Annotated in this window: 29 protein-coding genes; 17 read left to right on the top strand and 12 right to left on the bottom strand. The window is 68.6% G+C overall.

From position 1 onward, the window contains the following. Window positions 1–829: 829 nt before the first annotated feature. Together NL1_RS38295 and NL1_RS29300 are read left to right on the top strand one after the other, a co-directional pair. Complete coding sequence (locus NL1_RS38295; protein WP_067845983.1) at window positions 830–1,198, top strand: SpoIIAA family protein; 369 nt, start codon at window positions 830–832, stop codon at window positions 1,196–1,198. A gap of 339 nt (window positions 1,199–1,537) precedes the next feature. Next, entirely contained in the window at window positions 1,538–2,242 is a 705-nt protein-coding gene (locus tag NL1_RS29300) for a DUF5995 family protein (RefSeq protein ID WP_067845974.1), read from the top strand. A 251-nt stretch (window positions 2,243–2,493) separates the two neighbouring features. On the opposite strand, the gene NL1_RS29295 is transcribed toward NL1_RS29300, so the two are convergent. Further along, window positions 2,494–2,847, bottom strand: a complete 354-nt coding sequence (locus NL1_RS29295) for a helix-turn-helix domain-containing protein (RefSeq protein ID WP_067845971.1) — start codon at window positions 2,845–2,847, stop codon at window positions 2,494–2,496. Between the two features lie 291 nt (window positions 2,848–3,138). Between NL1_RS29295 and NL1_RS29290 the strand changes: the two genes are divergently transcribed. Then, window positions 3,139–3,426, top strand: a complete 288-nt coding sequence (locus tag NL1_RS29290) for a hypothetical protein (RefSeq protein ID WP_156095111.1) — start codon at window positions 3,139–3,141, stop codon at window positions 3,424–3,426. A gap of 117 nt (window positions 3,427–3,543) precedes the next feature. Here the strand turns inward: NL1_RS29290 and NL1_RS29285 are convergent, their stop codons facing one another. Beyond that, window positions 3,544–3,870, bottom strand: coding sequence for a GYD domain-containing protein (locus NL1_RS29285; RefSeq protein ID WP_067845965.1), 327 nt, complete (start codon window positions 3,868–3,870; stop codon window positions 3,544–3,546). Between the two features lie 418 nt (window positions 3,871–4,288). On the opposite strand from NL1_RS29285, the gene NL1_RS29280 reads away from it, so the two are divergent. The 8 genes from NL1_RS29280 to NL1_RS29245 all read left to right on the top strand — a co-directional run bounded on the left by NL1_RS29280 (window position 4,289) and on the right by NL1_RS29245 (window position 14,067). After that, on the top strand, window positions 4,289–4,681 hold the full coding sequence (locus NL1_RS29280) for an SHOCT domain-containing protein (RefSeq protein WP_245673635.1): 393 nt from the start codon (window positions 4,289–4,291) through the stop codon (window positions 4,679–4,681). Between the two features lie 95 nt (window positions 4,682–4,776). Next, window positions 4,777–6,615 (top strand): glycoside hydrolase family 15 protein, encoded by a 1,839-nt coding sequence (locus tag NL1_RS29275; protein ID WP_067845959.1) that lies wholly within the window; start codon window positions 4,777–4,779, stop codon window positions 6,613–6,615. A gap of 13 nt (window positions 6,616–6,628) precedes the next feature. After that, entirely contained in the window at window positions 6,629–8,011 is a 1,383-nt protein-coding gene (locus NL1_RS29270) for an MFS transporter (protein ID WP_067845957.1), read from the top strand. A gap of 4 nt (window positions 8,012–8,015) precedes the next feature. Next, window positions 8,016–8,552, top strand: a complete 537-nt coding sequence (locus NL1_RS29265) for a hypothetical protein (protein WP_067845954.1) — start codon at window positions 8,016–8,018, stop codon at window positions 8,550–8,552. Between the two features lie 111 nt (window positions 8,553–8,663). Next, the gene (locus NL1_RS29260) at window positions 8,664–9,482 is read left to right on the top strand and encodes a class II glutamine amidotransferase (protein WP_067845951.1); all 819 of its coding nucleotides are present in this window, start codon (window positions 8,664–8,666) and stop codon (window positions 9,480–9,482) included. 358 nt (window positions 9,483–9,840) lie between these two features. Next, complete coding sequence (locus tag NL1_RS29255; protein WP_067845948.1) at window positions 9,841–10,245, top strand: DUF7144 family membrane protein; 405 nt, start codon at window positions 9,841–9,843, stop codon at window positions 10,243–10,245. Window positions 10,246–10,331: 86 nt separating this feature from the next. Further along, complete coding sequence (gene ppk2, locus NL1_RS29250; RefSeq protein ID WP_067845944.1) at window positions 10,332–11,228, top strand: polyphosphate kinase 2; 897 nt, start codon at window positions 10,332–10,334, stop codon at window positions 11,226–11,228. A 31-nt stretch (window positions 11,229–11,259) separates the two neighbouring features. After that, the gene (locus NL1_RS29245) at window positions 11,260–14,067 is read left to right on the top strand and encodes a cation-translocating P-type ATPase (protein ID WP_067845941.1); all 2,808 of its coding nucleotides are present in this window, start codon (window positions 11,260–11,262) and stop codon (window positions 14,065–14,067) included. A gap of 51 nt (window positions 14,068–14,118) precedes the next feature. On the opposite strand, the gene NL1_RS29240 is transcribed toward NL1_RS29245, so the two are convergent. Next, window positions 14,119–15,558: a DUF1254 domain-containing protein gene (locus tag NL1_RS29240; protein ID WP_067845939.1), complete on the bottom strand. Its 1,440-nt coding sequence runs from the start codon at window positions 15,556–15,558 to the stop codon at window positions 14,119–14,121. 281 nt (window positions 15,559–15,839) lie between these two features. Continuing rightward, the gene (locus NL1_RS29235) at window positions 15,840–17,261 is read right to left on the bottom strand and encodes a hypothetical protein (RefSeq protein ID WP_067845936.1); all 1,422 of its coding nucleotides are present in this window, start codon (window positions 17,259–17,261) and stop codon (window positions 15,840–15,842) included. A 296-nt stretch (window positions 17,262–17,557) separates the two neighbouring features. On the opposite strand from NL1_RS29235, the gene NL1_RS29230 reads away from it, so the two are divergent. Both NL1_RS29230 and NL1_RS29225 read left to right on the top strand, forming a co-directional pair. Further along, window positions 17,558–18,010, top strand: a complete 453-nt coding sequence (locus tag NL1_RS29230; protein ID WP_067845933.1) for a DUF6325 family protein — start codon at window positions 17,558–17,560, stop codon at window positions 18,008–18,010. Between the two features lie 17 nt (window positions 18,011–18,027). Next, window positions 18,028–18,309 (top strand): SHOCT domain-containing protein, encoded by a 282-nt coding sequence (locus NL1_RS29225; protein ID WP_067845930.1) that lies wholly within the window; start codon window positions 18,028–18,030, stop codon window positions 18,307–18,309. 157 nt (window positions 18,310–18,466) lie between these two features. Here NL1_RS29225 and NL1_RS29220 read toward each other — a convergent pair whose 3' ends face one another. Continuing rightward, window positions 18,467–19,729 carry a glycosyltransferase gene (locus tag NL1_RS29220; protein WP_084511094.1) on the bottom strand — a complete coding sequence of 421 codons (1,263 nt, stop codon included), beginning with the start codon at window positions 19,727–19,729 and terminating at the stop codon, window positions 18,467–18,469. Window positions 19,730–19,744: 15 nt separating this feature from the next. Beyond that, complete coding sequence (locus tag NL1_RS29215) at window positions 19,745–21,034, bottom strand: glycosyltransferase (RefSeq protein WP_067845928.1); 1,290 nt, start codon at window positions 21,032–21,034, stop codon at window positions 19,745–19,747. A 107-nt stretch (window positions 21,035–21,141) separates the two neighbouring features. Here NL1_RS29215 and NL1_RS29210 point away from each other — a divergent pair, with 107 nt between their 5' ends. Continuing rightward, a complete protein-coding gene (locus NL1_RS29210) occupies window positions 21,142–22,143 on the top strand; it encodes a Gfo/Idh/MocA family protein (RefSeq protein WP_067845925.1) in 1,002 nt (333 codons plus the stop codon). Here the strand turns inward: NL1_RS29210 and NL1_RS29205 are convergent. From NL1_RS29205 to NL1_RS29195, 3 genes are read right to left on the bottom strand one after another with little or no spacing between them, the layout of a single operon-like run. Continuing rightward, a complete protein-coding gene (locus NL1_RS29205) occupies window positions 22,104–23,201 on the bottom strand; it encodes an alpha/beta hydrolase (RefSeq protein WP_067845921.1) in 1,098 nt (365 codons plus the stop codon). The genes NL1_RS29210 and NL1_RS29205 overlap by 40 nt on opposite strands. Next, window positions 23,198–25,498, bottom strand: a complete 2,301-nt coding sequence (locus NL1_RS29200) for a thioester reductase domain-containing protein (protein WP_067845919.1) — start codon at window positions 25,496–25,498, stop codon at window positions 23,198–23,200. Before NL1_RS29200 ends, NL1_RS29205 begins: the two co-directional genes overlap by 4 nt. Then, window positions 25,495–35,598 carry a type I polyketide synthase gene (locus tag NL1_RS29195; protein ID WP_067845916.1) on the bottom strand — a complete coding sequence of 3,368 codons (10,104 nt, stop codon included), beginning with the start codon at window positions 35,596–35,598 and terminating at the stop codon, window positions 25,495–25,497. The genes NL1_RS29200 and NL1_RS29195 overlap by 4 nt, the downstream gene beginning before the upstream one ends. Before the next feature lie 254 nt (window positions 35,599–35,852). Between NL1_RS29195 and NL1_RS29190 the strand changes: the two genes are divergently transcribed. After that, the gene (locus NL1_RS29190) at window positions 35,853–37,181 is read left to right on the top strand and encodes a cytochrome P450 (protein ID WP_067845912.1); all 1,329 of its coding nucleotides are present in this window, start codon (window positions 35,853–35,855) and stop codon (window positions 37,179–37,181) included. Window positions 37,182–37,239: 58 nt separating this feature from the next. After that, entirely contained in the window at window positions 37,240–37,908 is a 669-nt protein-coding gene (locus NL1_RS29185; protein ID WP_245673633.1) for an EthD domain-containing protein, read from the top strand. A 42-nt stretch (window positions 37,909–37,950) separates the two neighbouring features. On the opposite strand, the gene NL1_RS29180 is transcribed toward NL1_RS29185, so the two are convergent. The 3 genes from NL1_RS29180 to NL1_RS29170 form a co-directional block, all read right to left on the bottom strand. Then, window positions 37,951–38,403 (bottom strand): VOC family protein, encoded by a 453-nt coding sequence (locus NL1_RS29180; RefSeq protein ID WP_067845909.1) that lies wholly within the window; start codon window positions 38,401–38,403, stop codon window positions 37,951–37,953. Between the two features lie 68 nt (window positions 38,404–38,471). Then, the gene (locus tag NL1_RS29175; RefSeq protein WP_067845906.1) at window positions 38,472–39,410 is read right to left on the bottom strand and encodes an SMP-30/gluconolactonase/LRE family protein; all 939 of its coding nucleotides are present in this window, start codon (window positions 39,408–39,410) and stop codon (window positions 38,472–38,474) included. Window positions 39,411–39,522: 112 nt separating this feature from the next. Continuing rightward, window positions 39,523–40,479, bottom strand: coding sequence for an EamA family transporter (locus NL1_RS29170; RefSeq protein ID WP_084511090.1), 957 nt, complete (start codon window positions 40,477–40,479; stop codon window positions 39,523–39,525). Window positions 40,480–40,558: 79 nt separating this feature from the next. Between NL1_RS29170 and NL1_RS29165 the strand changes: the two genes are divergently transcribed. Beyond that, window positions 40,559–40,760 (top strand): LysR family transcriptional regulator (locus NL1_RS29165; protein ID WP_218024504.1); only part of this gene is annotated, 202 nt, incomplete at its 3' end.

Here is a 40,760-nt window from a genome sequence, read left to right as displayed (position 1 = left end):
CCATGCGCGGATTCGGTGTGTACTACTGCGCCGCACCCGCACCGCGATTCTTCAAAGCGAGCCTCGGCGAGGCGGGACAACGGGACTTGCCACGGGAGTCAGCCGATTCGAAGCTCGCACTACGAAGACACGCCCGGGCGTCGAAAACGATGTCGGGCATGTCGAAGTGGTGAGCCTCGACTGCCTCGCGAGTGTTACCGCGCTGGTAGGCGCGTCGCGGATCCGAACAAGCGGCGCAAATGCGACACGCCGAATGGGCCTCGTGTCACGTCCGATTCGTGTCGGATGACACCTTTTCGCCTCTCCGCCCGATAAGGTCGGAGCGGCCCGAGAACGTGGCGGCGTTCCCGCGGCTTACGGGGAAGTGGTCCGTCCTCCCGTTTCGACCTCGGGAGGACGGACCATTTGTCGTCGTGGGACAGGGTGTTTGGCGTGCGGCCGGAATCGATGACCAACAAGTCGGCGTTCCACGCCCCACTCCCCTACGGTGAGCTACCGCCGATCGCAACGAATCCGCTTGACCGGAGATATCTTTCGCCATCCGCCGACGAGTCGTACCACCTCATGAGAATCGCCGGTGTCGGCAATCGGCGCCGATCGTGCTCGTGCCCGCAGCCGTGCGGTGGACAGCGCATGCTTCACTGAGCTTCGGCAGGGGCGACTTACCAACCCGAGCCCGGACAGACACGTCACAGCGATCGCAGTGCAAGCGGACCAGTACGGCGCCGAATTGGTCGGCTTCGGCAAAGAGTTGGACACTCGACGTACATCGTGCGCATTTCGAATGAGCACCTGCGATCGATTCGGTGAGAGTGCTACGGTCGTGGTCATGCTGAAACCGATCGGAGGATTGCCGGACGGCGTCATCGGGTTCGAAGCAACAGGACGTCTCGAGGCATCCGACTACGAAGAAATACTGATGCCCGCCGTGCGGGAAGTTTTGGAGCACGGCAAAGAAATCCGAATCGTCTTGGTATTCGAACGATTCGAAGGCATGTCACCCGAAGCGGCGTGGGAGGACATGAAGCTCGGAATCGAGCACCTCACGCGCTGGAAACGGATCGCACTGGTCACCGACCTCGACTGGATGATCACCGTCACCTCGCTGTTCGTATGGATGACACCGGGAGAATTCAAACGCTTCCCCGTCGCGAAGCGAGACGAAGCGATCGCTTGGGTGGCAGCGGCCGACCGTTGAGCTCGGATCGAGAGAACACCGTCCCCCAATTTTCGAACTCGTGTTCACCCGGGCCGCGTACTCCGGCATCGGGCGCACCCGTCCGTCGACGGGAGAGAAATCTCAATCTCCGGTGAGCGAGTTGGCTTGCCAGTATATTTGGGAAGTACGTGAATCCGTCCGTCGTATGGGGGCGATGGTTCGATGCGGACACGCGGAAACCAATGATCTCCGCTCGATAAGAGCCGCAAGTCTCGCAGCTGCGAAATCGACACTGCACCAGTGGGTTTACGAGTGCTTTCGATACAGCATCCACACAATGTCGCTGACGGTCGAAACGATCCTGCGGAGGAGGACACCATGAAGACCACTCAGATTCCCGGTCCCGTCGAAGAGGTCGTCCGGCGGATGCGCGCCATCAAGGACGAACTCGATCCGCGAGACGGAGTCGCGAGCTTCAACAACATGTACCTGCGCGTCACCGAATTGGTGGGACAGCAGATCACCGGAGGATTCTTCAAGGACAACGACTTCGTCGAACGCCTCGACGTGATCTTCGCGCGGCTGTACTTCGACGCGGTCGACGCCGCCAAGCTCGGCAAGCGGCCCAACCCGGTCTGGCGACCGGTCTTCGATGCGCGTTCCAACCGCACCGTGTGGCCGTTGCAGTTCGCACTGGCGGGCATGAACGCCCATATCAACCACGATTTGGCGGTCGCGGTGGTGGAAACCTGCAAGGAGCGGGGCACCACGCCCGACACCAAGCCGGTGCACGACGACTACCTCAGGGTCAACGAGCTACTGGCCAAGATCGAGGCGGAGGTCCGGGCGGAATACGAGCCCGCGCTGCTGAAGCTCGCCACCAAGGACGCCGAAACGCTCGAGCACATCCTGAGCAGTTTCAGTATCGCCCGCGCCCGCGACACCGCCTGGGCCACCACGCAGATGCTCTGGGCACAGCGCAACAACAGCGTGCTTCTCGGAATGACGAAGCGAACCCTCGAGGACACCGTCGCCACCGCGGGCCGGATGCTCGTCACCCCGGTCGTTCCGCCGCCGAAGTGACGATCGGACGACCACTCCGCCCAGCCCGGCGCCGACTCCGGTGATCACCGCCACCGGACGGCGCGGGCTGGGCGATGCCGATTCGACGTCGAGCAGACACTGCGGACACCGGAGTTCTCGATAACCAACCGCGGCACATGGGTTTTCACCGAACGCAACGACAGCTGGTGGGTCTGTTCGGTCCACAACGCCAACGTCGCGGGTGCAGCGGGACAACCCGGTGGCCGACGCTGATCACTGGTGAATTGCGTTCACGGCAGGCAGCCGGTGCCGGGAGCCATGGATGTGTGTCGATCGTTCTGCCGGATGGTGATGTGCCCGGTGGTGGGCAGCATCAGGCGATAGTCTTCGTCGGAGTCGGTGCACACATGCTCGGCGGTGCGGTAATAGGTTACGGCGTCGGCCTCCCATCCGATCATCTGGTAGCTGGCGGTCCGGCGCCGCACCGAGCGTCCGTGGAAGTCGCGTTGGTGGGGAAATACGGAGCTCAAGCGTGCGCGCTGGTGTGACTGCACGAGTTCGGCCCAGTAGTCCGCGCGCTCGTGCCGGGCGACGTGGTGTGTCGTCGTGGATTCGAAGGAGTCGACTCCGTCCGTTGTCGGCATCAATCTCCCTACACCCTCCCTGCACCGTGATCTGTCACCTATGAGCACGCCGCGTACCGATCCGGCGCCGGTCGGCTACATACCCGCTACGCGTCGCGGCAAACTCCCGGCGCTGCGCTCGGAGAAAACTCTCGTGCGCTCACAGGCAATTGCGGGCGGCGCATCACTTCTACCGTTGTCGTCTTGGCACGACACCGCCAAACGAGAGAGGCAAGCATCGGCACGTGCAATCGCAGAGCAAGCTGGTGTCTGGTTCAGCGTGCCGGTTATCGAAAGGTCATGATGCACAAGATGAGCAAGCTGTTGGCTGGAGTTGTTCTTGCCGCCGCCTCGGTCGGAGTCGGCGTCGCCACCGCCGCCCCCGCCTCCGCTGAACGGGGTGAGACCGGCTGTTTCACGTACTCGTACGACAAGGGCTGGTCGACTACGACGGTCTACTACCACAACCGTTGCGGGGCAATGCGTAAGCTCGCCATCTACCACCCCGACTGCGACAAAGATGTGGTCTACGTCGATGCCGAGTCGAAGGGCAACTACGTAGCCAGCTGCGAGGACATCACTTACGTCATCGAGGAGTGACCGTCCCGGCCTGAATAACACTGCGCCACGGCGTATTCGAGGCCCAGCCGCGTTGTGGGGCGCGGTTGCCGACCGGAGGGGAGGTGCGGCGGCAACCGCGCCTGCCTCCCGTTGGGGTCAGGAAGCCTCGACCGGAGGCCGATAGGTAACGTCCCGCGCGACGGCTTCGTCGACCTGCTCGGGGGTCAGCAGCGTCACGGTGTGCGATATCGCCGCACCGGAGGCCGCGGTCCGGATGGCGAGCGCCGCGGCCGAAACCTCGTCCGGGGCATCGCCGATCACGAACAGATCGTCCTCACCGAAAGCGAAATAGCAGGCGTCCACATGGCCGCCCACGCTCTCGACCATTTCCGTGATGGCCGCTCGGCGGGCGCTGCCGCCCTGCGCCAGCACACCGCGAGCCCCCTCCTCGGAGTAGCTGACTCGCCACAGATACTTGGGCATTTCCTGACTCCTCCTTCTCGGGGAACACACAGGTCGCGATCGACCATACGGTCTCGGCGACCCCCGGGCGGCGCTGCGCGAGCAGCGTCGTAGCAATGATGCGGCACCGTGACCGTCGGCCGTTTCGCCCGGAGCATCCCGCCGCAGTGAAATGAACAGGTTTCGCTGTTCCCGAGTGTTTGCTACTGTGCTGACACGAGGTTGGATGGGCTGGCAGGTACCAGACCAAGCCCTAACGGTTGCGGTTGCTGAGAGTTGACGTATCCGCGAGGTTCGCCGGATATCATCGGTGAACGGATGTGCGCGTAGGCGATGCGAGGCGGGCTGAATCAGCGGTGAATCGTCCGACTCCGACGCCGACGGGCGACGCCCGGTCGGTCGGGAAGAGGAGATACCCACTCGGAGGAGGTTCACCATGTTGGATTCGTTCTGGGACCTGTTGTGGTACACGATCATCGTGTTCGCCTTCGTGGCGTACTTGATCGTGCTTTTCCAGATCTTGGTCGATCTGTTCCGCGACCACACCGTCTCCGGCTTCGGCAAGACCCTGTGGGTGATCGCGTTGATACTGCTGCCATACATCTCCGCGTTCATCTACCTGATCGTCCGCGGACGAGGTATGGCCGAGCGGTCTCGGCAGATGCAACTCGAAGCCAAGCAGAGCACCGACGAGTACATCCGCCAGGTAGCCGGGAAGTCCCCCGCCGAACAGATCACCGAGGCGAAGTCGTTGCAGGACTCCGGGGTGATCACCGCGGAGGAGTTCGAACAACTCAAGGCGCGGGCGCTGGGGCAATCACCCACCGCGTAAAGCGGTGACGGCGAACGCCAACCGCAGCGCATGGAGACCGGCGCGGTGTCCACCCCGAGAGCGGCGGCACCAGCGCCGGGGATGAAGGAGCGCTCGTGAACGCCTACCCACCGATCGCCGAGCACGGCATCGTCGGCGACCTGCAAACCGTGGCTCTGGTGTCCTCTGCGGGCACGATCGACTGGTGGTGCACGCCGAGGTTCGATTCGCCGAGCATCTTCGCTTCGCTGTTGGACAGTGAGCGTGGCGGTTTCTGCCGGCTGGCCGTGGACACCGCGGAAGCGTCGGTGCGCCAGCTGTACATGCCGGATACGGCCATTCTCGTCACCCGATTCCTGGGGCCGGACGGGGTCGGCGAGGTCGGTGACTTCATGGATCCGATCCGGGGTTCCGAGCCCACCGACCGGCATCGGCTGGTGCGGGTGGCCAGGGTGGTGCGAGGGCGGCTGTCGTTCACCCTCACCTGCCGTCCGCGATTCGACTACGGTCGCGCCACCCACACCATCGAACGGCTCGACCACGGAGCGGTGGTCTTCCACGGCCCGGGCACCGATCTGCACCTGCAGGCCACCGACCCGGTGACGCTGACCGGCGAAGGTGGTGACATCACGGCGCACTTCACCCTCTCCGAAGGCGAGACGGCCGTGGTGACGCTGACCAGCATGGCAAGTGGCGGACCGGCGCCCGAGCCGCCGACGCGCGACGAGGTCACCGCCGACTTCGAACGGTGCCGGAACTTCTGGCAGTCCTGGCTGCGCTCGTCCACCTACCAGGGCCGCTGGCGGGACATGGTCAATCGCTCCGCGATCACATTGAAACTGCTCACCTACGCGCCGACCGGGGCGCCGATCGCCGCGGCCACCATGGGGCTGCCGGAGCAGGTGGGCGGTGAGCGCAACTGGGACTACCGCTACACCTGGATCCGGGACGCCGCCCTGTCGGTGCGGGCGCTGATCGACTTGGGCTTCACCGAGGAGGCGTATGCGTTCCGCCGTTGGCTGCGTGAGCGTCTCGACGCCGGCGGCACCGCCTCGGGCGAGCCGCTCCAGATCATGTACCGGATCGATGGCGACCCGCTGCTGGAGGAGGAGGTGCTCGCCCACTTCGAGGGCTACCGGGGGTCGGCGCCGGTCCGAGTCGGCAATGCGGCGGCGGATCAGATCCAGCTCGACATCTACGGCGAGGCCGCCGACGCGCTGGCGCAGGCCCCCGACATCGGCAGCATCGGCGGATGGCGATCGTTCACGAAACTGATCGACTGGCTGGTCGACAATTGGGACCGGCCCGACGAGGGCATCTGGGAAACCCGGGGCGGCCGACAGGAATTCACCTACAGCCGCCTGATGACCTGGGTGGCGTTCGATCGCGCTGTTCGCTTGGCCACCAAATACTCGCGCCCCGGCGACGTGGCGCGGTGGACGCGCGCGCGGGATGCGGTGTTCACGCAGATCGTCGATCGCGGCTGGAGCACGAAACGCCAGGCGTTCGTGCAGCACTACGCCACCGACGTGCTGGATGCGTCGCTGCTGCTGATGCCCCGCATGGGATTTCTGTCGCCGATGGACCCGGCGTGGCTGAGCACCCTGGACGCCATGGACCAGGAGCTGGTCAGCGACAGCCTGGTCTACCGGTACGACCCGGAGGCGTCCCCGGACGGTCTGCGCGGGGTCGAGGGCACCTTCAACCTGTGCAGCTTCTTGTACGTGGAAGCGCTGGCCCGCGCGGGTCGTCTCACGCAGGCGCGGTACGCCTTCGACAAGATGCTCACCTACGCCAACCACGTCGGGCTGTTCGCCGAAGAGATCGGCCCCTCCGGTGAGCAACTCGGCAACTTCCCGCAGGCGTTCACGCACCTGGCGCTGGTGGCGGCCGCGATGGCCCTCGACGAGCAGCTCGACCGCGCCGAGGCACGGCCGGATTCGACGTCCGGATAGATCGCCGCCGACGATGGCCGACACAGGTGTCTCCAGCCCACCGCGCGCGGTGCTCGTTCCGCTGGCGCTCGCGCAGTTCATCTGCAGCTTCGCCGGTTCGAACATGAACGTGATGATCAACGACATCAGCGCCGATCTGAACACCACCGTGCAGGGGGTGCAGATCGTCATCACGACCTTTCTGTTGGTCATGGCCGCGTTGATGATCCCCGGCGGCAAGCTGACCGACCGATACGGGCGCAAACGCTGTTTCATCCTGGGCTTGATCGTGTACGGCATCGGCGCCGTGCTGAGCGCGATCGCGCCAGGACTCGGCGTGCTGATCCTGGGCAACTCGATCCTGGAAGGCGTCGGCACGGCGATGCTGATCCCGCCGGTCTACATCCTGACAACCCTGTTGTTCACCGACACGACGTCGCGCGCACGGGCATTCGGCGTCATCATGGCGATGGGCGGAATCGGCGCCGCGGCGGGACCCCTGCTCGGCGGACTCATCACCTCGGGCCTCGGCTGGCGCGCGGCCTTCGTCTTCCAGGCGCTGGTGGTCGCGGTGATCGTGCTCCTCAGCCTGCGCATCACCGATCCGGTGCCCGCGGACCCGACAAAGGAGATCGACATTCCGGGTGCCGTGCTGTCGGCGATCGGCCTGGTTCTGCTCGTCATGGGAATCCTGGCTGCCGACAACGACATTCGGCTGATGATCACCCTGCTCGTGGCGGGCGCTGCGGTCCTGGCGTGGTTCTTCCTGTGGATTCGCGCGAAGGAGCGAGCCGGGGGCGAGCCGCTGATCTCGCTGAGCCTGTTCCGTAACCGCACCTCGAACCTCGGCCTGGTCACCCAGAACCTCCAGTGGCTGTTGCTGATGGGGACGTCGTTCGTGGTCGCGGCGTATCTGCAGGTGGTGCGGGGATACAACGCGATCGAGACCGGCGTGATCTTCACCGCGGCCACCCTGGGTCTGCTCGTGTCGTCGCTGGCCGCCGCGCGACTGGCACGACGGCGCGCCCAGCGCACGCTGATCATGGCCGGTTTCCTCATCACCGTTGTCGGCATCGTCGTGCTGATCGCGCTGACCGGCCGTTCCGAGAACCTCTGGGCTTTCGTTCCGGGATTGCTGCTGATCGGAGTCGGATTGGGCGTGATGCTGACCCCGGCGGTCAATATCGTTCAGTCCAGTTTCAGCGAAGACCAACAGGGCGAGATCTCCGGCTTGTCGCGCAGCGTGTCGAATCTCGGCTCCTCGCTCGGCACCGCCATCGCGGGCACCATCCTGGCCGCCGGGCTGACCGGCCACGCCTACGCCGCCGCGATGATCACGCTGGCCGCCCTGGGTGTCGCCGGATTGCTCGCCGCGGCACTGCTGCCCCGGCGCGCCGACCTCGTTCACCCCGCGTGATCCCATGGGCCTCGACACGCACGCACTGTTGCACGGCCCGCTGTTCTCACGCAGCAGGCCATTGGACCGCGGCAATGCGGCGAGCCGCATCAGCGCCTACATCTACGGCAATGTCCTGGTTCTGGCGGCGCTGGTGCCGATCGTCACGGCGGACGATTACATCGGAATTCTGGTTGTCCTCGGTACCGCCCTGTCCACGTTCGTCGCGCACGCCTTCGCCGAGGCCGTCGGACACACGGTGCGGGAAGGAAGTGCGCCGACGAGGTCGGAAGAGGTGCACGAATTGCGCAACTCCATCCCCATTCTCAGTTCCGCGGTGCTGCCGTGCGCGATTCTCGCCACCGGGTGGCTAGGGTGGCTGGAGCCGAGGACCGCGCAGGTCCTCGCGGAACTCGCTGTGCTGATCCGCATCGGGGGCATCGTGTTCGTCATCGGCAGGCTGAAAGGCGAGCGCCCGACGCGAGCGTCCGTGCTCGGCGCCGTCCTGCTGACAGCGGCCGCCGCGACCGTCGTGATCGTCAAGGTCGTACTCACCCACTGAGGCGGGTCGACACCGTGCGCGGAATCGCCGTGCGTGTCGGCCGCTCAGCGGAATGCGAGTTTCGATCCGAGTCTTCCACCGGTCTGCTTCAATCGATATATGTGCAGGTGGATGGCTTACTCGGGGAATCCGATCTTGGCCGAGGACCTGCTGTTCCGGCCGGTGCATTCGTTGATCGACCAGAGCATGCACTCCCAGCTCGGGGCGACGACCACGAACGGAGACGGTTTCGGGATCGGCTGGTACGGCGAGGGGACGCAACCGGCGGTCTTCAAGAACATCGAGCCCGCATGGAACGACCAGAACCTGCGCGAGCTCGCGAGCGCCGTGCGGACGCCGCTGTTCTTCGCGCACGTGCGCGCGTCGACCGGGACCGCCGTGCAGCGCAGCAACTGCCACCCCTTCCGGCACGACCGGTGGTTGTGGATGCACAACGGAGCGCTCCGCGGTTTCCGTGCGATGAAACGGGATCTGATGACCGCGGTCGAGCCCGCCCTGTTCACCGATATCGAGGGGTCCACGGACTCCGAACTCCTGTTCTTCCTCGCGCTGACCTTCGGCCTGCCCGACGACCCGTTCGGCGCGGTCGCCCGCGCCGTCGGCTTCGTCGAAGACGTAGGCCGCGCGCACGATGTGGCCGCCCCCGCGCAGATGACCGTCGCCACCACCGACGGCGAATCGATGTGGTTCTTCCGGTACTCCAGCGAACGGCAGACGCGGACGTTGTTCTACTCGACCGAGGTGTCGAAGGTGCGGGAGTTGCACCCCGAGGTCGAGGCGCTCGGCCTGCTCAGCGAGGAGGCTCGGTTCGTGGTCTCCGAGCCGCTGCGCGACCTCTCGGGGGCATGGAACGAAGTCCCTGAGTCCTCGGCGGGTGTGGTCCGTCCCGGTCACGACGAAATCCGGCCCTTCCAACCGATCTCGCCGTAGTACGGCGCCGAAGGCCGGAGGAACGCTCGGCGACAATCATTCGACCATGACAACAAGGTCGCTGGAGATATGCTGACCGAGTGAGACGAGTGCCGTCACCGGTGCCGGCGACCGCGATGCGGGCGTCACGTCTCGCTGGCTTTCGGACGTCGAAGACGGCTTCGGACTCGGCGACGGACCCTGTACGTCCCTGCCGCCGACAGCCGTTCTCCTGCGTCGATCCACCGCTTTTCTCGATGCACGGCTCCGTCCAGCCGTCGCCGCAGCCCGTCGGCGTGCCCGTTGGGCCCCACCAGAGTTCGGGTGACGAGGCGATGGATCGATCGAATTCGTCATGAACGATTAGAGGTGACTCGCGATGTCAGCAACTGGTCAGCATTCAACACAGCAGGCGGTGGCGGCCGGGGCGTCGATCGGCGCCGCGATCCTGCTGATGGCCGTCGGCATTCTCTCGATCTTCGAGGGAATCTCCGCCATCGCCAAGGACGACATTCTCGTGACCGGACCCAACTACGCCTATCAGCTCAACACCACCGGCTGGGGTTGGATCCATCTGATTCTCGGGATTCTGCTGGTGCTCGCCGCAGCCGGGCTGATGACCGGAGCCATGTGGGCGCGCATTCTCGCGGTCTTCCTCGCGGCGCTGTCCATCCTGGCGAACTTCCTGTGGCTGCCCTACTACCCCTGGTGGTCGATCGTGGTCATCGCCTTGAATGTCGTCGTGATCTGGGCCGTGACGACCTGGGAGCCCGAGCGCATCTGATCCGGGCCCGCGCACCGAGGCCGGTTGCGCGGTAGGGGCGATCGCGTTGTCGCCGTTCGAGTATCCGACGAGTCTGGGGAACCGCCATGGGAAGGAAAGCCGGACACCACAAATCCGCGGGCAAGAAGGGCGGGGCCGGGAAGCGCGCGCCCGGTGAACGGTCCACCGCGTCGGGCGAGCTGCTCGAGCCCTCCGCCGCACCGCCGCCGTCGCGGATGACGAACAAGGAGTACGCCCATCATCTGGCGCGGTTGCACGCCGAACTCGTCGCGTTGCAGTCGTGGGTGAAGACGTCCGGAGCGCGGATCTGCGTCCTGTTCGAAGGGCGCGACACCGCCGGGAAAGGCGGTGTCATCAAGGCGATCACCGAGCGGGTCAGCCCGCGGGTGTTCCGGGTGGTCGCGCTGCCCGCGCCGACCGACCGCGAGAAGTCGCAGATGTACGTGCAGCGGTACCTGCCCCATCTCCCCGCGGCCGGAGAGGTCGTCATCTTCGATCGCAGCTGGTACAACCGCGCCGGCGTCGAACGTGTGATGGGATTCTGCACCGAGCAGGAGGCACAACGCTTCCTGGAGGTCATCCCGACGGTCGAACGGGTGATCGTCGACTCCGGCGTCCTCCTGCTGAAGTACTGGCTGGAGGTGAGCGAAGAGCAGCAGACGTTGCGGCTGCAGAGCCGGATCGACGATCCCCGGAAATTCTGGAAGCTGTCCGATCTGGACCTGCAGTCCTACAGCCGCTGGTACGACTACTCGCGCGCGCGTGACGAGATGTTCCACTTCACCGACACCGGCTGGGCGCCGTGGTTCATCGCGAACAACGACGACAAGAAGCGCGGGCGGCTCAACATCATCAGCCACCTGCTGAGCTGCATCCCCTACGAACACCCGGAGCATCCGAAGATCACGCTGCCGGAGCGGCAACGACCCGACGGCTATCTGCCACCGACGCAGCCACTGCATTGGATCCCGACCCCCTTCTGAGAGTCCCGGTCCCGGAAAGGACGAGCGGCCAATGGCAACCACGGACTCAGCGCCGAGCCCGGCGCACCGGGCCGACGCCGCGGACGCGCGACCGGCCTGGTACGCGCAGGACGCGGCCGCCGTGCTGTCCGCCCTCGCCTCGAATCAGCAGTCCGGTCTGACGGCCGCCGCGGTCGCGGAACGCCGCGAACGCTACGGGCCCAACGAGATCGCCTCCGAGCCCGCGCCGTCGGTCTGGACGATCGCGCTGTCGCAGCTGAAGGATCCGATGAATCTCATGCTGGTGGCGGTGGCCGTGGTCAGCGTGATCATCGGCGAGATACCGACCGCGATCGTCGTCGGCGTGCTGGTCGGGCTCAATGTCGTGCTGGGCACCCAGCAGGAAGTCAAGGCGCGCGCCAGCGTGGACGCCTTGGCCAAGATGCAGACGCCGCAGGCGCGGGTGATTCGCGACGGATCGCTGACCCAGCTCGACGCCACCGAACTCGTGCCTGGCGACATCGTCGAACTCGAAGCGGGCGACATCGTTCCGGCGGACGGACGACTGCTGACGTCGGCGACCCTCGAGACACAGGAAGCGGCGCTGACGGGAGAGAGCGCACCCGTCGCCAAGGACGCCAAGCCGCTCGGCAGCACCGACGTCCCCCTCGGTGACCGCAGCAATATGGCCTTCCAGAACACCTCGGTCACCCGCGGTACCGCGGGCATGGTGGTCACCGAGACCGGCTTGGACACCGAGATGGGCCGGATCGCATCGATGCTCTCGGCCGTCGCGCCGAGCAAGTCTCCGCTGCAACGGGAACTGGGCTCGCTGACCAAAGTGCTCGGCATAATCGCTTGGACCGCGGTGGCGATCATCGTGATCATCGGGGTGATCCGCGGACAGAGCGTCACGACACTGCTGTTGCTGGGAATCTCGATGGGCGTGTCCGCGATTCCGACCGGTTTGCCCACGTTCGTGCAGGCGATGCTGGCCTACGGCGCCCGCCAGCTGGCCGACGCCAAGGCCGTCGTCAAGAACCTCACCGATGTCGAGACACTCGGCGCCACGAGCGCGATCAACTCCGACAAGACCGGCACGCTGACGATGAACCAGATGACGGTGCGGTCGCTGTACTTCCACGGCAGGCAGTACGTCGTCGGGGGCCAGGGCTACGACAAGTCGGGGAAGATCACGCACACCGCGGGCGAGGCCATCCCGGACTTCACGCTGCTGGCCTACGGGCTGTGCCTCGACAGCGACGCCACCGTCTCCGACGCCGGGGAGGTCGTCGGCGATCCGACCGAGGCCGCGCTGGTGGTACTCGCGGCCAAGATGGGCGTCGACGCCCCGCTCACGCGGCGAACGTATCCCCGTGTCGCCGAGGTGCCGTTCGATTCGGCGTACAAGTTCATGGCCACGTTCCACCACCTCGAGGTCGACGAGATCACCCGGTTCGTCGAACTGGTCAAGGGCGGACCCGATGTGGTCCTGGACCGGTGCGCGACCGCGTACCGGCCGGGGCGTCATGCGGTGCCGATCGACGACATGCGCGAGGAGATCACGGCCGCGAACCGCGCCATGTCCGAGAAGGGCTTGCGCGTCCTGGCATTCGCGGCACGCGTGCTCGACGGGCGGGAGGAAGCCGTCGCGGCCGAGCCGATGGCGTTCGTCGAGGACCTCACGTTCGTCGGGATGGTCGGCATCATCGACCCGCTGCGGCCTCAGGCGATCGACGCGGTGCGCACGGCTCACGAAGCAGGCATCGATGTCCGGATGATCACCGGCGACCACGCGATCACCGCGTCCGCGATCGGCGCCGAACTCGGGCTGGGACCGGGCGCGATCGGCGGCGCCGAACTCCAGGCCATGTCCGATCAGGAGCTGGCGGCGGCCCTGCCGAACCTGCATGTGTTCGGGCGCGTCACCCCGCAGGACAAACTGCGCCTTGCCGACATCATGCAGCGCGGCGGCGCGGTGGTGGCCATGACCGGCGACGCCGTCAACGACGCCGCCGCGCTGAAGAAGGCCGACATCGGGGTGGCCATGGGATCGGGCAGCGAGGTCACCAAACAGGCGGGCAAGATGGTGCTCACCGACGACAACTTCGGGACCCTGATCACCGCGATCCGGTTGGGCCGCAGCATCTACGACAAGATCGTGTCCTACATCCGCTATCAGATGTCCAAGCTGTTCTCGCTGGTGCTGCTGTTCCTGGTCGCGAGCATCTTCAACATCAACGACGGTGTCGCTTTGACTCCGCTGATGGTGCTTTTCCAGCACTTCTTCATCACCCTGTTCCCGGTCGCGGTGATCATGCTCGATCCGCCGCCGCCGAACCTGATGAACAAGCCGCCCCGCGACCCCGCGATGCCGATCGCCAACCGGAATTCGTTCCTGCAGTGGCTGGCCTACGGTGTGCTGCAGTTCGCCGTCACGCTCGCCGCGATGCTGCTCGCGCCCGGCGAGATGAGCACCACTACCGCGAACGTCCCGATGACCATGGCCTTCGTCGTGCTGTCGTTCAGCTCCATCCTGAGCGGCCTCGTCATGCGACGGGACCCCGAATCCGGCCTGACGCCACCGATTCTCGGCGCGCTCCGGATCTTGTCGATCCCGACGATCGTCACGGTGTTCGCCGTGGAGATCGGGTTTCTCCAAGACCTGCTCATGACGACGTCGCTGACGGGCAGTCAGTGGCTCGCCTGCCTCGGCTGGTCGCTGATCGTCCCGGTCGTCATCGAAGCCGAGAGCGCGGTCCGTCGCGCGCGCCGACGCAGCACCACGCCGCCCGCGCGCATCCCCGTCGGTGCGGCGGTCGGCCCGCGACGCGCCCACGTGCCCGCGGTCGGACGCTGACCGCGGACGCGGGAGAGTGCGACCTTCGCCCGATGCCGCCGAAATCCGTTGTCAGTCGATCTGTTCGAGCTTCGGCATCCGCCAGGTGCCGTCCACCGCTTCGGATTTCGGGGCGTAGAGGCGCATGGTGAGGGAGAACGCTCCGGTGGCGGGGATCGGCAGCCAATTGCCCTGCGGTACACCGGTGCCGGGATCGTCGCTTTGCACAGCCAGCTGGACCGAGCCGTCCGCGCCAGGCACGACCGCGGTCTGATGCCCGAGGGCATAGATCCCCGCCGGGTTGTCCACGAAGTGGCTGTCCGCGTCGTAGGCCGTCAGCGACCAGAATGCGTTCACCGGCGGCAATTGCCCTGCGGCGAAACGGATTCGGAATCGACGCGACACGCCGTCGTCGTCGGCGACAGCGTGCACCGTCGGGTAGATGGCGTCCTTGGCGAGATTGGCGCCGAGCCCTTGCATGGCCACGATCGCGCGAAGGTCGTAGTCGGTGCCGTAGGCGCCGATGCTCGGATCGAAGTTCCAGCCGTTCAGGTCCTCGGCGTTCGGGTTGCGGTAGGCCGGGATTCGCTTCTTCGCCTCGGCGGCGGCGGCATTCAGCACGTCGGCCGGGACATCGGTGGGGCTCGCGCCGGGGACGATGCCGATGGTGGCGAACCGCCGCATGGCGTCGGCGTCCGCGGGGGCGGCGGGATTGAGCGCCATGACCTTGCCCATCCGGTCGAAGAAGGTGGGCCCGTCCATCTCGGCGACGATCCCGGCGGGATAGGCCGCAGCGGCGGGTTCCGCGCCGGGATCACCGTGCGCGGCGTTCGGGTCTTCCACCCATTCGCTCAGCGGCACCAGCTCCAGCTGCCGTTGCAGCTCGCGGACCCGGTCGACGTCGGCGGCGCCGTCGAATTGGAGCCTGCCGATCAGCCAGGCGGTGCCGGTGGGCACGGCCAGCTGAGTCACGCCATCGGGTAGCGGCCCCGACCAGCCGGGCCCGGTGACGGCGTAGGTGAACGGTGGCGCGGCCGAGCCCGGCGTCACCTGCGGATCGAGGCTACTGGGATCGTGCACGGTGTTGGACCACGCGTCCATGATCTGCATGAGCCAGTACCGGGCCGGCTCCATCGCGGGCACTCGCAGGATCATCGGTTCGGTGCGGACGTCCAGCCACGCCTGCGAGTAGAGCGTGTCCAGGTTGAGGCGCACCACCTGTTCGTTCTCCGGTGTCGGCGGGTCGCCGTGCTGGAAGCGGTTGGCCGGTGCGCCGTTCTCCCTGGTGACGTCCATGAGGACCAGCGGGTAGCCGAAGACGTAGGCGTCGGTGGCGATGGACATCGCGTCCGCGTCCGCAGCGCCCACGGACGGCGCCGTCGCGCCGCCGTCTTCGGAGTCACCGCACGCGGCCATCGCGACGATCGGGACGGCAGCAAGCCCCAGGCCGAGAGCGGACCTGCGCGATAGTGCGGCAAACTCGCGATGTTCGCGACTCTTCCCGAAGTTCATGAAAACGCCCCTTCTCCGATGCGGGGTGACGCCCTAACGCGGTACCCACTGCCTGGCCGTTCCCGAGATTCGAGGAGAGACTATCGGGAAAATAACTCCAGCCAGTGAGATTTCCGTACAACGAACCGGCATCGAAGAGTTGACTAGCAACCCATTGGCAACATTCTGGCGTGGCGCATCGGCGACGACCGCTCGTAGACACGGTGACGATCGACGATGACACCGGCGACGAGGGCCGGGTTCTCCAGCGATGGTGGCGCGCGCCAGATCCAGCGCGGGGATCAGGCACCGGCTGGGGCCGCGGTTCCGGCGTCGTCCTTCGTCTCTGGCGGAGCCTCCTCCGGCCGCCCGCGGGCGGGACGGATCAGGATTTCCAGCGCGAGGAGTGCCAGCAGCACGCCGAGCACGATCCACACCACCACCAGTCCGGTGGGGTAACGCCAGAAGATCAGCAGGAGCGCGGCGAGGCCGACGATCGCCCATCGCAGCACGATGCGCGCTCGGAACGCCCATGCCTCCACCGGGTTCGGCGGGCGCGAACGCCGGAGCTGCTGCACCGCGTCCATGCCGTGCCCGAATCCGCGGCGGACCGCCACGGCCGAGCCCGCACCCCCGGTGAGGTAGGCGGCGAGCGCGATCACGATGCCGAGCACGGCGACCCCGCGCAGCGCGGTCCGCAGCGGCACCAGCATCGTGTCGATGATGACGGTCGCCGCGTCCGGTGACAGCACGTCGGGAGGAATCCGGTTCAGATACACCGCGCGTCCGATGATCAGCGCGATCGCCAGGATCAGCATGCCCACCGCCAGCGCGACTCCGACCGCGACCAAGGCGCGGCGCCGGCGGCCCGCGGGCGCTATGGCGATCGCCGACACCGCGGCCACGATCGTCACCCAAGGCAGCACATTCGCCGCCTTGTCGAGGAAGTCGACCGCCCGCTGCGCGCGGACCAGCTCCGGGGAACGGAACAAGACGAACTGCTTGTCGACCGGCGGGATCTTCTCGGCGATGGTGAAGCCGCGGTCGATGAGCCGGGCCTTCACGTTCTGCAGCACCGTGCCCAGCGAGAGGGTGACCGTGCCGTTCTCGTCGACCGCCACCGAAGCCGGTCCGACCTGCCCGGTCACCACCGACACGAGCATGCCGTGAGCTTTGCGGTTGGCTTGCAGCCACAGGTCCTCGAACTGATCACTGCGCACGAACGACAGCACGGTGTCGTTGACGAAGCCGCGCGCCTCCAGGGTGATCACCGGCGCCAGCCCTTCGACCGCGCGATCCAGCCGCGGCCGGTTCTCTGTCACCTGGACCGCCTCGGTCAGCGCGGCCAGCGCGTCCGCGGTCAGCCCCTCGATGTCGACGCGCGCGAAGATCTCGTCGGTGATCGCGTCCGCGATCTCGTTCTGCAGCACCGGGTCCGAACCCAGCGGCGCCACGGTGGTCAGATACCGATCGGTGTCGAGGATCTCGCCCCGCACGTATCGCGACACCACCGTCGTGATCGAGAGGACGGCGACCAGCACCGTCAGCACCGCCACCGCCGTCCACCGCCACGTATGCCGTGGCGGCTGAGGAACCGGCGGCTGCGCCCCGCCGCGAGCCTCGGCGCGCAGCGCGGCGACTTCGGCGCGCAGCCTCGCGAGCTCGGCGCGTTCATCGGTACTCAGCGCATCGCCGGGCAGATCCTCGGGTGTATTCGAATCCATCGGGTATCCCTCACTCCAGAAAAGGATTCGGGCTGTGCGACGACACCGGAATTCGCCGACATCGGCCCTCCCTTCAGGGGCTGAACCGATCCACATCACGTCGAACAAAGGGTGCGGCCGTGCGGGCCCATCCCTGATTGCAGATTTTCGCGACTACTGCCGAGCACCGGCGTACGCTATGACCAAGGCTAACACCGGCGATGCCGGTAGAGCGTAGATTTCCGGAACAGCGCTACCGTCGCGCAAATCCATGCCGCGGCGGTCCGTCTCTTTCTCGTCACGGAAAGAGGGATGCAGTGACCGATACCGATTTCGACATGATCGGCCCCGTCGACTATCTCGTCATCGAATTTCCTCCGGATCGACCTCCGGACGGTTCGGCATTACCCCTGTTGCGCGACCTCGTCGAGCGCGGCATCGTCCGAGTGCTGGATCTGGCGTTCGTCCGTAAAGACGTCGACGGTTCTCTTTCCGGAATCGACATCGCCGATATGGGATTCGAAGGGGAGATCGACATCACCCTGTTCGCGGAGGCGGGATCGGGCCTGCTCGACGACGCCGATCGCAGCGAAGCCGGTGCGGCGCTCGAACCGGGACGGTCGGCCGCGATCCTGGTCTACGAGAACACCTGGGCGGCGCCTTTCGCGGCCGCGTTGCGTCACAACGGCGCCGAACTCGTGGCCGCCGGACGCATCCCGGTGCAGAGCATCTTGGATTCCCTCGATGCGATCGAGTCGGAAAGTTCTTAGAAGACAAGGAGAGCGTCATGCCCGGACTGCTGCGCGGCGTCGCCCGCACCGCCATGGTCGCCGGAACCGCGACCGCCGTCTCCAACCGCGTTTCCCGACGCCAGGGAGAGCGCTGGGCGGCGCAGGAGCAGGCACAGTACGCCCAGCAGGCGCAGTACGCGGCACCGCAGCAGGCACCCGCCGGCGGTGCTGGCACGGACCGGATCACCGCGTTGAAAGAACTCGGCGAGCTCCGAGCGCAGGGTGTGCTGACCGACGCCGAGTTCGAAGCCGAGAAGGCCAGGATTCTCGCATCCTGAAGTTCTCCCCCTCGTCATCGAAGCCAGTCGACGTGCAGGGCGTTGGGGCCGCGCAGGAGTGCCGGCTGACAAAGCGGCACGCCGCCCGGCGAGTTGCTGATCGGACCGCTGCGCTCGGCGGTCACCCGCTCGGAGCGCGAGCACTACCTCGTGGCCGTCATCGCTGCGGCCTGCCGCCCCGCCGAACTCTGACCGCTCCCCCGCCGGTCTCCGGGGCGGCGAGCGCTTCGGCGTAGACCGCCAGGATCGCGGTGATGTGCCGCGATTGGCGCGGTTCGTCGGCGTGCGCCGCGAGCGCGCCGCGCATGGTGTGCAGGCGAGCCGGGTTGCGCGCGAGGTCTTTCAGCACGGCGGCCAGCGATCGCACCGACCGGTCGGGGGCGCGGACGCCGCCCTCGGCGGGCACGGTTTCGGAGAGTTCGGGATCGCAGTACACGACGGGCAGACCCATCGCCATCGCCTCCAGCAGCACCATGCCCTGGGTATCGCAGTCGGAGGTGAGCAGCAGTACGTCGTGGGTGCGCATGGCGCGCAGGCAGTCGGCCTGACCGACCTCGCCGTGCAGGCGCACGCGACGGCCGAGATCCGGCTCGGCGACCGCCGCGCGGGCCCGATCGGCCAGTGGACCGCTGCCGTAGACGTCCAGCGTGCACTCTTCGACCAAGCGGACCACCTCGATTGCCTCGAGCGGACGTTTCTCGGCCGAGAGGCGACCGCACCACAGTGCCCGCAGGGGTGTGTCCGCGTTCGCCGTCGCGCCGTCCTCGGCGCGGACGCGGTCGAGCAGTGCGTCGTCGATTCCGTTGGACACCACGTGAATCGGCCGGTCCACGCCGTGGTCGGCCACGCGGCGGGCGAAGTGCCGGGTCGGCACGATCACCCGATCGGCAGCCTGGGCCTGTGCGACCAGTGGACGCCAGGCGAGCCGGGCGACGCGGCCGTCACCGTCGAACACCGGTCGTCCGCGCAACGGCACGAACCACCCGTGCGCCCACCGCATGATCAACGCGGACAGGTACGGCGCGGGCGAGTACTGCTCGATGACCGTGTCGTCGCGGCTCTGCATGGTCTGGACGATCGGGATGCCGTGCCTGCGTGCGGCGCGTGCGCCGGAGATCCCGCACCCGTAGGTCGTCAGCGCGTGCACGATGTCGATCGGGCCGCGTTCGGCGAACGCGGCATCGATCCTGCGTTGATTGGCCCGGGTCGGAAGGACGACCGGCAGCCCGTTCGACATCGCGAACGACAGCGCGCCCAGCACCACCGTATCGGCGTCCGAGGACACGGAACCCGGTGCGGGAGGACAGAATACGGTCACCCGATGACCGAGCCGCCGCAGGCCGTCGCACAGCGACCGCATCGCGGTTTGGACACCGCCCAGGGTGGCCGGGTGGAAATCGGTGAAGAGCGCGACGTGCACGGAATCGACCCCGGCTCAGGCCGACGCCGAGACGACCAGGCGTTCCACCGCGTCCGCCGTGGCGCTGACCCCGTTCTCGGCGGAGACGATGCGGCCGAGCTCCTTCGCCCGCTGGCTCGCCTCGGGTGTCAACGCCTGGACCAGCGCATCGTGCAGCCGGTCCTCGGTCAGGGACGGATACGGGAAGTCGGCCCCGATGCCGAGCGACGCGATCCGCCAGCCGTAGAAGAACTGGTCGCTGTGCACGCCGATCACCACCGCGGGCAGGCCCGCGCGCAGTACATCGTGGGTATTGCCGCTGCCGCCGTGGTGCACGACCGCGCGGCACCGCGGCAGGACGCGGTCGTAGTCGAACGAATCCAGAACGAACAACTTCCCGTCGTATCCGATGCCGCGGGGAAATCCCTCCCCGCGCACGGTCACCAGGGCGCGGGCCCCCAGCCTGCGGCACACGGCGGCGATCAGCTCGCAGCAACCGGCGGGATCGAGGATTGGCATGCCGGTCATGCAGAAGTAGATCGGCGGCTCACCCTCGTCGAGCCATGCGGCCAGCGCCGGATCGACCACCGCCTCACCCCAAGCCTCGCGCTGCCGCGCGGGCATGATCGGCGCGCCGACAACGGTCGAACGGTCCGGCCAGTCGGCCGGTTTCGGCAACAACACCGGACTCACCATGTGCACCAGCGGAATACCGTCCTCGCGCATGCGCCGGAACGGATTCCGCGGCTTGCCGGGCAATTCCATCATCGCGCGCACCCGCCGATCCACCCGGCGATAGGCCACGCCGTACGCCATTTCGAAGGCCGAGTAGCTGGCCAGCCGCAGCCACCGCGACGAGATCATGTGCTTGACCATGAACGAGGACGGGAACTCCGCGGTGCGCTCCAACGGATACGGCAGACAGCCCACCACGGTCTGCCCGGTCTTCTCCGCGCGCTCCATCGCCCAGGGCAGGGTCGAGGCGCACGACACGATCACCTCGGCCGATTCGCACGCGCCGCTGAGCGCCTCGTGCATCCGCTCCCCGCGCTCGCCCGCCATGATCTTGACCGTGTCCAGCATGATCCGGACGAACGGCAGCGTCTTGCCGGAGGAGAGCGCGCGTTTGGCGGCGGGCGATTCCAGCAGTTCCGCGGAGTTGAACGGGATGACGTGCGGCTCGAATCCCGAGCGCCGCACCACCTCGGCGTAGTTCTCGGTGGCGGTCATCTCGACATCGTGCCCGCGCGAACGCAATTCGTCGGCCAGTGCCAGATACGGCTGGTGATCGCCCCGGGTTCCCGCCGTCAACAACGCGATACGCATACTCTCGACTTCCGTTCGTGATCTGCTGTCATTACATCCGCCTGCGGGATCGGTCCGGCCGCTGGAGCGCGGCGGCCGCGGTGCGGTGCCGATGTTAGTGTCTGCTGGTGACCGACGACCTGCGCTCCGCGCTCCGCATCGGCATTCTCGGCGCGGCCCGCATCGCGCCCGCCTCCCTGATCGCGCCGGCGAAGCGGAGTCCGGAGGTCGTCGTCGCCGCGGTGGCGGCCCGGGATCGGTCGCGCGCGGAGGGATTCGCCCGCAAACACGGCATTCCGCAGGTCTACGACAGCTATCAGGCGCTGATCGATGCGCCCGATCTCGACGCGGTCTACATCCCACTGCCGAACGGCCTGCACGGCCGCTGGACCCGCGCCGCAGTGCAGGCCGGAAAACATGTGCTGTGCGAGAAACCCTTCACCGCCAACGCCGCCGAAGCGCGTGAGATCGCTGCGCTGGCAAGCGATTCCGATCGGGTCGTGATGGAGGCGTTCCACTACCGATACCACCCGCTGATGGCGGCCGCCGAACAGGTCGTCGCGTCCGGCGAATTGGGGACGCTGCTGCGGGTGGAGGCCGCGCTGAGTTTTCCCCTGCCGAAGTTCTCCGACATCCGCTACGACTACGGCCTCGCGGGCGGCGCGCTGATGGACGCGGGCTGCTACGCCGTGCACATGGCCCGTGTGCTGGGCGGCGAGAACCCGGAGGTGGTCGCGGCACGGGCGAAGCTGCGCGAAGCGCGGATCGACCGGGCGATGACCGCCGACCTGCGCTTCCCGTCCGGGCACACCGGTCGCATCCGGTGCTCGATATGGTCGGCCGACGTGCTGCGCGTCGGCGCGACCGTCGTCGGGGAACGCGGCCGGATGCGGCTGGTCAATCCGGTGCTGCCGCATCTGGGGCATGTGCTGTCGGTCCGCTCGGAGGACGGCAGGCGGGTGCGGCGGTTCACCCATCGGACCTCCTACGACTATCAACTCGACGCCTTCGCCGCCGCGGTGCTGCGCGGCGAGCCGGTGCCCACCGCGCCGGGCGACGCCGTCGCCACCATGACCGTCATCGATGCCATCTACCGGACCGCCGGCCTGCCGCTACGCCAACCGAGCTGAATCTCGTCGAAGAAATCGACGAGGTGGCCGAACACGTCCAGCGCCGCGCCGCGGCCGATGAACGTGTCGAGGTGGCCGTAGGAGGGAATTTCGGTGTACCGGACGTCGATTCCCGGGTTGCGCGCCGAAAGCACCTCGTAGCACAGCTTGTTCGAATCGAGCCACGCCTCGTTGCGGCTGCCCGACAGCAGCAACACGGGGCAGTCGATGCGATCGGCGTGGTCGAGCGCGTTCTCCGGCAGCGCGCGGTAGCGCTCGTCGTCGACGTTCCACCGGACCACGGCGTGCGCCAATTCCATCTGCCGCAGGTGCGGCAACACCGAAAGCGGTATCGCGCCGAACAATTCGGCCAGGCGATCATGGGTGCGCGCATCCAGATGGTCGTGCTCGAACAGCTTGGCGCCCATCCCCCAGCCGTGATGGACCATGCGGCAGGTCGGGTCCGGGCAGTCGCCTTTGCGTGACAGCGCGGCGTACAGCAAGGTGCGCCGGGACCAGAGCCCCACCTTGCGGAAGTCGGATTCGATATGGCTGACGCGCGAGCCGAGCAGTTCGCTGCCGAGCAGCACGCGCACGCGCGCCGACGTGCTGACCTTGGGCGTCAGGAAGACGCCCTGGGCCACCACGCCCGCCAGCCCGGGCAGCAGCCCGGCCGTCGTGCTCAGCGCGAGGGCCAGCGCCCCGATGCAGTGCGCGACGACGAACAGCGGACGGTCTCCGATGCGCTCTCTGATCTGCGCGACCGCCGTGGGCAGGTCGTAGAGCGCGACGTCGTCGAGGGTGTAGGGCAGGCCGGATTCGTTGTACGGCAGGCGGCAACTGCCGCGCCAGTCCAGCAGCCACGATTGGTAGCCCGCATCGGCCAACACGTCGGTGACGTTTCGAATCTCGGGGAGTGCGAACATCTCCGACGACACGCCGTGCCCGTGTACCAGCAGCACGGCGGGACCGTCGGCGGGCCCCACCCGGCGCAAGGCGAGGTCGACGCCGTCGGCGGTGCGGAAGGAAATCACCTCTGCGGCATCGAGTTCCGGTGCGGTGGGTAGTAGCTCGGTCATCGGCGGTGCTCCTTACGCGCGGCCCGGCGCAGATCCAGCAGATCGACCCCGACCCGCAGTATCGGTTCCAGCAGGCCCTTGCCGAGCTGGCCGCCGAACCAGCTGAGCCACAACAGTTTCGCCAGGCGTTGCTGTCGTTCGGGCAGTCGCGGATCGATCCGGATGCCGTCGATCTGGTCGGGTAGGTAGGTGTGCATGGGCACGGCGACTTCGCCCGTGTACGACGCGGGCTCCCCTGCGCGTCCGATCTCGATCACCTGGGTGCCGAGCTGCCGGACGATCCGCCGGCGCGCCGCGGCGAACTTGTATCCTTCCAGCCACCACACGCCGCCGGACGAATCACGCAGCGTCAGTTGGTAATGCATGATCGGATGCCGCATTTCGTGGCGCAGCGGAATCCCGTCGTGCGGCCGGACCGTGGCCGTGCCCTCGACGGTGAGCGGCTCGTCGTGCACCCGAGCGCAGGTGAGCTCGCCGCTGACGTCGAGTGTGCGCGCGGTGAACACCTGTGCGCTGCTCGCGACGGACAAGGTCAGCCGCAGATCGCACGGGGTGTCTGCGCTTTCGCCGATCGGGCCGACCGTCCCGGCGAGTGTTTCGTCGAACCGCAGGTAGGGCTGATCACCCGGCTGCGGTCCGAGACCCGCCATGGCCGCGAGCATCCGGCTGCGCGCCGCCGGACCGGATGTGGTGGGCGCGGGCAGGCCGTTGGCGGCGACGAAGGCCTCGGTGCGGGCGGCCGATGCGGGCGGCGCGGTCACCATCGCCGCCAGCTGACGCCGCGCGACGGGGCTTTGCAGGACCTGCGCCAGCGATTCCAGTTCCGGTACCGGTTCTTCGCGGATCGCGCGGACCACGTCGTCGCACCACTGCTCCCAGTGCTGCACGCGAATACCCATGCCGCCCAGCGTGGTTTCGGCGACCACCTGATCGAGGGAGGTGGGCGCTCCCGTGAGGTGATAGGTGTGGCCCCAGGCGCCGGGGGTGCCGACGATCTCCGCGGCCACCCGGCTGACCCAATCCACCGGCGCGGCGTTGAGGTACCGGAAGCCCGGCGCGGTGCGGAAGCGCATCAGCGCCGCGGTGATTCCGGCGTTGAGGTCGCGCGGGTTGTGGGCGCCGGTCTCCGGATGGCTGCCGATGCCGCCGGGGCGAAGGATGGTCACCACGAGTCCGTGTTCGCCTGCCCGGCGCAGCACGGCCTCGCCGGCCCATTTGGATCGGTCGTATCCGATGGGCAGGGCGGCGACGTGGGCGGTCGGGTCGTCCTCGCCCAGGGTGGCCGCGTCCGTACCGTTGAACACCGCCAGCGAGGAGATGTGGTGCACCGGTTTGGGCCGGTCGGTGCAGGCGAGTTCCGCGAGGGTCAGCGGTCCGAGCACGTTGGTCCGGCGCAGCGACGGATAGCCGCGCAGGAAATCCACGGCGGCGCCCGCGTTGACGATCGAATCCACGTCCGCGGCAAGGGTTTTCCATCGCTCGTCGGACAGGCCGAGCCGGGGTTCGCGCAGATCGCCCGCCAGCGGGGTCACCCGCCGCAGAACCTCCCGCGACCAGGGCAGCGCGAAACGCCGCACGGCATCCTCCAACCGCCGGGCGGCGGCGTGGTCGTCGTCGGCGCGGACCAGGCACACCACGTGAGCTTGGCTGTGCCGCAACAGATCCAGCAGCAGGTGACTGCCGAGGAACCCGGTCGCTCCGGTCAGCAGAATGCGGCGCGGTGCGACCCGCTCCGGCGCCGCCACCAGCGGCAACCGGTCGGCGCCCGCGAGATCGGCGAAGAGCTGGGCGAGGTCGTCGGTATCGGGCTCGGCCTCCGGTTGCCGCGGTGCGGATTCCGGGTGGTCGGCCAGCCAGCGCTGCGCCAGCCTGCGCGGGCGCGCGTCGAAGAACACGGTGTCGAGATCCAGGTGGATATCCAGTTCCCGCGCCAGCGCCGCGACGAATTCCACTGCCGCGAGCGATGTTCCGCCCGCGTCGAAGAAGTCGGTGTCGGCGTCGAGTGGTGTCTCGGTGAATCTATTCGCCACGGCGGTCACGGCCGCTGCCAATGCTTCGGCGTCCCTGGGTGGTGCGGCGGGCCTGGTTTCACCCAGCGGTGTCGCGCCGTTTCCTCCGGCTGTCTCGGCGTCCATCGATCGCGCGCCGTGCCGGGATTCGCCCTTCGGCGCAGCGCCGGTGCGCGCCAGCAGGGCTGCGACATCCAGCCCGGCGGCGCCTCGTTCGAGGGCTTCGCCGCGCACGCGACGATCGATCGCAGGGTTACGGACGGTCGTTCGTTCGTCGGGACCGGTCACCGAGTTCCTTCCTCTGCTTGCGTCTCCGTCTCCCAGGACCGGAACTCCCGCAGGCGATCCGGTGTCGCGGACACATCCAGCCGCGCATCGTCGGCGGTAGCGCCGCTCAGGCGCGCCGCCAGTCGCCGGGCGGGTTCGTTGCGAACGGTGTGCTGGACGGATATCCGCACCGTCGAGCAGCCGAGGGCATCGGCCCGATCGGCCACCCACCCCAGCAGCCGCTCCTCGACACCGCGGCCGAGGGCGCGACAGCTGAGCTGCCAGCCGCGAACCCACAGGACGCCCGCATCCGCCCGCAGTGCGAGCACCGAGATCAGGCCGTAGTCGCCGAAGCGGTCGCGCGCCGTCGCCGTCCACACTTCGCTCTCGTCGCGCCATCTGTCGAGATCGTCGGGGGTGACCTCGGCGAGAGTGAACTGATTGGTCCGCAGCACGAGTTGCCGAGCGCGCGGCTCGGTGGCATCGGTGAGCGGCGCGAGCTCGACCTCGAGGTTCAGTTGTGCGAGGAACTCGGCGAATTCCGCGGTGGCGCGGGCATTGTCGCGCTCCCGTTCCTGGTGGTAGAAGTCCGCCCGTGCGCGGTCCTCCGCCGTCGCCGCGATCGGGACCATCGGCCACAGTCGCGTGAGGAAGGACTCCAGTTCCGCTCCGGGGGGACACGTCACCGAGAGCACCTCGGGCAGCCGCGCGCGCATACGCGCCACTTCGACCGGGTTGTCGTCGAGATAGCAGAAGCTGTCGAGTCCCAGCCGCAGTGTGCGCGCGACCTCCTCCAGCCGATCGGGCTTTCCGTCCCAGCCCGCGGAGACGGCCGCGAAATGCTCCCGGCGCAGCGGGCTGTCGGTCCGGTCCAGGATCGCGTGCACGATGTCCTCGTCGTTGTTGGTCAGCAGCACCAGCAGCGTTCCCGCGTCGCGCCACTGCAACAGCCGCCGGGCCAGCGCCCGGCGCGATTCGTCGAAAGTCACGGCGGTGGCACCGATCTCGCCTGCGGTTCCGCTCCACAGGGTGTCGTCGCCGTCCACGGCGATCACCTTCGGCGCGGGCTCCGTCACCGCGCCCGCGGTCGTGACGAGGGTGAGCGCCACCGCCGCCTGGAATTCGGGCGTGAAGGGCAGATGCGCCAGGATGTCGGTCCGGTCGTCGAAGGGCTCGTCCACCGGATGCAGGCGGGTCCACTCCGGCAGTTCCAGCAGCGCGATGCCGGGCCGATCGCGCAGGCGCTCGGTGACCAGCCGCTCCCAGTCGAGCAACCGTCGCTCCGGGCGGGCCGAGGGCAGGATGCCCACCACGACCGGCCGGTGCGTGCGTTCGGCGACCTCGAGCACGGCGGCCGGGTATTCGACGGCGAGCTCGGCGAGCAGGTCGTCGGAGATCGGGCCGAAGCGTTCGAGATCCGTCGCTCGCAGCAGCACGATGGCCAGTTCCGTCGACGACTGCGCGAAGACGCCCGACGGGTCGCGCAGGCAGGACAGCACGTGGTGATAGGGCGCCTCCGCGACGGCGATCGCTGTATCGGACGACGCCGCGGTGATCAGCTCCGGCAGCCTGCCGAGCGCGAAGGTCGCCCCCAGTGCCGCACGGACACCGGAAACCGCCTGCTGCCCGGTGATTTCCGGCCGCGCGGCGGCCCCGGGGTCGGCGACGACGGCGGCGACTGTCGCGAGGTATTCCGCGCCGAACTCGGTGCAGGTGCGCGCGTCGATGATGTCGCTGTTGTAGGTGAACCACACCTGGCCGGTATCGGGCAGCACCGCGACCATGAGGTCGAGGTCGGAGTAGCCCGTGCTCACCGGAACGAGCGCGGCAGGCGCGACGGCGGCGTTGGCGCGCAGGTAGTTGAAGTACACCTCGATCATCGGCGCGTTGTCACGGTGCAGACCCTCGGCGGCCAGCGCGGCCAGCACGTCGGCGAAACCCGCACCGGGCGCGAGCAGATTCCGCAGCCGCTCACCGGTGCGCCGCAGCACATCGGCGACGAGGTCGCCGGACGACGCGGCCGCCGGGAACGGCACCGGCACACCGAAATACCCGACGGCGTCGGTCGCGTCGGCGTGCATGCGGGTGTCCACCGGAACCGCGAGCGCGAACCTGTCGACCTGGCTGCGCCGTGCCAGCAGGATGGTCAGCGCGCCGAGGAACACCGCGGCCGGGGTGATACCGAGATCGCGGGCCCGGTCCGCGACGCGATCGTGCAATCCGGCGGGCAGGTCGAGCGCGACCGATCCCGCACCGTAGCTGCGCCGGGCCGGACGCGGATGCGCCATGGTCAGCTCGAGTCTGCGCGATCCGGAGAAAGCCTCGCGCCACCGCGTTTTCGCGGTCTCCGTATCCTCGCGCCCGCTCGACTGCGCGGCGAGCAGCTGATGCATGTCGCGGTTGGTCACGGTGTCGTCGAGCCGCGCGCCGGACAGCTCCGCGGCGAGTTCGCCGGCGACCAACAGCATCGACTGCACATCGCTCATGCTGTGATGCGCGCCGAAAAGCAGGACCTGCTCACCGGATTCGGCGTCGAGCAGTTCGAAGCGCCACAGCGGACCCGTGGCCAGGTCGAACGGCCGTGCCATCAGTTCCGCGAAGCACTGCTGCACCGCGGTGTCGTCGAGCCGGTCGAGGTCGCGCCAACCGGCCAGTTCGCCGGGCTCGCGACGGATCTCCAGCTGCCGCCCGTGCTCCTCGCCGGCCCGAATCGTGGTGCGCAGCGCCGCATGCCGTCGGGCCAGCCGCGCCAGCGCTTCCTCCAGCAGCGGCCGGGTGACCGGCGCGGCAGGCCGCACGGCGACGCCACCGGTCTGCGCCGCGCTCGGGATGCCGAGTTGCTCGGTGCGCAGCAGGCGCATCATGTCCCGGGTGAGCGGCAACACTTCGACCTCGGGTACCTCGGCGGCCGCTGCCTCGGATCCCTCGCCGTCGGCCTGCCGCCACACCTCGCCGACGAGATGATCAGCGAGGTCGGAAAGACTCTGCTCGGCGAGAATCGTGCCGAGCGGCACGGAGATTCCGGTGTGCTCGCGCACCTTGTTGCGCAGTTCCACCGCCATCAACGAGTCGAGGCCGAGGCTCTGGAAACTCTGCTCGGCCGCGACCGTTTCGCTGCCCGCGTGGCCGAGTACCTCCCCGGTCCATTCGGCGAGCGCGGCGATGGCCAGCGCGGTGGCCTCCGCGCGCGGCACACCCCGCACGCGTTCGGCGAAGCGCGATCCCGTCGCCACGTCGACGCTCGCGCGGTCGGCCACGGCCCGCCGGGGCACTCGGCGCACGAGTCCGCGCAGCAGCGGCGGGACGGCGGGCGCGCGGCGCAGCACCTCGGTGTCGAGCAGCAAAGGAACCAGCAGTGGATCACCGACCCGCAGCGCGGCATCGAAGCAGGCCATTCCCTCGGGCACCGAGAACGCGCGGATGCCCGCGCGCGAGATGCGCCGGATATCGGCCTGCGCCATGTGGTCGTGCATATCGACCTCCCACGCGCCCCAGGCCAGCGACTGTGCGGTAAGTCCGAGCGAGCGGCGATGCAGCGCCAGCGCGTCGAGATAGGCGTTGGCCGCCGCGTAGTTGGCCTGGCCGGGTGTGCCGAACAGGCCGCCCGCCGCGGAGAACAGCACGAACATCGACAGCTCCCGATCTGCCGTCAGCTCGTGCAGATGATGCGCCGCATCGACTTTCGGGCGCAACACGGCATCGAGCTGCTCGGCGGTCAACGCGCCGAAGGTGCTGTCGTCGAGTACGCACGCCGCGTGCACCACACCGGCCAGCGGCAGACCGTCGAGCAGCCGCGCCAGCGCCGACCGATCGCCGATATCGCAGCGCGCGAATCGCACACGCACCCCGCGGCTTTCCAGCTCGTCGCGCAACGCGGCGCCGCCCGGTCCGTCGATACCGCGGCGGCTGACCAGCACCAGATCCCGGGCGTCGTAGGCGTCGGCCAGATGCCGGGCCAGCGCCGAACCGAGACGGCCGGGCGCTCCGGTGATCAGCACCGCGCCGTCCCCGAGCGAGACCCGGCCTTCCTGCGCCCGCCCCGCCTGCTCCGGCAGCCGCGCCAGCCGCGGCGCGCAGGCCACACCGTCGCGCACGGCCAGCTGCTGTTCCCCCGAGGCGAGCAGCGCGACGATATCCACCTCGGGGTCGGCCGCATCGATCAGCACGATCCGGCCGGGATTCTCCGACTGCGCGGAGCGCACCAATCCCCACACGACCGCGCCCGCCGGGTCCGGCCTGTCCTCGCCTGGCAGCGTCACCGCCCGGCGAGTACGGACGACCAGCGTCGTGCGCTCGAATCGGCTGTCGGACAGCAGATTTTGCAGCGCGGCCAGGATGTGCTGCGCGATGTCGTGCACCTGGCTCGGCGAATCGCCTTCGGGCACCCGCAGCACGATCGCGTCGCGGACCTCGGGGCCGGCCGAGTTCCACTCGCCCACCGTGAGCGTGCGGTCCGGCGCGGGCAGCGCTAGGTCCGACCACTCCATTCGGAACAGTCGGCGGTACGCGGGTGCGAGCGCGGCGGCATCCCACTGTGCGGCGGCGACCGGACGCGACAGCACCGAACCCACCGACACCACCGGTTGTCCGGTCCGATCGGTCGCGACCATGCCGACGGCGTCGGGCCCCGATCGGGTGAGCCGAACGCGCAGCGCGGTGGCGCCGGAGGCCCACAGCGCGACATCGGTCCACACGAAAGGCAGCAGGGCGTTCTCGCTGTCGGCGGCGAACAGCGCGGTGGCGTGCAACGCGGCGTCCAGCAAGGCCGGATGAATACCGAATTTCGCGGCATCGGCGTGAGCGGCCTCGGCGAGCTCGACCTCGACGAAGATCTCGTCGTCACGGCGCCACGCCGCCCGCATCGCCCGGAACAGCGGACCGTAGTGGTGCCCGCGCGCGAACAGCTGGGTGTACAGGTCGTCGACGTCGATGCGCACCGCGTCCACTGGCGGCCACGCGGATGAGTCGACTCGCGCCGGAACAGGTTCGGACTCCGCGGCCAGCGTGCCCTCGGCATGCAGCGTCCACTGGGCATCCGGGTCGTGTTCGGCGCGGGCGTAGATGCGCACGGCGCGACGGTCGGCGTCGGCGCCACCGACCACCGTCTGGATCTGCAGAGCTCCGCGCTCGGGGACGAGCATCGGAGCGCGCAACACCAGCTCCCGCAGGGCCGGGCTGCCCACCTCGTCACCGGCGCGCACGGCCAGTTCGACCAGTGCCGCGCCGGGCACCAGCACCGCGGCGGGTCCCGCGTGATCGGCCACCCACGGCTGCTGCCTGCGCGAGAGCCGTCCGGTCAGGGTGATCCCATCCGAATCCGGCTGCGGCACAATGGCACCCAGAATGGGATGGGCGATATCCTCGAGCCCGAGCGAGCCGCTGTCGCGGTGGACGGGGTCGGTCCAGAATCGTCGCTCGTCGAAGGCGTAAGTGGGCAGGTCGACCCGCCCGTGCTCGGGAACCAGCCGGGTCCAGTCGAGTTCGTGGCCCGCGACGTACAGCTCGGCCTGCGCCCTGGCCAAGCAGGTGGGTCCATCCTGGTCCCGCACCAGCGAGCCGACGGCCACCACCTCGCGCGCGAGCTCCTCCGAGACCGTCCGCACGGCCGCGGTCAGCGACGGGTGCACGCCGAGTTCGACGAAATACCGGAACCCGTCGGCGATCATGCGCTCGACCGTGGCCGCGAACCGCACGGTCTCGCGCGCGTTCCGATACCAGTAGCCGGGTTCGATCGGGTCGGCCGTCATCGGTTCCCCCGTCACCGTCGAATACCACGGCGTCACAGGCGAATCCGCGGTCAGGTCGGCGAGCGCCTCGGTCAGCGGATCGCGGATGGACTCGATCAGCCCGCAGTGCCCGGCGAAACCGGGACCGGACGCACCGAGCCTCGTGTAGATTCCCGCGCGGTCCAGCTCGGCCAGTAGCTGCTCGACCGCCGCCTGCTCACCCGCGACGACCGTCGAACGCGGCACGTTGACCGCCGCGATCGACACCCGGCCGCCGAAATCGGCCAGCCTCGTGCGCACCTCGGCCTCGGGCAGGCCGATCATCGCCATCGCACCCGGTGCGGTGATGGCCTGCATCAGGCGGCTGCGCGTGACGACGATCCGTGCGGCATCGCTCAATTCGATGACACCGGCGCAGTAGGCGGCGGCGATCTCGCCCTGGCTGTGGCCGATCACCGCGTCCGGGGTGACGCCCGCCGCCCGCCAGGTGGCCGCGAGCGCCGCCATGGTCGCGAACAGCAGCGGCTGCACGACGGGAAAATCGGCGAGGTCGGCGGCGGTCATGGTGGTCAGCCTGTCCACCAGCGACCAGCCGATATGCGCGCCGAAAGCCTTGTCGCACTGTTCGAATTCGGCGCGGAACTCCTCCGAGCGGGCGAGCATGTCGCGCGCCATGCCGACCCACTGCGTGCCCTGTCCGGGGAACACGAAGGCGGTCTTGCCGTTGGTGAGCACCGGACCGGCGCCGACGGCGACGTTCGCCGACGACCGGCCCTCCACCAGATCGCGGAGCGCACCCACCATCTCGTCGCGGTCGCCCGCCACCACGACGGCGCGCCGCTCGAACTGCGTGCGCTGCAACGCCAGCGCGCGCGAGACCGGCCCCGGTCGCAGGCGCGGATCGGCGAGCACCGTGTCCAGCAGCCGTTCGGCCTGACCGTGCAGCGACGCCTCACTGCGGGCCGAAATCGGCAGCAGCGCAACTCTCCGGTCGTCGTTCGTCGCAGCCGGCACGGCCGCCGGCTCGGGTGGCGCCTCCTCGAGGATGACGTGCGCGTTCGTGCCGCTGAGCCCGAAGGCACTCACACCGGCGCGGCGCGGCCGGTCGCCGCGGTGCCACGGCATCGGCTCAGCCTGCACCGCCAGACCGCTGTTCTCCCAGTCGATCTGCGGTGACGGCACGGAGGCGTTCAGGGTGGCGGGGATTCGTTCGTGGTGCAGTGCGAGCACCAATTTGACGATGCTGCCCACGCCCGCCGCGGCCTGGGTGTGTCCCACATTGGATTTCAGCGATCCGATGCCGAGCGGCCGAAGCGGGTCGCGGCCGGGCCCGAACACCCGCGACAGCGCGCGCGCCTCGATCGGATCCCCGAGCGCGGTGCCCGTGCCGTGCGCCTCGACATAGTCGATGTCGTGCGGCGCCAGACCCGCCACTCGCAGCGCCGAGCGCAGCACCTGTTCCTGGGCCGCGCCGTTCGGGGCGCTCAGCCCCTGGCTGCGGCCGTCCTGGTTGACGGCGGACCCGCGAATGACCGCGAGCACCCGGTCCCCGTCGCGGCGGGCGTCCCCGAGACGCTTCAACAGCAGCAGACCTGCGCCCTCGGCCCACACCGTCCCATCGGCGTCGGCGGAGAACGGGGCGCTCCGGCCCGTCGGCGACAGCACACCCAACCGGCACAGTTCGATATGGGCGGTCGGCGACATCAGCAGCGTGGCGCCGCCCGCAAGGGCCAGATCGCACTCCCCCGCGCGCAGTGCCTGCATCGCCAGATGCACCGCGACGATCGACGAGGAGCAGGCCGTGTCCAAAGTGACCGCCGGGCCGTGCAGCCCCAGCGTGTAGGCGATCCGGCCGGACGCCACACTCGGCGAAAGCCCGGTTCCGACTTGGCCGTTCAGCTGTTCCGGTGCGGCGTCGGCCAGATAGCCGGTGCTGTACACGCCGAGATAGACGCCGGTCGCACTGCCGTGCAGGGTGCGCGGATCGCGGCCCGAGCGCTCGATCGCCTCCCAGCTGAGCTGCAACATCACGCGCTGCTGCGGATCCATCACGGCGGCCTCGCGCGGGCCGATACCGAAGAAGGCGGCATCGAAACGGTCGATGCCGTCGACGTATCCGCCGCGGAAGGTGTACGCCTTACCGGTCGCGGAGGTGTCGGGGTCGTAGAGCCCGTCGATATCCCAGCGGCCCTCGGGGACCTCGGTGAGCGCGTCACCGTTGCCGTCCAGCAGCCGCCACAGCGCCTCGGGCGAATCGGCGGTGCCCGGGAATCGGCAGGACATCGATAGGATCGCGATCGCGTCGTCGTCGGCGTCCTCGCCGGGGACGGCATCGGCCTCGACCTCCGCCGAACCGACCGCGGCAGGCTCGTTCGACGCGGCGGGGGCCAGTGCCGTGGCCACCCCGTCGATCGTGGGATGGTCGAACAACAGATTGGTGTCGAGGAAGCGCCCGACGAAATCCGACAGGTCGACCACCATCTCGACCAGATCGGCGGATCCCAAACCGAATTCGACCATCGGCCGATGCGCATCGATGCGTTCCGGGTCCAGCGCCGCCTGCCGCGCGATCGCCGTCACCAGCCAGGACCGGATCGCCTCCGCGGACGGCTCCGCCGCGGATCCCTCCGTGGACTCCACGCTCTCGGTGTCCGCCTCGTAGTCCTCGAGTTCGTCCTCCGGCGACCGCATCGGACCCGCCGACAGCGCGAGCAACTCGCCGGACAGATACGCCGCCCGGCACGCCGAACGCTGGATCTTTCCGCTGCTGGTCTTGAAGATGGTTCCCGGCCGGATCAGCAGCACCGCCGCGAGCGCCAGCCCGTGCTCGGTCGCCACCGCAGCTCGCACGGCACCCTCGATCGTGGCCCGCTCGCCGGGGTCCTCGCCGCGCACCTCGGCCACCACGACCGGCTGCTCCCCGTCCACCCCGACGTCGACGGAGAACGCCGCGACACAACCCGCCCGGACGGCCTCGTGCGCCGCTTCGACGGTCGCCTCGATGTCCTGCGGATAGTGATTGCGCCCGTCGACGATCAACAGGTCCTTGCGGCGGCCGGTGACGAAAAGCTCTCCGCCGGAAAGGAATCCTAGATCCCCGGTGCGGAGGAAGCGCCGGTCGTCACCGGGTAGTCGCGCCCCGAACACCTCGGCGGTGGCCTGTTCGTCCCGGAAATATCCGGCGGCCACGCTGTCTCCGGCGACCCAGATCTCGCCTTCGTCCCCGGCGGCGTGTTCGGCGCCGCTGCCGGGGTCGACGATCGCGATCGACATCCCCTCGGACGGCTTGCCGACACCGACCAACTCGGTACCGCGAGCGCGGTTTCCGGCGGCGGCACGCCCCGCCGCGTCGAGGATCGTCGGCGTCGCGGCGGTGGACGGCGCGGTCACGATCAGGGTGGCTTCGGCCAAACCGTAAACCGGCTGGTGCGATTCGGCGCGGAACCCGGCCCGGCCGAAGGTCTCGGCGAATCGCCGCACCGTCGCGGCACGCACCGGTTCGGAGCCGTTGAACGCGACCCGCCACGAGCTCAGGTCGAGCCGATCGATCTGCTCCGGTGCGATCCGGCGCACACACAGTTCGTAGGCGAAATTGGGGCCGCCGCTGGTGTGGGCGCGGTAGGCCGAGATCGCCTGCAGCCACCGCTCGGGCCGCTGCAGGAAATGCAGCGGCGACATCAGCACCGAATTCCCGCCGAGGTAGACGGTGTGCAGCAGCGGCGCGATGAGTCCCATGTCGTGGTACATCGGCAGCCAGCTGGCGAACAGGGCCCCGTCCCACGACTCGGCCAGCGCGCGGTCGTGGCCGAGCCCCGCGGCGATCGCCGCCTGGTTGTGCAGCAGGTTCCCGTGGGTGAGCAGCACGCCGCGCGGCGCACTGGTCGAGCCGGAGGTGTACTGGATGAACGCGACCGAATCCGGACCGAGATCCGGCTCCCGCCACCGCGATGCGTCGTCGCCCTCGATCTCGTCGGTGGCCAGCCACCGCATCCCCGCCAGCTCGGGTATCTCCGCGCACAACGCGGCCGCGTCCGCGACGACCCGCCGCGGCGCAAGCACCACGTCGACCTCGGCGTGCGCCACCATCCGCCGCAGCCTGCGCAGCGACCGGTGCTCCCATTCGGGCAGCGGCGCGGGAACAGCGATCACGCCGGCCACCAGGCATCCGAAGAACGCCTCGGCGAACTCGGGGCCCGCCGAGTACAGCAGCAGCGCCCGCCGCGGCGTCGAATCCTGTAGTGCGGCACCGATCGCCCGAGCGCGGACGCCGAGGTCGGCGTACGTCATTTCGCGGACGACACCGTCGACATCACCGCTGTCCAAGAATCGATACACCAGCTCGCCCGGCCGGTTCTCGACCCGAGCGAACAGTGTGTCGACGAAAGTGTTGAGCACGAACTACTTCCTCTAACGGTGAAACCCGAGATGGGAGCCGGTCCCGCCGCCCCTGGCGAACAAGGAGCGACAGGCGGCGCATTGCTACCGACAGCGCCAACAATATAGCCGTCACGATGCTTCCTGCCGGGTCTCTCGAGATCGAAGCAATCCTTGTGAGCCCCTGAAAATGGGGGCATCGGCCACGCGATTCTCCTTGCCGCCGCGGCTGTTTCGCGTTTGCAAGTCGGCCGGACAGCAATCAGGATGGCTGGGTGTCACACCCCTCGGTATCGCTGCGCGCACTCCCCCGGCTACGCACCCGCCACCTCGGGCAGATCGGTGGATTGATGCGACCCGGCACGCATGATTCCCCCTTGCTGGAGCTCGGGGAACGGTTCGTCGTCACGCCGCCCGGATTCCCGGCCATGCTGGTCACCCACGACATGGACGATGTGCGAGACCTTTTCGCCAATCACGACGACTTCTCGGTCGGGCAGGTGCTGAGCCGGTTCTCCAGCCACGACCAGATGTTCGGCAAGCAGACGTTGATCTTCCTCGACGGCGACGAGCACCGCCGTGAACGCAGGCTGTTCGCTCCGCCGTTCCAGAGCAAGGCGCTTCGATCCTACGAAGATCTCATGGTGGAAGTGGTTCGGCGCGAACTGCCCTCCTGGCCGATCGGCACACCGTTCGAGTTCCTGAAAGCGGGCTACGACCTGGCCATCGGCGTGCTGCTCGGCGTCGTCTTCGGCGATGTGGCCCCGGCCCGCAGGGACCGGCTGAAGCAGGCGGTGAGCCGATGGTTCGGGGAGATCGAAAGCCGCGGCTTTCTCGCCGTCACCTTGCTCACCCCGCTGATCGGCGGCTATACGGTGCCCTACCCGCCGCTGCGTCGCCGCCAGTCCGAGGTCGACGCCGTCATCATCGAGGAGATCGCCGCGCGCCGCGCCGCGCCCGGGGAGCAGAACGAGCGGAAAGACGTGCTGTCACGGTACGTCGGCACCGAACTGGATCAGCACGACGACGCCGCGCTGGCCCGCAATATGCGCGGCATCCTGCTGGGCGCCTACGAAACCACCGCCATCACGCTGGGCTGGATCGCCGCCATGCTGGCAGGCCACCCGCAGGCCATGGCCGAACTGGATGCGGCGGCCGACGCGGGCGACAGCGCGCGGCTCGACGCGTACCTCGACGCCGTGGTCGCCGAAACGATGCGGCTGCGGCCGGTGTCCCCGTTCACCGGGCGGCGCGCACTCCGCGACACCGTGATCAACGGCGTGCACATTCCCAAGGGCGCCATCGTCATCGTCCCGATCCTGCTCATTCACGAATCACCCAGGCACTACCCGGATCCGATGGTCTTCCGCCCGGAACGCTTCCTCGAGGAGCGGCCGAACGGCCACACCTGGCTGACCTTCGGCGCCGGTCCGCATCGCTGCCTCGGCGCGCAGTTCGCCCTCGCGGAAGCCCGCATCCTCTTCCGGACCGTGCTCGAGCAGCGCCGCATCCAAGCGGCGCCCGGCCCCATCGAACCCCCGCGCCGCTACCACACCGGCCTCAGCCCGGCCCAGAACGCCCGAATCACCCTGCTGCCGCGCTGAGCGTCCTCCACCGCCTACACTCGCCGTACTAGAACCTGTTCTACAAGGTGGTGGTGCAGTGCAGGAAGACCTGATCTTCGCGCTCTGGGGTGCCGGCGACCTGCGCGACGCTCGGCTGACGCGGGAACTGGTCGCCGCGGGCGCCGAGTCCGTGCGGCTGAACATCTCCGACGCCGACGTGGCCGAGGCGATGCTTCGGTTGACGACCTTCGACCCGCCGGTCGACGCCGTGCTCGCCCTCGCGTCCTCGGCAGGCTGCGACCGCGCCGCCGTGCTCGCCGCGCTCGGACGCGTCAGCGAGCGCTGCGAGGGCTGGCGGGTCGAGGTCAGGACACCGCTGCCGCCGCCGCGGGTGGCTATCGGCGCGCGCACTCCCGGCCTCGCCAATATCGCGTTCCTGCGCAGGCCGCCGGAACTGCCGTACGACGAATGGCTCGACCGGTGGCGCAACCGCCACACCGAAGTCGCCATCGCCACCCAGGCCACCTTCGGCTACGTGCAGAACCGCGTCCTCGAAGCCGTCACCGACACCGCTCCGGACGTGGCCGCGGTGGTCGAGGAACTGTTCCCGCTGGAGGCGCTGCGCGACCCGCATGCCTTCTACGGCAGCGGCGGCGACCCCGCCGAGCTGACCCGGCGCATCCAGCGCATGATGGCCAGCGTTGCCACGTTCGGCGCCGACCGCGACATCGACGTGGTCCCCACCAGCCGGTACGTATTGCACTGAGCCGCACCGCATCCGGACGCCGTCACCGATCGCCTCGGCGAACTATGCGGCGCAGAACTCGTTGCCCTCCGGGTCGCGCATGATCCACCAGTGCCCGGCCGGTCCCTTGTCGATCTCGCGGACGCGGGTCGCGCCGAGCCCCTCCAGCCGGGCCACGAGCCCGTCCAGGTCGCCCGGTGCGCTGTGCACGTCGATGTGCAGGCGGTTCTTGCCGGACTTCTCGTCGGGTACGTCCTGGAAGAGCAGTCGCCTGCCCTGGCCGATACCGCTGGTTGTGTCGAAGGGATCGTCGGGGTGGCGAATGGCGGCGTAGCCCCGGAAGATCTTGCGGCCCCGATGCTCGACGACCGCGTCCGCGCCGAGGTGACCGGCGTTCAGTAGTTGCTCGATGAGCGCGCTGGGGTCTTCCACCTCGTATTCCAGGGCCGCGGCCCAGAAGTCGGCGAGCGCGGCGGCGTCCTTGCTGTCGATGACCAGTTTCCAGTTCAAAGCCATGGGACTTCTCTACCACCGCCCTCCGACAACTCGACCCGACACACGGAACCGGCAATCCCCCAGCCCCCTCAGGGGCGGTCGACCGCGACGGCGTCGTACGAGGTGGTCGGCTCGGGCGGGGTGTCGAAGCGGGCGTTCGGCAGATAGAGGCGTCCGCCGAACGCCGCGACCGTGGCCGGTACGTCGAAGCGCGGGTCGGTGATCCGCCGCACGACCGTGCCTGTCGTGCCCGCGGGGTCGAGCGTGATCACGGCGATCGCGTTGCGCCGGTTCTGCACGACATACAGTGTGCTGCCCTCCACCAGCAGTCCGTCGCCGTCGGGAAGCGCCTCGCCACCGAGATCGAGCTGCCGCGTCGCGCCCGTCGCCAGATCGACGCGGAACAGCAGGCCGGTCACCGACTGCACGATGATCAGTCCCGTTCCGTCGGGCGTGCGCACGATGCCGTTGGCGTTGAATGCCGCAGGTACATAAGCGATGTCGCCGGTCAGCGGCAGCCGCTGTACCGCTTCCGGGGCGGGCAGCGCACCGTCGGGGCCGAGGGGCAGGTGATACAGCACGGGTGTGCGCGAGTCGGTGAACCACGCGCCGGTGGGGGTGAGGACCACGTCGTTGACGAAAGTGTCCGGCGGCGTGGCGAATTGGTAGTTCGCCAGTACCGCACCCGTCCAGGCGTCCACAACGCGGACGTCTCCCCCGGTGCCGCCCGCGACGAACAACCGGCCCCGGTGATCGATCTGGAGGCCGAGCGCTGGCGTCCCCGGCCCGCGGCTCAGGATGTCGCCCTGCCCGGTCACCAAGTCGGCACGGTAGAGGGAACCGTCTGCCATCGAACCGAAGTAGGCCACCGGCAACACGCCGATCGCAATACCCTCCGGACGGAACCCGGCGGGCAGGGTGATCGTGCCGGGAAACACCGGACTGTCGGCCGCCGCCCGGCCCGCGGGCACCAGCGCTGTCCCGACGAGGCAGGCCGACGCGGCCAAGATACCGAGAATTCGCTTCATCTCTTCCTTCTGTCGATCGGCGCGTTGGTGCGCCCCAGCTCTTCGGTCTAGTTGCCGACGGTGAAATGTTTACTGCCGGACGGGTTCTCGACCTCGTCGAGGATGGCGAACTTCATCGAGGTGTTCCTTCGAGGATGCGTGATGCAACAGCGTGGGGTGAGCGAGTCGGCGCGGGCAGCTGTCCCGCGACGATCGCGGCGAGTGCGAGCCCGAACCCGGCGAGCTGGATCGGGCCGAGCGTCTGGCCGAGCAGGACGGCGCCGAGCACCGCGGCGACCAGCGGCGAAAGCAGAACCAGCACCGCGACCGAGGTGACGGGCAAGGTGGCGATGCCGCGGAACCACAGGACATAGGCGATCAGGCCGCCGACCAGGCTCAGCCAGAGGTAGCCGAGCGCTGCGGCCGGGTCGATCGCGGGCGGCGGCCCCTCGACGAGAAACGTGACGGGCATCAGGAACAGACCGCCCGCGGCGAGTTGCCAGCCCGCGAACGCGGTGGGGCCGACGTCGGCGGGGCGTCCCCACCGCTTGGTGAGCGTCAGCCCGAGCGCCAGCGAAGCCGCGCTGCCGAGGCCCGCCGCGATCCCGGTGGCGTCGAGTGCGGCCGCGGGCCCGAGCACCACCAAGCCGACGCCTGCCACGCCGGACGCTCCCCAGGCGAGGCGCCACGCGGACGGACGCTCGTGCAGGACGACCACGGCCAGCAGGGCGACGACGAGCGGCTGGGCCGCCGCGAGGGTCGCGGCGACGCCGCCAGGCAGGCGTTCGGCCGCGACGAACAACAGCGCGGTGAGCAGGCCGATGTTCAGCACGCCGAGCACCGCGGCCTTGCCCCACCACGCGCCGCGCGGCAGCGTCCGGGTGATCGCCAGCGCGATCAGGCCCGCGGGCAGCGCACGCACGAGTCCCGCGAACAGCGGATGTCCGTGCGGGAGAAGCTCGGTGATGACGACGTAGGTCGTCCCCCACGCGGCGGGGGCGAGCGCCGTCAGGACGGTGAGCGACAGCGTGCCGTGGCGTGCACCCGTACCCGCGGGCAAGGAAACCCGCTGCGCTGCTGGACTTTTCATACTCCCGATCTCAGCCGAGATCGATCTATGAATCCAATACATGTTTGTCACCGCATCAATCGTGATTCAAGATCGATCCATGGAGCTTCAGCAGCTGCGCTACGTCGTCGCCGTCGCCGAGACGAACAGCTTCACCCGCGCCGCCGAACGGTGCCTGGTCGTGCAGTCCGCCCTCAGTCACCAAATCGCGCGCCTGGAAAGGGAACTCGGCGCAAAAATGTTCGAGCGCACCAGCCGCCGGGTGCGGCTGACGGCGGCGGGCGCCGCGTTCCTCCCGGCCG

The sequence above is a fragment of the Nocardia lijiangensis NBRC 108240 genome (assembly GCF_001613045.1).
Taxonomy (GTDB): Bacteria; Actinomycetota; Actinomycetes; order Mycobacteriales; family Mycobacteriaceae; genus Nocardia; species Nocardia lijiangensis.
The sequence above is the reverse complement of the archived record's forward strand: the minus strand, read 5'-3'. Positions and strand labels throughout refer to the sequence as shown.

Bases quoted from the DNA above. Each gene is read 5' to 3' on its own strand.
- NL1_RS38295 (WP_067845983.1), top strand. From the start codon at position 830: ATGCTGAAACCGATCGGAGGATTGCCGGACGGCGTCATCGGGTTCGAA.
- NL1_RS29300 (WP_067845974.1), top strand. From the start codon at position 1,538: ATGAAGACCACTCAGATTCCCGGTCCCGTCGAAGAGGTCGTCCGGCGG.
- NL1_RS29295 (WP_067845971.1), bottom strand. From the start codon at position 2,847: ATGCCGACAACGGACGGAGTCGACTCCTTCGAATCCACGACGACACAC.
- NL1_RS29290 (WP_156095111.1), top strand. From the start codon at position 3,139: ATGAGCAAGCTGTTGGCTGGAGTTGTTCTTGCCGCCGCCTCGGTCGGA.
- NL1_RS29285 (WP_067845965.1), bottom strand. From the start codon at position 3,870: ATGCCCAAGTATCTGTGGCGAGTCAGCTACTCCGAGGAGGGGGCTCGC.
- NL1_RS29270 (WP_067845957.1), top strand. From the start codon at position 6,629: ATGGCCGACACAGGTGTCTCCAGCCCACCGCGCGCGGTGCTCGTTCCG.
- NL1_RS29265 (WP_067845954.1), top strand. From the start codon at position 8,016: ATGGGCCTCGACACGCACGCACTGTTGCACGGCCCGCTGTTCTCACGC.
- NL1_RS29260 (WP_067845951.1), top strand. From the start codon at position 8,664: ATGGCTTACTCGGGGAATCCGATCTTGGCCGAGGACCTGCTGTTCCGG.
- NL1_RS29255 (WP_067845948.1), top strand. From the start codon at position 9,841: ATGTCAGCAACTGGTCAGCATTCAACACAGCAGGCGGTGGCGGCCGGG.
- ppk2 (WP_067845944.1), top strand. From the start codon at position 10,332: ATGGGAAGGAAAGCCGGACACCACAAATCCGCGGGCAAGAAGGGCGGG.
- NL1_RS29245 (WP_067845941.1), top strand. From the start codon at position 11,260: ATGGCAACCACGGACTCAGCGCCGAGCCCGGCGCACCGGGCCGACGCC.
- NL1_RS29240 (WP_067845939.1), bottom strand. From the start codon at position 15,558: ATGAACTTCGGGAAGAGTCGCGAACATCGCGAGTTTGCCGCACTATCG.
- NL1_RS29235 (WP_067845936.1), bottom strand. From the start codon at position 17,261: ATGGATTCGAATACACCCGAGGATCTGCCCGGCGATGCGCTGAGTACC.
- NL1_RS29225 (WP_067845930.1), top strand. From the start codon at position 18,028: ATGCCCGGACTGCTGCGCGGCGTCGCCCGCACCGCCATGGTCGCCGGA.
- NL1_RS29215 (WP_067845928.1), bottom strand. From the start codon at position 21,034: ATGCGTATCGCGTTGTTGACGGCGGGAACCCGGGGCGATCACCAGCCG.
- NL1_RS29205 (WP_067845921.1), bottom strand. From the start codon at position 23,201: ATGACCGAGCTACTACCCACCGCACCGGAACTCGATGCCGCAGAGGTG.
- NL1_RS29180 (WP_067845909.1), bottom strand. From the start codon at position 38,403: ATGGCTTTGAACTGGAAACTGGTCATCGACAGCAAGGACGCCGCCGCG.
- NL1_RS29175 (WP_067845906.1), bottom strand. From the start codon at position 39,410: ATGAAGCGAATTCTCGGTATCTTGGCCGCGTCGGCCTGCCTCGTCGGG.
- NL1_RS29170 (WP_084511090.1), bottom strand. From the start codon at position 40,479: ATGAAAAGTCCAGCAGCGCAGCGGGTTTCCTTGCCCGCGGGTACGGGT.